The organism is Sphingomonas sp. MMS24-J13, assembly GCF_044905095.1.
Taxonomy (GTDB): Bacteria; Pseudomonadota; Alphaproteobacteria; order Sphingomonadales; family Sphingomonadaceae; genus Sphingomonas_I.
Window position 1 is genome coordinate 738624 of sequence record NZ_CP173258.1, and the last position, 57671, is coordinate 796294.

Annotated in this window: 51 protein-coding genes, 1 tRNA gene and 2 pseudogenes (1 of these 54 only partly in view); 26 read left to right on the forward strand and 28 right to left on the reverse strand. The window is 64.1% G+C overall.

Translation table 11 applies throughout. The features are described 5' to 3' along the window. The first annotated feature begins 64 nt into the window (after positions 1-64). Both aspS and AB4Z44_RS03505 read left to right on the forward strand, forming a co-directional pair. Entirely contained in the window at positions 65-1888 is a 1824-nt protein-coding gene (aspS, locus tag AB4Z44_RS03500) for an aspartate--tRNA ligase (RefSeq protein WP_404712694.1), read from the forward strand. A gap of 80 nt (positions 1889-1968) precedes the next feature. Beyond that, positions 1969-2748, forward strand: coding sequence for a polyphosphate kinase 2 family protein (locus AB4Z44_RS03505; RefSeq protein ID WP_404714339.1), 780 nt, complete (start codon positions 1969-1971; stop codon positions 2746-2748). 110 nt (positions 2749-2858) lie between these two features. On the opposite strand, the gene AB4Z44_RS03510 is transcribed toward AB4Z44_RS03505, so the two are convergent. Continuing rightward, positions 2859-3338 carry a GreA/GreB family elongation factor gene (locus AB4Z44_RS03510; protein WP_404712695.1) on the reverse strand — a complete coding sequence of 160 codons (480 nt, stop codon included), beginning with the start codon at positions 3336-3338 and terminating at the stop codon, positions 2859-2861. Positions 3339-3380: 42 nt separating this feature from the next. Continuing rightward, positions 3381-5351: a lytic transglycosylase domain-containing protein gene (locus AB4Z44_RS03515; RefSeq protein ID WP_404712696.1), complete on the reverse strand. Its 1971-nt coding sequence runs from the start codon at positions 5349-5351 to the stop codon at positions 3381-3383. 154 nt (positions 5352-5505) lie between these two features. Between AB4Z44_RS03515 and dapA the strand changes: the two genes are divergently transcribed. Beyond that, positions 5506-6381 (forward strand): 4-hydroxy-tetrahydrodipicolinate synthase, encoded by an 876-nt coding sequence (gene dapA, locus AB4Z44_RS03520; protein ID WP_404714340.1) that lies wholly within the window; start codon positions 5506-5508, stop codon positions 6379-6381. Here dapA and AB4Z44_RS03525 read toward each other — a convergent pair. The 3 genes from AB4Z44_RS03525 to AB4Z44_RS03535 form a co-directional block, all read right to left on the reverse strand. After that, a complete protein-coding gene (locus AB4Z44_RS03525) occupies positions 6378-7739 on the reverse strand; it encodes a PepSY-associated TM helix domain-containing protein (protein WP_404712697.1) in 1362 nt (453 codons plus the stop codon). The genes dapA and AB4Z44_RS03525 overlap by 4 nt on opposite strands. Next, positions 7727-10006: a TonB-dependent receptor gene (locus AB4Z44_RS03530; RefSeq protein ID WP_404712698.1), complete on the reverse strand. Its 2280-nt coding sequence runs from the start codon at positions 10004-10006 to the stop codon at positions 7727-7729. Before AB4Z44_RS03530 ends, AB4Z44_RS03525 begins: the two co-directional genes overlap by 13 nt. Positions 10007-10127: 121 nt before the next feature. Beyond that, entirely contained in the window at positions 10128-10532 is a 405-nt protein-coding gene (locus AB4Z44_RS03535; protein WP_404712699.1) for a hypothetical protein, read from the reverse strand. 111 nt (positions 10533-10643) lie between these two features. Here AB4Z44_RS03535 and AB4Z44_RS03540 point away from each other — a divergent pair, with 111 nt between their 5' ends. The 7 genes from AB4Z44_RS03540 to AB4Z44_RS03570 all read left to right on the forward strand — a co-directional run bounded on the left by AB4Z44_RS03540 (position 10644) and on the right by AB4Z44_RS03570 (position 17038). Next, positions 10644-11318, forward strand: a complete 675-nt coding sequence (locus tag AB4Z44_RS03540; RefSeq protein ID WP_404712700.1) for a glutathione S-transferase family protein — start codon at positions 10644-10646, stop codon at positions 11316-11318. 101 nt (positions 11319-11419) lie between these two features. Further along, the gene (locus tag AB4Z44_RS03545; protein ID WP_404714341.1) at positions 11420-12121 is read left to right on the forward strand and encodes a phasin family protein; all 702 of its coding nucleotides are present in this window, start codon (positions 11420-11422) and stop codon (positions 12119-12121) included. 151 nt (positions 12122-12272) lie between these two features. Next, on the forward strand, positions 12273-12629 hold the full coding sequence (gene clpS / locus AB4Z44_RS03550; RefSeq protein WP_404712701.1) for an ATP-dependent Clp protease adapter ClpS: 357 nt from the start codon (positions 12273-12275) through the stop codon (positions 12627-12629). A gap of 190 nt (positions 12630-12819) precedes the next feature. Continuing rightward, entirely contained in the window at positions 12820-14244 is a 1425-nt protein-coding gene (tldD, locus tag AB4Z44_RS03555; protein WP_404712702.1) for a metalloprotease TldD, read from the forward strand. A 1-nt stretch (position 14245) separates the two neighbouring features. After that, positions 14246-15076, forward strand: coding sequence for a patatin-like phospholipase family protein (locus tag AB4Z44_RS03560; RefSeq protein WP_404712703.1), 831 nt, complete (start codon positions 14246-14248; stop codon positions 15074-15076). A 126-nt stretch (positions 15077-15202) separates the two neighbouring features. Next, positions 15203-15541, forward strand: a complete 339-nt coding sequence (locus tag AB4Z44_RS03565) for a P-II family nitrogen regulator (RefSeq protein ID WP_404712704.1) — start codon at positions 15203-15205, stop codon at positions 15539-15541. A gap of 15 nt (positions 15542-15556) precedes the next feature. Next, positions 15557-17038, forward strand: a complete 1482-nt coding sequence (locus AB4Z44_RS03570) for an ammonium transporter (protein WP_404712705.1) — start codon at positions 15557-15559, stop codon at positions 17036-17038. 150 nt (positions 17039-17188) lie between these two features. Here the strand turns inward: AB4Z44_RS03570 and AB4Z44_RS03575 are convergent, their stop codons facing one another. The 5 genes from AB4Z44_RS03575 to AB4Z44_RS03595 all read right to left on the reverse strand — a co-directional run bounded on the left by AB4Z44_RS03575 (position 17189) and on the right by AB4Z44_RS03595 (position 22906). Continuing rightward, positions 17189-17599, reverse strand: a complete 411-nt coding sequence (locus AB4Z44_RS03575) for a TIGR01244 family sulfur transferase (protein ID WP_404712706.1) — start codon at positions 17597-17599, stop codon at positions 17189-17191. 114 nt (positions 17600-17713) lie between these two features. Further along, positions 17714-19882 carry a TonB-dependent receptor gene (locus AB4Z44_RS03580; RefSeq protein WP_404712707.1) on the reverse strand — a complete coding sequence of 723 codons (2169 nt, stop codon included), beginning with the start codon at positions 19880-19882 and terminating at the stop codon, positions 17714-17716. A gap of 196 nt (positions 19883-20078) precedes the next feature. Beyond that, a complete protein-coding gene (locus AB4Z44_RS03585; RefSeq protein ID WP_404712708.1) occupies positions 20079-21044 on the reverse strand; it encodes a FecR family protein in 966 nt (321 codons plus the stop codon). A 33-nt stretch (positions 21045-21077) separates the two neighbouring features. Next, complete coding sequence (locus tag AB4Z44_RS03590; protein ID WP_404712709.1) at positions 21078-21581, reverse strand: RNA polymerase sigma factor; 504 nt, start codon at positions 21579-21581, stop codon at positions 21078-21080. 8 nt (positions 21582-21589) lie between these two features. Next, positions 21590-22906, reverse strand: a complete 1317-nt coding sequence (locus tag AB4Z44_RS03595; RefSeq protein ID WP_404712710.1) for a lipopolysaccharide biosynthesis protein — start codon at positions 22904-22906, stop codon at positions 21590-21592. Positions 22907-23016: 110 nt separating this feature from the next. Between AB4Z44_RS03595 and AB4Z44_RS03600 the strand changes: the two are divergent. After that, positions 23017-24252: pseudogene (locus tag AB4Z44_RS03600) on the forward strand (hypothetical protein). 41 nt (positions 24253-24293) lie between these two features. Continuing rightward, entirely contained in the window at positions 24294-25211 is a 918-nt protein-coding gene (locus AB4Z44_RS03605; RefSeq protein ID WP_404712711.1) for a formyl transferase, read from the forward strand. A 23-nt stretch (positions 25212-25234) separates the two neighbouring features. On the opposite strand, the gene AB4Z44_RS03610 is transcribed toward AB4Z44_RS03605, so the two are convergent. From AB4Z44_RS03610 to AB4Z44_RS03625, 4 genes are all read right to left on the reverse strand, one after another. Continuing rightward, on the reverse strand, positions 25235-25639 hold the full coding sequence (locus AB4Z44_RS03610) for a hypothetical protein (RefSeq protein WP_404712712.1): 405 nt from the start codon (positions 25637-25639) through the stop codon (positions 25235-25237). Positions 25640-25667: 28 nt separating this feature from the next. Further along, the gene (locus AB4Z44_RS03615) at positions 25668-27041 is read right to left on the reverse strand and encodes a class II 3-deoxy-7-phosphoheptulonate synthase (RefSeq protein ID WP_404712713.1); all 1374 of its coding nucleotides are present in this window, start codon (positions 27039-27041) and stop codon (positions 25668-25670) included. A 172-nt stretch (positions 27042-27213) separates the two neighbouring features. Then, on the reverse strand, positions 27214-28659 hold the full coding sequence (gene cysS, locus AB4Z44_RS03620) for a cysteine--tRNA ligase (protein WP_404712714.1): 1446 nt from the start codon (positions 28657-28659) through the stop codon (positions 27214-27216). Between the two features lie 133 nt (positions 28660-28792). Then, positions 28793-28981, reverse strand: a complete 189-nt coding sequence (locus tag AB4Z44_RS03625; protein ID WP_404712715.1) for a hypothetical protein — start codon at positions 28979-28981, stop codon at positions 28793-28795. A 253-nt stretch (positions 28982-29234) separates the two neighbouring features. Here AB4Z44_RS03625 and AB4Z44_RS03630 point away from each other — a divergent pair, with 253 nt between their 5' ends. Both AB4Z44_RS03630 and AB4Z44_RS03635 read left to right on the forward strand, forming a co-directional pair. Continuing rightward, on the forward strand, positions 29235-31523 hold the full coding sequence (locus AB4Z44_RS03630; RefSeq protein ID WP_404712716.1) for a glycosyltransferase: 2289 nt from the start codon (positions 29235-29237) through the stop codon (positions 31521-31523). Positions 31524-31669: 146 nt separating this feature from the next. Further along, positions 31670-32950: a glycoside hydrolase family 130 protein gene (locus AB4Z44_RS03635; protein WP_404712717.1), complete on the forward strand. Its 1281-nt coding sequence runs from the start codon at positions 31670-31672 to the stop codon at positions 32948-32950. Between the two features lie 36 nt (positions 32951-32986). On the opposite strand, the gene AB4Z44_RS03640 is transcribed toward AB4Z44_RS03635, so the two are convergent. Together AB4Z44_RS03640 and AB4Z44_RS03645 are read right to left on the reverse strand one after the other, a co-directional pair. Next, positions 32987-33220, reverse strand: coding sequence for a PspC domain-containing protein (locus tag AB4Z44_RS03640; protein ID WP_404712718.1), 234 nt, complete (start codon positions 33218-33220; stop codon positions 32987-32989). A gap of 197 nt (positions 33221-33417) precedes the next feature. After that, positions 33418-33858 carry a nuclear transport factor 2 family protein gene (locus AB4Z44_RS03645; RefSeq protein WP_404712719.1) on the reverse strand — a complete coding sequence of 147 codons (441 nt, stop codon included), beginning with the start codon at positions 33856-33858 and terminating at the stop codon, positions 33418-33420. A gap of 160 nt (positions 33859-34018) precedes the next feature. Between AB4Z44_RS03645 and ettA the strand changes: the two genes are divergently transcribed. From ettA to AB4Z44_RS03665, 4 genes are read left to right on the forward strand one after another with little or no spacing between them, the layout of a single operon-like run. Further along, a complete protein-coding gene (gene ettA, locus AB4Z44_RS03650; protein WP_404712720.1) occupies positions 34019-35698 on the forward strand; it encodes an energy-dependent translational throttle protein EttA in 1680 nt (559 codons plus the stop codon). Next, a complete protein-coding gene (locus AB4Z44_RS03655; protein WP_404712721.1) occupies positions 35695-36210 on the forward strand; it encodes a hypothetical protein in 516 nt (171 codons plus the stop codon). Before ettA ends, AB4Z44_RS03655 begins: the two co-directional genes overlap by 4 nt. Positions 36211-36220: 10 nt before the next feature. Continuing rightward, entirely contained in the window at positions 36221-36637 is a 417-nt protein-coding gene (locus tag AB4Z44_RS03660; RefSeq protein WP_404712722.1) for a ribose-phosphate pyrophosphokinase, read from the forward strand. Further along, complete coding sequence (locus AB4Z44_RS03665) at positions 36637-38400, forward strand: hypothetical protein (protein WP_404712723.1); 1764 nt, start codon at positions 36637-36639, stop codon at positions 38398-38400. The genes AB4Z44_RS03660 and AB4Z44_RS03665 overlap by 1 nt, the downstream gene beginning before the upstream one ends. Before the next feature lie 29 nt (positions 38401-38429). Here AB4Z44_RS03665 and AB4Z44_RS03670 read toward each other — a convergent pair. Both AB4Z44_RS03670 and folK read right to left on the reverse strand, forming a co-directional pair. Continuing rightward, positions 38430-38505, reverse strand: a tRNA-Lys gene (locus tag AB4Z44_RS03670). Next, entirely contained in the window at positions 38496-39008 is a 513-nt protein-coding gene (folK, locus tag AB4Z44_RS03675) for a 2-amino-4-hydroxy-6-hydroxymethyldihydropteridine diphosphokinase (RefSeq protein ID WP_404712724.1), read from the reverse strand. The genes AB4Z44_RS03670 and folK overlap by 10 nt, the downstream gene beginning before the upstream one ends. Before the next feature lie 83 nt (positions 39009-39091). Here folK and AB4Z44_RS03680 point away from each other — a divergent pair, with 83 nt between their 5' ends. Then, complete coding sequence (locus tag AB4Z44_RS03680; RefSeq protein ID WP_404712725.1) at positions 39092-39748, forward strand: uracil-DNA glycosylase; 657 nt, start codon at positions 39092-39094, stop codon at positions 39746-39748. Here AB4Z44_RS03680 and AB4Z44_RS03685 read toward each other — a convergent pair. The 5 genes and pseudogenes from AB4Z44_RS03685 to AB4Z44_RS03705 all read right to left on the reverse strand — a co-directional run bounded on the left by AB4Z44_RS03685 (position 39712) and on the right by AB4Z44_RS03705 (position 44287). Then, positions 39712-41112, reverse strand: a complete 1401-nt coding sequence (locus AB4Z44_RS03685; protein ID WP_404712726.1) for an aspartyl protease family protein — start codon at positions 41110-41112, stop codon at positions 39712-39714. The genes AB4Z44_RS03680 and AB4Z44_RS03685 overlap by 37 nt on opposite strands. A gap of 78 nt (positions 41113-41190) precedes the next feature. Continuing rightward, positions 41191-41412 carry a retropepsin-like aspartic protease gene (locus tag AB4Z44_RS03690; RefSeq protein ID WP_404712727.1) on the reverse strand — a complete coding sequence of 74 codons (222 nt, stop codon included), beginning with the start codon at positions 41410-41412 and terminating at the stop codon, positions 41191-41193. 121 nt (positions 41413-41533) lie between these two features. Continuing rightward, entirely contained in the window at positions 41534-42388 is an 855-nt protein-coding gene (locus AB4Z44_RS03695) for a D-amino-acid transaminase (protein ID WP_404712728.1), read from the reverse strand. After that, entirely contained in the window at positions 42388-43248 is an 861-nt protein-coding gene (gene aguB / locus AB4Z44_RS03700) for an N-carbamoylputrescine amidase (protein ID WP_404712729.1), read from the reverse strand. The genes AB4Z44_RS03695 and aguB overlap by 1 nt, the downstream gene beginning before the upstream one ends. A 107-nt stretch (positions 43249-43355) precedes the next feature. Next, positions 43356-44287 (reverse strand): annotated as a pseudogene (locus AB4Z44_RS03705) (agmatine deiminase family protein). Positions 44288-44478: 191 nt separating this feature from the next. On the opposite strand from AB4Z44_RS03705, the gene AB4Z44_RS03710 reads away from it, so the two are divergent. The 4 genes from AB4Z44_RS03710 to AB4Z44_RS03725 all read left to right on the forward strand — a co-directional run bounded on the left by AB4Z44_RS03710 (position 44479) and on the right by AB4Z44_RS03725 (position 52558). Further along, positions 44479-46461, forward strand: coding sequence for an alpha/beta hydrolase family protein (locus AB4Z44_RS03710; RefSeq protein WP_404712730.1), 1983 nt, complete (start codon positions 44479-44481; stop codon positions 46459-46461). Positions 46462-46560: 99 nt separating this feature from the next. Further along, complete coding sequence (locus tag AB4Z44_RS03715) at positions 46561-48546, forward strand: alpha/beta hydrolase family protein (protein WP_404712731.1); 1986 nt, start codon at positions 46561-46563, stop codon at positions 48544-48546. A 32-nt stretch (positions 48547-48578) separates the two neighbouring features. Beyond that, the gene (locus tag AB4Z44_RS03720) at positions 48579-50561 is read left to right on the forward strand and encodes an alpha/beta hydrolase family protein (RefSeq protein ID WP_404712732.1); all 1983 of its coding nucleotides are present in this window, start codon (positions 48579-48581) and stop codon (positions 50559-50561) included. Between the two features lie 131 nt (positions 50562-50692). Beyond that, positions 50693-52558 carry an alpha/beta hydrolase family protein gene (locus AB4Z44_RS03725; protein WP_404712733.1) on the forward strand — a complete coding sequence of 622 codons (1866 nt, stop codon included), beginning with the start codon at positions 50693-50695 and terminating at the stop codon, positions 52556-52558. Between the two features lie 54 nt (positions 52559-52612). Here AB4Z44_RS03725 and rpsD read toward each other — a convergent pair whose 3' ends face one another. From rpsD to rpiB, 5 genes are all read right to left on the reverse strand, one after another. Further along, the gene (rpsD, locus tag AB4Z44_RS03730) at positions 52613-53227 is read right to left on the reverse strand and encodes a 30S ribosomal protein S4 (protein ID WP_404712734.1); all 615 of its coding nucleotides are present in this window, start codon (positions 53225-53227) and stop codon (positions 52613-52615) included. A 155-nt stretch (positions 53228-53382) separates the two neighbouring features. Next, complete coding sequence (locus AB4Z44_RS03735) at positions 53383-54141, reverse strand: RNA methyltransferase (RefSeq protein ID WP_404712735.1); 759 nt, start codon at positions 54139-54141, stop codon at positions 53383-53385. Beyond that, positions 54138-54599, reverse strand: coding sequence for a transcriptional regulator NrdR (nrdR, locus tag AB4Z44_RS03740; protein ID WP_404712736.1), 462 nt, complete (start codon positions 54597-54599; stop codon positions 54138-54140). The genes AB4Z44_RS03735 and nrdR overlap by 4 nt, the downstream gene beginning before the upstream one ends. A 9-nt stretch (positions 54600-54608) precedes the next feature. Then, positions 54609-55919, reverse strand: a complete 1311-nt coding sequence (gene glyA, locus AB4Z44_RS03745) for a serine hydroxymethyltransferase (protein WP_404712737.1) — start codon at positions 55917-55919, stop codon at positions 54609-54611. After that, positions 55916-56371, reverse strand: a complete 456-nt coding sequence (gene rpiB, locus AB4Z44_RS03750; RefSeq protein WP_404712738.1) for a ribose 5-phosphate isomerase B — start codon at positions 56369-56371, stop codon at positions 55916-55918. Before rpiB ends, glyA begins: the two co-directional genes overlap by 4 nt. Positions 56372-56636: 265 nt before the next feature. On the opposite strand from rpiB, the gene AB4Z44_RS03755 reads away from it, so the two are divergent. The 3 genes in view from AB4Z44_RS03755 to AB4Z44_RS03765 are tightly spaced (at most 10 nt apart) and all read left to right on the forward strand, a layout consistent with a single transcriptional unit that may run on beyond the window. After that, positions 56637-56852, forward strand: coding sequence for a hypothetical protein (locus tag AB4Z44_RS03755; protein ID WP_404712739.1), 216 nt, complete (start codon positions 56637-56639; stop codon positions 56850-56852). A gap of 10 nt (positions 56853-56862) precedes the next feature. After that, positions 56863-57336 carry a hypothetical protein gene (locus AB4Z44_RS03760; RefSeq protein WP_404712740.1) on the forward strand — a complete coding sequence of 158 codons (474 nt, stop codon included), beginning with the start codon at positions 56863-56865 and terminating at the stop codon, positions 57334-57336. Beyond that, positions 57333-57671, forward strand: the 5' portion of a protein-coding gene (locus AB4Z44_RS03765) for a hypothetical protein (protein WP_404712741.1). It continues 12 nt past the right edge of the window; the window shows 339 of its 351 coding nt (coding positions 1-339); it begins with the start codon at positions 57333-57335; its stop codon lies beyond the right edge, outside the window. Before AB4Z44_RS03760 ends, AB4Z44_RS03765 begins: the two co-directional genes overlap by 4 nt.

Below are 57671 nucleotides of genomic sequence, written 5' to 3' on the forward strand. Positions count from 1 at the left end.
CCCTACGATTGAGGTCGCACGCCCTGCCAAGCGCGGGATCGGCGGATTTTACAGAGAGAATATCATGCACGCCTATCGTACCCACAATTGCGCCGGCCTGTCGGCCGCCCAGGTCGGCCAGGAGGTTCGCCTCTCGGGCTGGGTGCATCGCAAGCGCGATCATGGCGGCATCCTGTTCGTCGATCTGCGCGACCATTATGGCATCACCCAGATCGTGGCCGACAGCGACAGCGCGGCTCTGCCAGTGTTGGAGAGCCTGCGCGTGGAATTGGTCGTGACGATCGATGGCGTGGTGAAAGCGCGTGCGGAGGGCACGACCAACCCCAACCTCGCCACCGGCGAGATCGAGGTGTTCGCGCGCAGCATTACCGTCCAGTCGGCGGCGCAGGAATTGCCGCTGCCGGTGGCGAGCGAGGCCGATTATCCCGAGGATATCCGGCTGCGCTATCGCTTCCTCGATCTGCGGCGCGAGCGTATCCACAAGAACATCGTGCTGCGCTCGAACGTGATCGCCTCCATCCGGCGCCGCATGATCGGGCAGGGCTTCACCGAGTTTCAGACCCCGATCCTGACCGCGTCGAGTCCCGAGGGTGCGCGCGACTTTCTGGTGCCGAGCCGGATCCATCCCGGCAAATTCTATGCGCTCCCGCAGGCGCCGCAGATGTTCAAGCAGCTGCTGATGGTCGCGGGCTTCGATCGCTATTTCCAGATTGCGCCCTGCTTCCGCGACGAGGATGCGCGCGCCGATCGCTCGCCGGGCGAATTCTACCAGCTCGATTTCGAGATGAGCTTCGTCACGCAGGACGATGTGTTCGCTGCGATCGAGCCAGTGCTGCACGGCGTGTTCGAGGAGTTCGCCAACGGGCGCGTCGTGAGCCCGGCGCCCTTTCCGCGCATCGCCTATCGCGACGCGATGCTGCGCTACGGATCGGACAAGCCCGATCTGCGCAACCCGATCGAGATCGTCGACGTCACCGATCAGTTCAAGGGATCGGGCTTCGGCATCTTCGCGCGGCTGGTCGAGAGCGGCAATGTCGTCCGCGCGATCCCGGCGCCGGGTGCTGGCACCAAGAGCCGCAAGTTCTTCGACGACATGAACGATTGGGCGCGCCAGCAGGGCTATACCGGCTTGGGCTACATCAACATCAAGGATGGCGAGCCCGGCGGCCCGATCGCCAAGAATCATGGCGAGGAAGCCACTGCCAAGCTGGTCCAGATGCTCGGCCTCGGGCCGAACGACGGTGTCTTCTTCGCGGCAGGCAAGGAAGGGCAGGCGGCCAAGCTTGCCGGCCTGGCGCGCACCCGCGTCGGCGAGGAGCTCGGCCTGATCGAGCAAGGCGTGTTCCAGTTCTGCTGGATCGTCGACTTCCCGATGTTCGAATATGACGAGGACGCGAAGAAGGTTGATTTCAGCCACAACCCCTTCTCGATGCCGCAGGGCGAGCTGGAGGCGCTGGAGACGAAGGATCCGCTCGACATCCTCGCTTACCAGTATGACATCGTCTGCAACGGCATCGAATTGTCGTCGGGCGCGATCCGGAACCACCGGCCGGACATCATGTACAAGGCGTTCGAGATCGCCGGCTACAGCCAGGCCGAGGTCGACACCAACTTCCCCGGCATGATCAACGCCTTCAAGTATGGCGCACCGCCGCACGGCGGCTCGGCGCCGGGCATCGATCGGATCGTCATGCTGCTGGCGGACGAGCCGAACATCCGCGAGGTCGTGCTCTTCCCGATGAACCAGAAGGCCGAAGACCTGATGATGAACGCGCCTTCGGCGGTGACGCTGAAGCAACTGCGCGAACTGCACATCCGCGTGGTCGATCAGCCGGGCGCAAAGCCCATGACGCCGGTTGCACAGGCGGTTGCGCCCGACGCGGGCTGATTAGTTCGTCATGCCGGCCTGCACCGGCATGACGATATCGCGGCATGGTACCGCTCGCTGAAATCGGGCGTTACGGTGCGATCATGATCGATCTCGGCACCTACGAACAGGACCATCGCCGCCACCGCCATCATTCCCGCAAGCTGAAGCGTCTGCAGCGGAAGCTGGAGCATATCCTCGCTGCGTACATCGCCCATAAGCAGCGCGCGGTAATCATGTTCGAGGGGTGGGATACGGCGGGGAAGGGCGGGATCATCCAGCGGCTCACCGCCAGATGGGATCAGCGCCATTATGAGGCATGGCCGATCGGCGCGCCGACGCCACAGGAAAAGAAGCACGATTTCCTGTGGCGCTTCCGCAAGCGTCTGCCTGGGCCGGGCGAGATTTCGGTGTTCGATCGAAGCTGGTATGGACGCGTGTTGGTCGAACGGGTCGAAAATTACGCGACCGCGACCGAATGGTGCGCGGGCTATGACGAGATCAATGCCTTTGAGGACGGCCTCGCCGAAGACGGGATAACCCTCGTCAAATTGTTCGTTCACATCACGCAGGCGGAACAGGACAAGCGTCTTGCGGCGCGGCTCGATGATCCGTGGAAGCGCTGGAAGAGCGATGCCGACGATTATCGCAACCGCGCCAAGCGGCCCGCCTATCTCGCCGCCATGAGCGAGATGTTCGCGCGCACCGATCGGCCGGAAAGCCCGTGGATCGCGATCGACGGCAACGACAAGAGAGCCGCGCGGATCGATGCGCTGACCGCCATTGCCGAACGGCTGGAGCAATCGGTCCCGATGGCCCCGCCGCCGATCGATCCCGAGGTTCTAGCGCTTGCGGAACAAGCGATCGGGTATCGCCCCTGATCTGCTCCCCGGGTCCGCGGATGGCTCTGAGCATATGCGGATCGCGCAGCCTATAGCCTGTCTTGTTCGGTGCATGGTGCATGGCATGCGTCCCCAGGCAGGTGCGTGCGTCACGTCCTATAAGCGATCGCAATCACTTCATATTCCTTGGTGCCGGCCGGCAGATCGACCCGGCGTAGATCGCCCACGGCAGCGCCGCGCAGCGCCCGCGCAAACGGAGATCGCCAACTGATGCGACCAGCGGAGGCATCGGCCTCATCCTCGCCCACCAGGGTGAGGATGCGTTCATTGTCGTCCTCGTCGGCGACGGTGACGGTGGCGCCGAACCAGGCGCGGGCGAGATCTTCCTGCTGGGAGGGATCGACGATCCGCACCGCCTTCATTCGCCGCGACAGATGCGACAATTCGCGATCGATCTCGCGCAGGCGGCGGCGGCCATAAATATAATCGCCATTCTCGGATCGATCGCCGTTGCCGGCCGCCCAGGAGACGGTTTCGACCATCTTCGGGCGTTCGACCATGAAGAGCTGCTCATAGCGCAGGCGCATCGCGGCATAGCCCGCGGGAGTGATTGGCGAACCGTCAGCCATGAGAAAGTCCTCCCCCCGAACGGGGAGGGCTTGGAAACCCCATCATCCCGCGCTTTTCTTGCCCAGATAAAAGCTCAACCGATCCTTCTCGGGCGTCCTGGCGCGCTCGGGATTGAACAGATCGTAGACGACCGCATTTTCCAGCACCTTCTGCACGTAGGACCGGGTTTCGCTGATCGGAATCGCCTCGATCCAGTCGACCATGTCGACTCCGGGCAGGCGCGGATCGCCGTTGGCACGGATCATCTTGTTCACATTGCCCTGGCCAGCATTGTAGGCGGCGACCGACAGCACGTAATTGCCGCCATAATAGCTCATCAGTCGATCGAAGAAGCCCGATCCGAGCATGACATTATAGCTGGTATCCTCGGTCAGCCGCGCCGGCTGCCAGGGTAGCCCGAGCTTGCCGGCCTGTTCCTTCGCGGTCGGGTTCATCAATTGCATCAGCCCGCGCGCGCCGGCCGGGCTCACGATCTCGCGGTCGAACTGGCTTTCCTGGCGTGAGATGGCGTGGATCATGGTCCAGTGCGTTTCCATCGCCGGCGGCACGCTAACCTGTGGGAAGCCCACCCGAATCGGATCGCGCATGCCCGAGGTGCGGGCGTTGCGCGAAACCATCACGCCCAGATCGGGCCGCTTGATCGCGATGCCGAACGTGGCCGCCAGCGCATGATCGACGTCGCTCTTCGCGTCGTTCGCGATCTGGCGAACGAACAGGCTCTGGTCCTGCCATTGGTGCTGCTCGCCGAGCAGGCGCGCGGCGCGGACAACTTCCCGTGACTGGAAAGTGGCGCGGGCATCGTCGGAAATGGCGAGCGGTGGCGGATCGGGCGGGATGCTGATCGCGCGGCCCAGCCGTTCGGTCGCGAGTTGGCCGTAGAATTGATCGGCATTGGCCGCCGCCCGCGTAAAATATCGGTTGGCGCCCGCTGCGTCACCCGAAGCCTGCGCTGCGCGACCGGCCCAATATGCGCCCTTGGCCTGGCTGCCAGGAGTCTGCGCGCCGTTGGCATAAAGATCGAACAGGGCCACGGCGTCGCGCGGGCGGTTTAGCTTCTTGAGCGCGGTCATCCCGCCGAGCCAGACGAGGCTGGTGTAGGCGTCACGCTCGTTCAGCGGACGCTGGCTGATATCGGTGCCGGATGCGAAAGCACCGGCGGCGTTGGCCGCGATGCCGTAAACATTGTCGTTCTGATTGTCGCTCGCGGCGGCGCGCGCGAACGCCAGCAAGGTCTCCAGATAGGCGCGCGCATCATAAGGTGGTGCGTCGTAACTGTGTGGCTGGGCCAGCCATGTCCGGGCCGCGACCCACTGGTTCGAGTCGCGCAACCATGCCGCGCGATCGATCACGTAGCCGGCGTCGCGATCCGCGCCGGGAGCGAGGGCGACCTGCGCCTCTGCATCGCTCGCTTTGGTCTGGAGCGCGAGGCGCGCGGCGTAGAGCGGCTTGCGGGCCGGGGTGACGAAGGCAAGCTGCCGCGTGGCCGAGGCGATCGCATGATCCCACAGCAACCGTTCCATCCGCTGATCCTGCTCGGTCTGCGTGAACTGGCCGGCGAAACGGCTGAGCAGGCGATTCTCGTCGTCCGGCGAGAGCGCGCCGCCCGTCCAGGCCGCAGCGGCAGCATCGCGCGCCTTGGCAGTTTGCCCGATCGCGGCGAGCGCCTCGGCATAGCGCACGCGTCCGGACGCACTCAACGGTGGCAACAGCTCGAAAAATGCCGCGATCCGGGTCGGGTCGCTCTGGTCGGGCACGATCTGGCGTTCGGCGATGCGGCGCAGGCCCATCTCCCCTGGCCAGCCGCGATGCGCCATAAGGAAGCGCGCATAATCGTCGAACGGCAGCCGGTCGCTTTGCCGCAGCCGTTTCCATTGGTCGATCACCGGCCAAAGAGCGTCGCTGCGCGCCGGCAGCCCCGGCGAGGTCGCTTCGACACTCGCGGCAGGCGAATCGCCGGGCGTCTGGGGCTTAAGCGTCGTCAGAGTCGCCGCCGCGGTGGCAACCGACAGCAATCCGATTCCCGCCGGCCAAAAGCGTCGGGCGATGCTGGACAGGATGGGCACAGCTTCCCTATCTGGCGGCGACTTGCGGCGGCGCGGCTGTTTGCGGGGTGGGGCCATGGCCGTACATATGGTGGCGGCAGCGGCAAAGGTGAAGGGAAAGAACATGTTCAGCGGGTCGATCCCTGCGCTGGTTACGCCGATCCGTGATGGGGCGATCGACGAAGCCGCGTTTCGCGTGCTCGTCGACTGGCAGATCGAGAATGGTTCGTCCGCGCTCGTTCCGTGCGGGACGACCGGCGAGAGTGCGACGATGACGATCGCAGAGCATGATCGCGTCGTGGGCCTGTGCGTCGAGGCAGCGGCCGGCCGGGTGCCGGTGATCGCCGGCTGCGGATCGAACGACACGCTGGTGGCGCTGTCGCACATGCAAGCGGCTGAGAAAGCGGGTGCGACAGCGGCTCTCGTGGTGTTGCCTTATTATAATCGCCCCAATCAGGACGGACTGATCGCACATTTCACGTTTCTGGCCGAGCGTTCGCCGCTGCCGATCATCATCTATAACGTGCCGGCGCGCACGGTGACCGACATCACCGTCGAGACGATGGCGACGTTGGCAAAGCTGCCGACGGTCGTCGGCGTCAAGGATGCGAGCGGCAAGGTCGAGCGCGTTTCGGCGCAGCGCCTCGCTTGCGGCACCGATTTCTGCCAGCTTTCGGGCAACGATGATATGGCGCTGGGCTTCATGGCGATGGGCGGGGTCGGCTGCATCTCGGTCACTGCCAATGTCGCCCCGCGTCTGTGCGCCGATTTCCAGGCGGCTTGCGCGGAAGGGCGCTGGACGGACGCGCTGGCACTGCAGGATCGGCTGTTCCCCCTCCACGCCGCCTTGTTCTCGGATGCGTCGCCGGGCCCGGTCAAATATGCACTCAACCGGATCAATCCCGACTTCCCGACCGAGATCCGCCTGCCGATGACGCCGGCCTCGGCCACAAGCCGCGCGGCGGTGGACGCCGCGCTGGCCCATGCGGGGCTGATCTAACGCATCGCGCGCGATGCTTCGAGCCCGAGCCACCGGCGGGTGGCGGGCATGAAACGGAACAGCAGCCGTTCGAGCAGCAGGACCCCGATCAGGCTCGCTCCGAAGAGAGGAAGATAGAGGCCGAGAGCGCCGATCGCGCCCAACAGGCCGATGCCGAAGCGCGGTCGTGCCGATGGAACTGGCGCCCCCAGCAATCCGCTGGGGCGTCTACGCCACCACATGATCGCCCCAGATCCGGCGAGGACGACGAGCAGCAACGCGGTTGCGGTGCCGATGATCTGATTGGCGATCCCGAACAATGCGCCTTCGTGGCCGGCTACCCCATAACCGATCGCGCGATCGATCCAGTGGCGCTGGGCGAATGCGACACGGCTGACGATCCTGCCCGAAGCGCCATCGACCTTGAGATCGCTGCGTAGCGGCCGATCGGCGGCGTCCGAGCTGATCGCCCAGGGCGCGCCAGGCCGGGTCGGCGGTGAGATCAGCACCGGCGGCGCGACCTCGAACATGCGCGCCGCGGCGACAACCCGTGCAAGCTCGCCGGGGCGGATAGCCGGCGCGGCCATCACCATCGAGCCATGGCCGGCATGATCGCCCGACATCGTATCCTGCTTGGGCGGCTTGCCGCCGATCGTCCAATCGACCGGACCGCGTGCAGTCCCGGTGACCTGGCGTATCTCGGTAAGATAGCTGCCCCAGCCCTTCGCCCAGGGCAGGCCGGTCAGGATCAATGCGAGCGCGAAAACCGACACCCATATGCCCGCGGTCGCGTGGATGTCGCGCCAGAACAGGCGCCGCCCGCTTCTCAGCCGCGGGTAGAGCACGCCCGCCAATCCCCGCCGTCCGCGCGGCCACCAAAGGTAGAGCCCGGTCAGGAGCATCACGACGGTCCAACAGGTAGCCGTCTCGACCAGATAGCTCCCGACCGCGCCGGCGAGCAGTTCGCCGTGCAGGTGAAAGATCATTCGAAAGGGCCGTTTCTCCTCCACCGCGACCTTCAGGATGGCGAGGGTGCGTGGGTGGACATAGACCCGCATATCCTCGCCATGGCGGGTGACGAGTATCCGCACCGCCTGATCGGGCGCATCCGGCAGCACATATTTGTGCAGCGTCGATCCGGGCACCACCGCGAGCGCCGCCGCCACCTGCGCGTCGGGCGAGGCCGCCGGGCCGCTGGGCGCGAGGTGGTCATAGGGTCGATCGAGCCAGGCCTCCAGCTGCGGGCGCCACAGATAGATTGCGCCGGTGCAGGCGAGCCAGATCACGAACGGAATGCAGAGCATTCCGGCGTAGAAATGCCAGCGCCACACCGCATTATACCAGCGCCCGGCCTTCGGCAGCGCCGTCACAGCTTCCATGTCAGATCCACCTGGTAGCTGCGCTGCGTGAAGGGGTGGAACAGGAAGTAACGGTCGTTGTTGAGATTATCGACGCCGATGGCGAGCGACCAATGTTCGGTCACCTTGAGCGCCGCGCGCAGATCGACCACCAGATATTTGTAGAAGCCCTGGTACGTGTTGCCGACGAAGTCGCTATTGTCGACCGACCCGTAGCTTCGGCTCGCATAGCGCATCGCCGCCGACAGCGAGAGCTGGTCGATCGGCCGCCAGGTGCCGACCATCGTCGCCCGCCAACGCGGGACAGAGGGCAAAGATTTGCCCACCGCAGCCGGAAAGGCCGTGTCCTTGCGCGTCGTCGCGTTCGCATAAGTGACGCTGCCGAGCAGATCGAAGCGCGGGAGGATGTCGGCACGTTGCACCGCGAACTCGGCCCCGCGCGCGCGGGTGCGATCGACATTCTGGACGAACGTGCCCACCTGCATCGGCACGACCGGCAGCGGGCCGGTCTGCGAGATCAGCGCGTCCCTTATCGCCTCGTTGAAAAGGGATAGTCGGATCGTGCCGTGATTGTCATGCTGTTCGATCGCCAATTCTTCGGACAGCGCCCGTTCGGGACGCAAATTGGGGTTGGGCAGCGCCGGTACGGGTGTGGTCACCACCTGATAAAGTTCGGCCACCGTCGGAAAGCGATAGGCTTGGCCGAACGAGGCCCGCACCGTCCAATGCGGCGTCGCGGTCCAAGCGAGCGAGGCCTTGGGCGAAAACTTGCTGGCTGAGATCGTCGGCTGATCGAACGCCAGCGGGGAGGCGGGAACGGGAAAATTGAGCCCGCCATAGGCTTTCCACCATTCGTAGCGTCCGCCCAGCGTCAGGGTGAGGGCGGGGACGATCTTCCATGCATCCTGCGCCCAGAGGGCGGCGGTGCGAGTCTTCCCCTTCGACTGGAGGTTGAGCGTGCCCTCGCCGCCGTGGATCCAATCGGCGGTCGTGTACCGCCTGCTATCGAGTTCGAACCAGTCGGCATGCGCGCCGAAGCTGATCGTCATGGCGTCCGATCGCCATGCCGCCTTGGCGTCGATCGTCTTCCAGCCGGTCCCGTCTAGCCGCGTGATCGTGCCGGCTCCACCGGAGCGCGCGTCTGGTAAGGCGGTGGTGGGAATGCGCTGCACGTCATGCGCGAAGTCGTAGAGCGTGCCGATCAACTGCCAATCGAAGCGGCCGCCGGTTCCGGTCGCCGAAAGAGCGTGTGACCAGTGGCGCTCCTGATAGTCATAGACGCCGCCAGAAAAGGCGCTTGCCGCGATCGTGTAGGCGCGGCCGTCGATGTTCAGCGATCCGGCATAAGTGGGTACTCCGGTCGCCTGATTGGTCAGCCAGGTCTCGGCATGCGCGCTGGTGTCGTTGAGGAACAGGCCACCGACATAGGTCACCCGGATATCGGGCATGATGTCCAGTGCGGCCTTTATCTTGAGATGGTCCTGCGCCTGATGCTCGAAACCGCTCGCGCCGACCACCTTGATCGGCTGGCCGGTGCGGTTGAGATCGGAAAAAGCGCCGATCGTGTTCTGCCCTACCGGGCTGCCGGCCGATGGTTGGAGTGCGGTCACGTAGAGCAAGGGCTGGCTGTTGCTGGTGACATGATCGACACTCGCAAACACGGCCAGTGGTCCGAAACGATCGCCGATGGTTCCGCCGATCTGATAGGCAGGCAGCACCTTGTCGGTGCCATATTGGCGGAAGGTCTGGACATTGGTGCCGGCATTGACCGTCGCCTCCAGCCGATCGGGCAGGCGCGTGGTGATGTTGACGACCGCGCCGATCGAGTTGCCCGGATAAGCCGCCGAGAAGGGGCCGTAGAGGACGTCGATCCGGGCGATCTCCTGCGGGCTGACGAGGCTCCAGCGCGGCGAGGCGGAGGTATTGTTGTTGCCGATCAGTGCCGAGAGCAGCGCCCCGTCGGCATAGATCAGGCTTCGCGCCGACGATCCCAGTCCCGAGGTACGGGTCGCGAGTGGCGCCTGCGTGTCGCCGATGTGGCGTTTGCGGACCACCAGGCTCGGCAGATATTTGACCGCATCCTCGACATTCACCGCATTGGTGGTCGCGGCGATCGTGTCGGCGCTGATCGTAGCGCGGCTCGACGGCGCATTCTCGATCGTCTGTTGGGTTTTCTGGGCGACGACCAGAATGTCTTCGACCCTGGCGCCATCGTCAGCGGCGTGAGCGGGCGTGGCGATGACGGCTGCACACAATAACGGCCATAACGGCCGGCAAAAATCGGGCACGGAAATTCCCCTTGTCTGTCCGGCGAAAGTCCAGAGGCTTTCGCGAGCGCACGGCGTGGGGAGCATTCGAAGCTCGATGGCCCAGCCGTGAACGTGACCGCGCCCAAGCGCGGCGTTCGGGTCAGAAGCCAGGCGGTCCGGTGGCGGGGGGAGGAGGGGCGGCCAGCCCGCGCCCGATTGCGATCGATCGGGCCGTGGTTATCAGCCAGCCCGAGATGGGGACGGGCGGCAGCGCCAGCATCGGCGGCATTGCCCGATCGATCGCCAGCGCGAAGCCGGCGAAGGTGCAGGGATGGTCGCCCGGCGCATGATCCTGCCCGCCCGGCAGATGGCGCTGTCCGGGCAAGGCCGGCATCGTCATCTGCATTGGGCCGGTGCCGGTGCAGATCGTGATCTGCCAGCCGTTGTCGGTCTGGACCGGCATCCATCCTTGCGGGATCAGGACGCGCAGTAGCAGGACCGCGGCGAGGATCGCCATCGTCAGCGCCTTGGGCATCGCCCGCGCGGTTCGGAGCCCCTGCAGCATCGATCCGCGCGATGGCGCAGGATCACACGTGCGGCAAGCCATTCCTTTTCTGTGGATTATCGTATGGTTGGAGACTGACAGCGGGCACATCCCCCGCTAATCAGGTCTGTCATGGCCTGGCAGCTCTATCAATTTCCGCTCTGCCCCTTCTCGCGCAAGGTGCGCTTGCTCCTCGGCGAAAAAGGGGAGGGGGCGGAGCTTGTCCGCGAGAGCCCGTGGGAGCAGCGTGACGAGTTCATCGACATGAACCCGACCGGGCAGACCCCGGTGCTGGTCGATCGCGCCGCCGGGCTGGTGCTGATCGATTCCGCGGCCATCTGCGAATATCTGGAAGAGACGATCCAGCGCGCCACCATGCTGCCCGGCACGGCGGCCAATCGGGCCGAGGTGCGGCGGCTAACATCGTGGTTCGATCTCAAATTCCACGACGAGGTCACGCGCCCGCTGATGTACGAGCGGATGGAGAAGCGCCTCGTCCATCGGCTGTCGCCCGACGGCGGCGCTTTGCGGGAGGCGATGCGCCGTGCCAACAGCCACCTCGATTATATCGACTGGCTGCTCGATCACCGCCGCTGGATCGGCGGGCCGCTCTTCAGTCTCGCCGACCTTGCCGCAGCCGCACACCTGTCGGTCGCAGACTATCTTGGCGGGATCGACTGGCGGGGGCATGAACGCACCCGGCACTGGTATTCGGGCATGAAGAGCCGGCCCAGTTTCCGCCCCCTGCTGGGCGAGCGGATGGAGGTAATCGGTCCGCCCGATCACTATGACAAGGTTGATTTTTGACCTTCTTGTTGCACTGCACAAAAAGCGCTTGAAATTTTCGCAACGATCCCATATTGTGCAGTGCAACAAAGGTTGACTGCGGGGACGGGCCGGTGGCCGAGATGAGCGAGACGACCAAGACCAAGGCACCCAGAGTGCGCAAGCCCAGAGCCAAGACGGGGGTTAAGGCTGTGGCTGCCGCGCCGGCGTCCGAGGTGTTTGAGACGCCTGCTCCCTCGGTCACCGAAACGCTGCCTGATTTGTCACCTGCCCAGTTTGCAGAGATGATTGAGGCCGTCACGTCGCCGGCCATTGAAAGCGACATCATTCCCGGCCCGGCTATCGCCGCGCCGACCAGTGAAGGATTAGTGGATATGGCTACCATTGCGTCTCCGGCCGAGGCTACCGAAAAGGCTCAGGCGATGTTCGGAGAGATTTCGGGTCGTGTTAAGACCGCGTTCGAAAAGTCGACCAAGCTTGGCGAAGACATGGTCGATTTCAGCAAGGGCAATGTCGAGGCGGTAATCGCTTCGGCCAAGGTGGCCGCCAAGGCTGCCGAGTTGATGGGTCAGGAAGCTGCCGATTACGGCAAAAAGAATTTCGAGACCGCGACCGCCGCGTTCAAGAGCTTCGCCGCCGTCAAGTCGCCGGCCGAACTGTTCCAGCTGCAGAGCGAATATGCGAAGGCCTCGTTCGACAGCGCGGTTGCCGAAGCTTCGAAGTTCAGCGAGTCGATGATGAAGCTGGCGGGGGATATCGCCCAGCCGCTCTCGAACCGCTACGCGCTCGCTGCCGAAAAGATCAAGGCGGCCACCACTCTCTAATCCGGCCTCGGGGGGCTGCGTACCCCAGTGTTGCGTAAAGTAGGAGCGGCCGCTTTCCGGGGGAAGCGGCCGCTTTTTCGTGTCTTGTCGTCATTCCGGCGTTGTCGGCTCTTGCCGCTGGCCCGATCAATGCCATATCCTCGCCATACCGATGATCGAGCGCAGCACCCTTCCCATCACCATGGCCGCCCGCAAGGACGGCGACGAAAACGGCACCGGGCTCGGCGTCGCGACCCGCACGCGCACGCGCACCAAGCAGCCGTCGCTCTACAAGGTGCTGATGCTCAACGACGATTATACTCCCATGGAGTTCGTCGTCCTCTGCCTGCAGCGTTTCTTCCGTATGAGCCTTGAAGATGCGACTCGAGTGATGCTCCATGTCCACCAGAAGGGCGTGGGGGTGTGCGGCATCTTCACCTACGAAGTGGCCGAGACCAAGGTGTCGCAGGTGACCGACTTCGCCCGGGAGAACCAGCACCCGCTTCAGTGCACGATGGAGAAGGCCTGAGGGCCTCTTCATGCTGACGAAAGTCGGCATCTAATCCTGACGTGGCCCCTGCGCAGGCAGGGGCCCATCTCTATACCAACAAGCGGTGTCTCGTGTTTTGAGAGACATGGGCCCCTGCCTGCGCAGGGGCGACGTCGGTTGATGACGGTGGAGGCGTGACAATCCCGCCGGCCCGCCCCATATCGCGGCCATGACCCTCATCGCCGATCCCCGCCGCTTCCTCTATCGCGATCTCGATCCGGAGGGCGCACTCCGCCTGACCCACGATGCCCTTCGTGCTTGCGACGACGGCGAGTTGTACCTGCAATATATTGCCAGCGAGAGCTTCGGCTTCGACGATGGCCGGCTGAAGACCGCCGATTTCAACACCCAGACCGGCTTTGGTCTGCGCGGCCTGTCGGGTGAGACCACCGCCTTCGCCCACGCCAACGAGATCAGCGAGGCGGCGATCCGTCGTGCCGCCGAGACCATGACTTTACTCGATCCGGCCAAGGGCAGCCTTGCTGCCGCCCCGCGCCGCACCAACGCCGCGCTCTACACCGGCGAGGATCCGCTCTCGGCGATCCCGTTCGCGCGTAAGGTCGCGCTCTGCCAGCAGATCGATGCCGCTGCCCGTGCGCGCGATCCGCGCATTTCGCAGGTCACGGTCGGTCTGTCGGGATCGTGGAGCGTGGTCGAGATCGTCCGCCCCGACGGCTTCGTCGCGACCGATATCCGCCCGCTCGTGCGGCTTAACGTCAGCCTCGTGGTCGAGCAGAATGGCCGGCGCGAAACCGGCTTCTTCGGCATGGGCGGGCGCTATCTCTATGATGATCTGTTCCTCGACCATGCCTGGAATCGCGCGATCGATCAGGCGCTGGCGCAGGCCTTGGTCAATCTCAATTCGGTTCCGGCGCCGGCCGGCGAGATGACGGTCGTGTGCGGCCCCGGCTGGCCCGGCGTGCTGCTCCACGAAGCGGTCGGCCATGGGCTTGAAGGCGATTTCAACCGCAAAGGCACGTCGGCCTTCGCCGGAAGGATCGGGGAGCGGGTCGCGGCGCCGGGCGTTACCGTCGTCGACGACGGATCGATCGCGTCGCGTCGCGGCAGCCTGACGATCGACGACGAGGGTACTCCCACCCAGACCAACGTCCTGATCGAGGATGGCATCCTCAAGGGTTATATACAGGATCGCCTCAATGCCCGGCTGATGGGCGTGGCCCCGACTGGCAATGGCCGCCGCGAGAGCTTCGCGCATGCGCCGATGCCGCGCATGACCAACACCTTCATGCACGGCGGGCAGGACGATCCGGCTGAGATCCTCTCGCGCGTCAAGAACGGCATCTACGCCAAGTCCTTCGGCGGCGGGCAGGTCGATATCACGAGCGGTAAGTTCGTCTTCTCCTGTACCGAAGCTTACATGATCGAGAATGGCAAGCTCGGCGCGCCGATCAAGGGCGCGACCCTGATCGGCGACGGGCCGACAGTGCTCACCAAGGTTGCGGCGATCGGCAACGACATGGCGCTCGACGAAGGTGTCGGCATCTGCGGCAAAGGGGGCCAGTCAGTGCCTGCCGGCGTCGGCCAGCCGACCCTGCTGATCGACGGCCTTACGGTCGGTGGTACCGCAGCCTGAATTGACGACCGTCCCGCCGGGCGGCGTGGCACTCGCCTTGGGCGGGGGTGCCGCGCGCGGCTGGGCGCATATCGGCGTGCTGCGTGTGCTGGAGGAGGAGGGGATCCACGTCGGCGCAATCGCCGGCACCTCGATCGGCGCGATGGCCGCGCTCTGCTTTGCCGGCGGCCGGCTCGATGTACTCGAAGCAATCGCGCGTGGCGCGACGCACGGCCGCGTGCTCGCCTATCTCGATCCGCACCTCGGCCGGGGTGGCTGGCTGGGCGGGCGGCGTATCGCGCGCGAACTCAACCTGTATTTCGCGGGGCTGCGGCTGGAGGATCTGCCGATTCCGACGGCCCTGATCGCCGCCGATCTCGACACGGCCGAGGAAGTGCGGCTGATCACCGGGCCTGCGATCAGCGCGGTCCAGGCCTCGATCGGGCTGCCCGGGGTCTTCTATCCGACCATGCGTGACGGGCGGGCGCTGATCGATGGCGGGATGGTCGCCAACCTTCCGATCGCCGCGGCCCGCTCGCTTGCGCCCGGCCTTCCTGTGATCGCGGTCGATCTGATGGGCGATTATGAAGGCTATGCCCGCGCCAGCAGCACGAAAGGCCAGCGATCGGCGTTGAGTACGGTCCGTGCGGCATTCTTGATGATGATCACCCAGCAGACCAAATTGGTGACGTCGATCGATCCGCCTGACGTGTTGATCACCGTTCCCGCCGGGCATATCGGCACCGGCGCATTCACGCGGGCCGACGAACTGATAGCGCTCGGCCGCGATGCAACAAAGACGAAACTCCCCGCGATACGCGCTGCCATGGCTGCTCAAAAAATAGGCAAGTGACAGCATCTGCCTAAGCCGCGGGCGAAGCAGAGCAGCTCAAACGGCCTTTCATTCTCTTGGTTCCATGATTTTCGTACTGGCACGCTTTTTGCGTTGCAGCACGGAGGCAAAAATCAGGGAGGCGGAATGAAACTCGTCATCGCCATTATCAAACCGTTCAAGCTCGACGACGTGCGCGAGGCTCTGTCCGCGCTCGGCGTGCAGGGAATGACGGTCACCGAGGTCAAGGGCTTCGGCCGGCAGAAGGGCCAGACCGAGATCTACCGTGGTGCCGAATACAGCACCAACATGGTTCCGAAGATCAAGGTCGAGGTCGCGTGCAGCGCGGATCTCGCGCCGCGCGTCGTCGAGGCCGTGCAGCAGTCCGCCAACACCGGTGCCATCGGTGACGGCAAGATCTTCGTCGTCGATCTTGGCCAGGTGGTGCGCATCCGCACCGGCGAGACCGACGAGACGGCTCTCTAAGAAAAAGGGGGATACATGAAGCTATCGACCAAAATTCTGGCCGGGCTGGGGGCGGTGGGCGTCGCGGCCCTCATGTCCCATCCCGTGCTCGCGCAGGCTGCGGCCGCGCCCGCTGCCGCGCCCACGATCGCCACCCCGTCGCTCGCCAACATGAACAAGGGCGACAACACGTGGATGCTCGTCTCCACCCTGCTGGTGCTGATGATGTCGATCCCGGGTCTGGCGCTGTTCTACGGCGGCCTCGTCCGCACTAAGAACATGCTGTCGGTTCTCACCCAGGTGCTGATGATCGTCTGCATGGTTGGCGTGATCTGGGTCTGCTGGGGCTATTCCGAGACCTTCACCACCGGCAGCGGGGCGCTTGCACCGTTCGTCGGCAATCCGATGACCAAGCTCTTCCTCAAGGGTGTCGATGCCAATGCGGCGGCGGCGACCTTCTCGAACGGCGTGTACATTCCGGAACTCACCTACGTCCTCTTCCAGATGACGTTCGCGATGATCACCCCGGCCCTGTTCATCGGTTCGGTGGCGGAACGCATCAAGTTCTCGCCGCTCATGCTGTTCGTCGCTCTGTGGGTGACCCTGGTCTACTTCCCGATCGCGCACATGGTGTGGTGCTGGGATGGGCCTGACGCCTTCGCGGCGGCCGCGCTCAAGGGTAAGGCGGCGCTCGACGCCGTAGCGGCCGACTCGGGCTACCTCTTCAACAAGGGTGCGCTCGACTTCGCCGGCGGTACGGTCGTCCACATCAACGCCGGTATCACCGGCCTCGTGATGTGCATCATGCTCGGCAAGCGGATCGGCTATCCCAAGGAGCCCATGCCCCCGCACTCGCTGACCATGACCATGATCGGCGCCTCGCTGCTGTGGGTGGGCTGGTTCGGCTTCAACGCGGGGTCGAACCTCGAAGCCAGCTCGATCGCTTCGGTCGCTTTCATGAACACGATGGTCGCTACTGCGGCCGCCGGCCTCTCCTGGCTGCTCGTCGAGCAGGTCGTGAAGGGCAAGCCGTCGCTGCTCGGTGCAGCCTCGGGCGTGGTCGCCGGCCTCGTCGCCGTCACCCCCGCTTCGGGTTATGCCGGCACGATGGGCTCGGTTATCCTCGGCCTGATGGTCTCGCCGATCTGCTTCTTCTTCGTCTCGGTGGTGAAGACCAAGCTCGGCTATGACGACAGCCTCGATGTGTTCGGCGTCCACTGCATCGGCGGGATCACCGGCGCTCTGATGACCGGCATCCTCGACAACCCGAACTTCGGTGGCCAGGGCATTGCCGACTACACCACCAAGCCGGGCTCGATGGTTGCGGGCACCTACGACATGGTTGGCCAGCTGATCATCCAGGCCGAGGGCGTGCTCCTCACCCTGGTCTGGTCGGGCGTCGGTGCGGCGGTCCTGTTCTTCGTCATCGACAAGGTGTGGGGCATGCGTGTCTCGCCCGAGGTCGAGCATGAAGGCCTCGACATCGCCGAGCATGGCGAGCGCGCCTACCATTATTGAGCCGATGGGGGCGGAGCCTCACGGCTCCGCCCCGAAGCTCCACAAGTTTGGGACGGCAATAGCCGCTCCCTCCAGGGGTTCCTCCTGCGAACGACTGGCCGGCGAGGCAACTCGCCGGCCTCTTTTTTAAGGCGGGAGAGGCGAAGGGCTTTAGGTCAGCGCGTGGCGGATCGGGCTCAGATCATACCCCGCATTTGCTGCCTTCGCGATCAGTTCATCTCCATCCTTGCCCATCGATGCGCTCGCCAGTGCCCACAGGAAGGTTGAGCGCGTGCCCGAGCGGCAGAAAGCCAGTACCGGTCCGTCGGCGGACTCCAGCGCAGCCGCCATTGCCACGACTTGCGCTTCCGAAAAGCCCGAATGATCAACCGGGATCGCCTCGTACGTCAGCCCTGCGGCCTTCGCCGCCGCCTCGATCGCCGCCCCCTTGGGCTGGCCGTCCTGCTCGCCGTCAGGGCGGTTGTTGATGATGGTGGTGAAGCCTTGCGCCTTGGCCTCGGCGACGTCCTCGGGCGTAATCTGGCCGAAGACCGAGATCGTATCGTCGAGCGTGCGGAACATCAGTCTCTCCTCAATAAGCGAGCGCACAACCGTCGGCACGGCGCGCATTCACGCTGCAACACCATTCTCACGATACGGCAAGGGATGGGCGCGCGGAGGATATCTTTCTGATCGCTAGAAGCTCCGCTTGATTCCCAGCCGGAAGGTGCGGGGGCGCAGCGGCGTGATTTCGTCGCGGAAGGCGACGCCGAAAGGATTGCCGATCGCGAAGCGGTTGCCTCGCGTATTGAGGATATTGTCCACGGTCAGCGAAAGTGTGAAGGGTTTCAGGCCGAGCTTCGCTGCCGCACCCGTTTGCCAATATCTGCCGTAAGGCAAATCCAGCACCGGCCCCACGCCGAGGCGCGAGGCGCCGACATAGCGGGCATTGGCTTCGAGCCCGAGGTCGCCCCAATGAAGCTTATGGCTCCAGACGGCGGCCATCGTGGCCGAGGCGCCCGGCGTGTCGGGCAAGGGGCGGCTACCCGACGCGACGAAACCGGGAAGCGGATCGACCAGCCGGCTGCGATTGACGAACACCGCGCCGGTCAGCTTGAGCCCGACGATCGGTATCCAATCGAACGAGCCTTCGAACGAGAGGATGCGCCCGTTGCCGACATTCGCGGTGTAGGGAAAGCCGCCGAGCGACACGAGATCGGCCTGGATGTCGTTCCAGCGCGCGTAAGAAACCGATCCCACCGCGGCGAGCCCGGTCGCGCCGCGCCGGACCAGACGCAGGCCGATTTCGCCGACCTTGATCTTGTCGTCCTCATAAGTCGCGACGCGCCCGGCGCCCGGGGCCACCGCCAGGCCGCCGGTGCGGAAGCCCTGCTGATATTGGCTGAACAAAGTCAGGTTGCGGGCGAGCCTCAGCGACAGCGCCACTTCGGGATCAACGCGGGAAGACGATCGGCCGCGGATGAAGGGACTGCGCGTTACGGTCGAGGGATCGCCGTCCATCCGTGCATGGGTGTAACGTACGCCCCCGGTAATCGACAACGCCGGTCCCAGCCGCTGCGTGGACGATGCGAATACCGATTGCTCTTCGGTCCGGTTGGTCACGCCGATCAGGTCGCGCGGGGTGGCCAGAAAGCCATATTGCCGGTCCTTGCCGGTCACATCGTGCACGTAGGATGCACCGATCAGCCAACTGCGGCCGTTCGAAAGCTCACGCGAGAGCCGCACTTCCTGCGTCGTCAGCTTGATGGTGTTATGCTCGTCATAAGCAACCGGCATGGGAAAGCCGGGGCGCGTTGCATCGTAGCGCTGATCGGTCTGATGGATGACGCGCCCGGTGGCCGAGACCAAACTCAAGCCACTATCCCACGTCTTGGTGATCACCAGCCGGCCGAGCTTGTAATTGTCCTTGAACGGCTGCGGGATCGCCGAACGGCGGGTGAGTGGCGGGTCTTCGATCAACGCATATTGCAGATCGGATTGCCGGTCCTTCTGGATGATACCGCTGGCGTCGATCGTGAGGCTGTAAATGGGGCGTAGGCGGATGCTGACGCGGCCGCCGACTTCGCTCGAGCCGTTGATGTTGCTCAGGCCCCGGCCGGGATCGTCGATATAGCCGCCCTGGACGTTGCGATATCCGACGAGGCGAATGGCGCCATGATCCTCCCATGGGGCGAGGTTGAGCATCGCCGCGAGATCGTAGCCGATCGCGCCATGCGATGTGGCGGTGGTGCCCATGTCGATCGATCCGGTGGCCCCGTCGAGCGAGGGCGGTCGCGGCGACAAGCGGATGATTCCGCCGATCGATCCGGCGCCGTAGAGCGCGCCCTGCGGGCCTTCGAGGATCTCGACGCGATCCAGATCATATAGGTTCAGGTTGGGATCGGGCCCGTTATAGCCGGTACGGACATCGCCGAAATAGGTGCCGGCAGTCGCCTGCGTCGGCCCGGTGAAGCTTGAATCGGCGACCCCGCGGATGAAGAGCTTGTTGCGGCCCGATCCCAGCTCGGTCGATTGCAGCATCGGCGTCTGACGCAGCAGGAAGGATTGGCCGTCACCTCCGTCGGCCCCCCAGGCATCGTCGCCCATCGGGATGACTGTCACGCTGCCCGGGTAAAGTGCGAGCGAGATTTCGCGTTTGGCGCCGCGCACGACGATATCGCCCGATCCGATGTCGATCGGTGTCGGCGTAAGGCGCGACGGAAGCGGCTCGCGTTCGACGGATCTGGAGCGTGGGGGCGGGGCCGGAGGAGGGCGCCGGACCAATCGATACGTAGCCGGCGCCACCATCCTGGCCGTGAAGGGGGTACTGGCGAGCAGGCGAGCGAGCGCGGCATCCACGCTCATCTTGCCGTTCAACCCTGGGGAAGCGATGTGCGACAGTCCGGTGTCGATGCCGCCAATGTCGATCTGTGCTTGCTGTGCGAGTGCCGACAATGTTGCGCTGAGCGAACCCGACGGAACGACAAATCTCTGCCGCCCCGCAGCGGCCCCGGCCGGGGCCGCATTCAGCGTGGCGGCAATGACGATTCCGAGAAGGGTCCTAGTGGGCACCGCCCGATTTAGGCCGGATCACCCAGTTTGGTCCATCCCGGTACAATTCCGCATTTGCAAGCGCCGCAAGACTACGAACCACCTCATCCGAGGGCCGATCGAGCCGCAAGGTGCCGGTAAACAGCCGTGCGCCCATTTCGGGAGCAACCGAGACATGCGCACCGGTAGACCGGCTGACGTCGTCGACCACCGTCGTCAGTGCGGCGTCGCGGAAATCGAGATGGCCATCGGCCCAGCCGCCGACGCTTTGTTCGTCGACATGACTCAAGGTCACGCGGTCCTCGCCATCGCGCATCGCCAGCGCCATGCCCTTGGTCAACGAGACTGCCTCATGATCGGGCTGGTAGAGCACCGAGCCTTCGGAAACCGCGACCCGCAGCGCCGAGCCAGAGCGGGCAACATTGAACACCGTGCCGACGTCGCGCAGGGTAACGCCGCCCGAGCGCACCTCGAACGGATTGCTCGCATGATGGACAACGTGGAAGATCGCTTCGCCGCGCTCCAGCATGGCGGTGCGCGGCTGATTGCGATCGAGGACCAGGCGCGTGCCACCGTTCATGTCGACCCGTGTGCCATCCGCCAGCGTCACCGAATGACGCATGCCAGGCTGGGTTTCGACCGTATAGGAATCGGGAGTTATCGCCGCCGGCATGAAGGCGAGCCACGCCGCCGCCGCAGCTGCCACCAGGCCGCCGCCCGCCCCGCCCCAGCGCAGCCAATTTCGTGGGCGCCGGAAGGGCATCACTACCGGATCTTCATGTTCGATTTCGATGAGCTCGATCCGCGCGGGGCTGAGCGCAGCGCTTTCCAATGTGATCTGGTCATAGGCTTCGGCATGCGCCGGATCGGCCTCCAGCCAGCGGACAAAGCGGTGCCATTCCTCGGCACCGGCCTGTTCAAGGCCGATGTGCCAGGCAATCGCCTCGTCCATCGCGGTTTCGACCGAGCTACTCACAACAAACCCCTGTACCCTTACATGATGGAGACGTCACAATCTGGCAATGTCCACACCATTTTCTTGCGCTGCGGAATGAATCGCCCGGTAGGCCCGGTGAAGATGCTTCTCGACCGCGCTGATGCTGATACCTTCGTCGGCGGCGATATCCTTGCGTGAGCGTTCGTCGAACCGATAGGCGCGGAAGATCGCCGCAGTGCGGTGGGGTAATCGCGCCACCGCATTTTCGAGCGCGATAAGCCGTTCGCGCGAGATCAGGAGGTCCTCGGCGGTCGGAAAATCGGAAGCCTCGGATTGCGTATCGAGCCAGGCTCCGTCGCGCGCATTGCGACGCGCTTCCGACCGGCGCCGATCAAATGCAAGATTGTTGGCCATACGGAAGAGGTAGGCGGCGGGGTCTGCCACCGGGCCCGATGCGGCGCCTTCCAACCGCAGCCAGAGATCCTGCATCACGTCTTCGGCCGCTTCGGGGTCACGCAGTCGCGAGGTGAGCAGGCGCAGCAGCATGGGCCGTTCGGACAGGAAAACCGCCTTCAAGCCTGCACTCATGCCCGACGATCCCGAACGCGTGCGAAGAAAAAGGTCAGCATGATTGCCGCCGCCATATTTTGGGCGATTGCATGCCAGCCCGCCCCGTTCACGTCCAGCCAAAGCAGCAAGACGGGTAGCAGAGGGTAAAGCACGATGTTGGAGACGAGCGCCGCCGCCACCGATTTGCCCGGCTGCCCCATCGCCGTCAGGCCGGCGCCGAGCGGTGTCGTCGTCAGCACCAGCGCGCGGCCGACCGCGATGAGCAGCATGAGTCCCGTGCCGCCGGTAAACGTGCTGCCGCCGATCCAGACGAGAAGCTTGCCCCCTACCACCGTCAGGGCTGCCAGCACGATCAACGATCCCAGCCCGGAAAGGCCGACGCTGCGCCACACGGCCAGCCTGAGCGGCCTGCCGCCACCGCGCGCAGCGAGATCGGCCAGCACCGAATAGGACCCGCTCGCCAACAGGACGGCGGGTTGTTGCAGGACGTTGGTGGCGCGTTGCGCCAATGCGAACAGGCCGGCCGCGGCGGGCCCCATCATCCAGCCGACGGTCAGCGGAACGAGCTGGGGCGCCAACTCGCGCAGCGTGATGTCGAAATTGGTGGTGAGGATGAAGCGCGCCAGTCCTGCATTCTCGCGCGTGGCGCCGCGCCAGCTACCGAACACCCGTTCGCCCTCGACCAGCCGGGTCCATGACTGCCACGACAGCAGCCACATGGCGAGACCTTCAGCCAGTGCCGAGAACAGCCACACGCCGAGATAGGCGATCAGCCCGCCACTCATCGCCCAGGCGATCGCGACGCCCACCATCCGCGCGATCGGCGAGACAGTCTGGTGGACGGCGATCAGATCGAACCGGCCGGCGAGCTGGAGGATGCCTTGCGGGGTCGCGCGCACGGTCGCAAGCACGGCGAGGCTGTAGGGCAAGGCGAAGCGGATCGTCTGCTCGGACCAGCCGAGTCGTGGGCCCACGATTGGCGCCATGATCGCCGCGACCGCCACTGCGAACGCGCCGCAACCAAGCTCGACCACGGCCATGAAGCGAATGATCCTGGCGAGGCTGGCTTTGTCGCCGCGCTCGATCGCGATCGCGCCGTAGCGGACCACTCCGTGAAACCCGGAGAAAGCGAGAGTGCTGCCGAGCAGCAGCGCGTAGGCGTTGACCAGCACGAGCACGCCATAGCCTTGGGCGCCCAGCACGCGGGTGACGATGACCAGATAGACCAGGCTGAGCAACCCGGCAGCTGCCTTGCCGGTGACGAGCTGGCCGACGTTCAAGAAAATGCGCGCAACGGGTGATCGCACGGCGGCCTGACTCGTGATGGGCAATTCGCTTTCCGGGAGAAGGGTTTACTTGGCGATTTACGCACGGATGCTCGGGATCGACACTCTTTCGTCGAAAAAAAGTTCCGCCGTTCCGAATTTTTTTAGCTTTTTTGATGTGGGCCGCCCATGAGCGCAACGTCATGCGCTATGTGAGGATCGGCTTCTTTTTCAACCACGACCAGGTTCACCAGGTCGCACACTCGCTGCCGATAGCGTTGGCCCTGATGCGCACGCCCGGAACGAGCGTGGTGGTTGCCACTACCAACGATCGCCTGAGTGCCGAGGTTCGCCGCCTGGCGCGCAAGGCCGGTGTGATCGTTCCGCTGATTTAGCTAGGGCTGCGCCGTGTATCGAGCCGGTTCGCTGCGCGCCGGCTCGAGGGCCTCGTGCCCGCCGCGAAGCTTTGCATCTATCGCGACAATCTCGATTTCTTCCGGACGCTCGATGCGCTGGTCGTTGCCGAGAAGACATCGCTGATGCTCAGGACCCGGTACGGGCTCGAACATCTCAAGATCATCCATACCCGCCATGGCGCTGGGGATCGCGCGATCGGCTTCAACAAGATCAGCCAGCAGTTCGATCACACGCTCGTGTCGGGCCCAAAGATCCGCGAGCGGCTGATCCGCGATGCTGGTGTCTCGCCCGACCGTTTGAGCATGGTCGGCTACCCGAAGTTCGATCTGATCGATCAGGCTGGACAGGCGCCTCTGTTCGACGATCCCCGCAAGCCGACGGTGCTGTACAATCCGCATCCATCGCCGCATCTGTCGTCCTGGTACAAGCATGGTTTGGAAGTGCTCGAGCATTTTCTGGCCGACGACCGCTTCAATCTGATCTTCGCGCCGCACGTGATGCTGTTTCACCGCAAGATGGTCGTGACGATCGACAAATTCCGCATCGATCGCCCCGGTCGCATTCCGGCGCGCTTCCATGATGCACCCAACATCCACATCGACACGGCCAGCGCCGCGCTCACCGATATGAGCTATACGAATGCGGCGGACATCTATCTCGGCGACGTGTCGAGCCAGGTGTATGAATTCCTCCACCAGCCGCGCCCGTGCATCTTCCTGAACAGCCATCGCGTGGACTGGCGGGGCGATCCCAACTATTTGCATTGGCAGTCGGGTGAGGTGATCGATGGCCCCGATGCCCTCGGATCTGCGCTGGCACGTGCGGAAGCCAGCCATCACCGATATCGTCCGGCGCAGCGTGACCTGTTCGTGCGCAGCTTCGATCTGACCGCCGAGCCTTCGGCCGACCGCGCGGCGCGTGCGATTTTGAGCGTGCTGTCGCCAGCCCCTGCGATCCCGCTCGCGGCTCCGGGCCGGCTCATCGAGGCAGCTTAGGCCGCTTGCCGCTGCGCGCGGTGGATGCGACAGGCTGATCCATGGGTTTACGCAAGGATATTTGGCGTCCCGCGATCATCCGCGCGAGCTTCGAACAGATTGCAGCCGCCGGGTCGATCCAAGGGTTCGATCTGCAGTGGCTGCCGCCGATGGGTTCGTTCCAGTTCCTCGCGGATCCGTTCGGCTGGTGGCGTGACGGCAAGCTCCATGTCTTCGTCGAAACCTATGATTATCGCATCCGCATCGGCGCGATCGAGGTTTTGACCTACGACGCCGATCTGAAGCTCATCGACCGCGCGCCGGTGCTCAACGAGTCGTGGCACCTGTCCTACCCGCTCATATTCGAGGGCGAGGGCGAGACCTGGATGCTGCCCGAGGCGCATCGCTCGAACGGGCTGACGCTGTATCGCGCGGTCGATTTCCCGACGCGGTGGGAACCGGCACACCGGATCGCGCTCGATCATGTGCCGGTGGATGCGACGCCCCTCTTCCATGACGGCCGCTGGTGGCTCTTCTACACCTCCGCCAGCCGCGAGCCCGACAAGATGAGCGCGCTTCACATCGCATATGCCGATCGGCTGGCGGGGCCGTGGACGCCGCATTCGATGAACCCGGTGCGGGTGGACTCGTCCTCGTCGCGTCCGGGCGGAACGGCGCGGGTGGTCGACGATGTGGTGACGCTACCGGTGCAGGATTGTTCGGCCACCTATGGCGGAGCGATCCGGCTGCTACGCTTTCCAGTGCTGACGGTCGACCGGGTGGAGATGAGGGCGGGAGAGCGAATCGAGGCGCCAGTCGGGTTCGCGCCTTATGTCGAGGGGCTGCACACCTTGGCGGCGGCGGGGGATATGACGTTGATCGACGTGAAGCGGACCGAGCTTTCGCTGCAGGGCCTGTCTATCGAGGCGATGCGTGAAGCGAGGAAATTGGTGCGCCGTTGCGTAAGCGGTTTCCGTTAGTCCCGGCGCGATGCGCCGGGAGGCTAGCGATAACGGTAGCGGCCGCCATTGCTGGTGAGGAAAGAAAAGGTCGCGCTCGACGAATTGCCCAGGGGCACAGTCGCCGTACCGTAGAGCGCGTGGCCGCCATTGGAGCTTACCTCCATCCCGATCTCGCCATGGACCTTGTGGTCGAGCCCATTGATCGGCGGTTCGCGCAACGCGCGAGCGGCGCCATATTCCAACGCGGCTTCGCGCTGTTCGGGCGACAGGCGAATCGAGTCCGACGAAAGCTGCGAGACGGGCGCATCGTCAGCCGCGAGGCCAGGCGCCGCGGCCGCGATCAGGATCGCTACGCCGATTGCCGTCATGGGGGAAATGCGCACCGAAAACTCCTTGTAGCGGAGGGTGATGCGCGTCGCTGCATTGCCCGGCGGTGAATGAACCATGCCCCTCCCCGGAAGGAGGGGCATCATACTATGCCGCGCGCTTTTCGCGGTCGCGCATTTCCTGATTGAGCATTTCGGCCAACAGGAATGCCAGTTCGATCGACTGGCTGGCATTCAGGCGCGGATCGCAATGCGTGTGATAGCGATCGGCCAGGCCCTGTTCGGTGACCGCGATTGCGCCGCCGGTACATTCGGTGACGTTCTGGCCGGTCATCTCGGCATGGATGCCGCCGCCATGCGTGCCCTCGGCGCGGTGGACCGCGAAGAAGCCGCGCACTTCGGTCAGGATTCGCTCGAACGGGCGCGTCTTGTAGCCGTTGGCGGCCTTGACGACGTTGCCGTGCATTGGATCGCAGCTCCACACGACCGGACGCCCCTCGCGCTTCACCGCACGGACGAGCGAGGGCAGATGCTTCTCGATCTTGTCATGTCCGTAACGCGTGATGAGCGTGATACGGCCGGGCTCGCGCGCCGGATCGAGCGTGTCGAGCAGACGCAGCAGTTCGTCAGGATCTAGGCTCGGGCCGCACTTGAGCCCGATTGGATTGCCGACGCCGCGCAGATATTCGACGTGTGCCGAGCCTTCGAAGCGGGTGCGATCGCCGATCCACAGCATGTGTGCCGACGTATCATACCATTGGCCTGTCAGGCTGTCCTGACGGGTCAGCGCCTGTTCGTACTGGAGCAGCAAGGCCTCATGGCTGGTGTAGAAATTGGTGCCGTTGAGCTGGGGCACCGTCTCCGGGCTGATCCCGCAGGCGGCCATGAAGCCGAGCGCATCGCCGATCCGGTCGGCAAGCTGCTGATATTGCGCCGCCCAGGCCGAGCGACCCATGAAATCGAGCGTCCAGGCGTGCACCTGCGCGAGATTGGCATAGCCGCCCTGCGCGAAGGCGCGCAGCAGGTTGAGCGTCGCGGCCGATTGCGAATAGGCCTTCACCATCCGCTGTGGATCGGGATTGCGCGATTCCGGCGTGAAGGCGATGTCGTTGACGTTGTCGCCGCGATAGGAGGGCAGTTCGACGCCGTCGATCGTCTCGGTCGGGGCCGAGCGCGGCTTGGCGAACTGGCCCGCCATGCGGCCGACCTTCACCACCGGCAGCTTCGACGCATAGGTGAGGACGACCGCCATCTGCAGCAGCACGCGGAACGTGTCGCGGATGTTGTTGGGATGGAATTCGGCAAAGGATTCGGCGCAGTCGCCGCCCTGGAGCAGAAAAGCCTGACCGTTCGACACGCGTGCCAGATCGGCCTTGAGCGCGCGCGCCTCGCCGGCAAAGACCAGCGGCGGATAGCGGCGCAATTCGGCTTCGGCAGCCGCCAGGGCTCCCTGATCGGGATAATCGGGCAATTGCCTTGCCTCGTGCGTGCGCCAGCTTTCGGGCGTCCAGTTCGTCGCCATTATAAGTCCTTTCGTGGGCGCAGCCTTTGATGGAAGGCGGCGCCGAACGCAAGGATAAGGGTGCTTGGGCAGGGCGAGGCGGAGCTATTAGCCCCAGATGCGATCGGGTTGCCGCGCGAGAATATATTGCGGTTCGACGCGGTATGATTCCTGAGCGCGCCGTGAGGAGCTTTTAGTCCAGCTTAACCTTCCATTCCCAACGGAGCGGATCGCCGTCCATCACCTCAACGCCGTCGGCGATCAGGCCGTCGCGGATCGCATCGGAACGGGCGAAATCCCTGGCCGCGCGGGCCTGCTGGCGTTCGTCGAGGCGGGCTTCGATTGCTCTGGGTGTCAGCGCCGCGTCAGCAGGGGGCTGGCGCAGCGCCTCGCGCGTGAGCGTCAGCAGGTTAAGGCCGAGCGTCGCGTCGAACGCATCGAGCGTTGCCAGCCGATCGATGGCCGAAAGGCGCTTGTCGGCCAGCATCTCGTCGAGCGCGACCAAGGCCTGGGGGGTGTTGAGATCATCAGACAGTGCCGCATCCAGACGGTTGAGATAGGCCTGTGCCGGTATTCCGGGTTCATCCGCGAGCGGCAATTTCCGCACCGTCAGCACCAGCCGCTTGAGCCGCGTCAGCGCTGCCACCACCGCTTCGGGGCTGAACTCCAATTCGCTGCGATAATGGCCCGACAGGCAAAGCAAACGGTAGGCGAGGGGCGGCACCCCGCGCTGGATCAACGATTGCAAAGTCGTGAAACCGCCTGCCGATTTCGACATCTTTCCAGCGCGGTCGACCAGAAAGTTGTTGTGCATCCAGAAGTTCGCGCCGGTAAAACCGGGTTGCGCATCGTTGCAGCCACAATAGGCCTGATTCTGCGCGATCTCGTTGGGATGGTGGATTTCGCGATGATCGATGCCGCCCGTGTGGATGTCGAACGGCTCGGGCCCGAGATATTTGAGGCTCATCACCGAGCATTCGAGATGCCAGCCGGGAGCGCCTTTCCCCCATGGCGAATCCCATTCCATCTGACGCTTTTCGCCCGGCGGCGATTTGCGCCAGATCGCGAAATCGGCCGGGTTGCGCTTGCCCGTGACCGGGTCGATCCGGCTCTCGCCCTCGTCCGAAACGGTTCGCGCGAGGCTGCCATAATTGGGCACCGTCGTGACGTCGAAATAAAGCCCGCTTTCGATCTCGTAGCAATGATCGGGTGCGATTCGCTCGGCGAACGCGATCATGTCGGCGATATGATCGGTCGCGACCGACCATAAGGACGGATCCAGGATGTTCAGGTCCCTAAGGTTCTGCTTGAAGGCTGCCGTGTAGAAGGCCGCAACCTCCCAGATATCCTTGCCGAGACCCGCGGCCGCCAGCTCCATCTTATCCTCGCCGGCGTCTGCATCCGACGTGAGATGGCCGACGTCGGTGATGTTGATCACGTGGCGGACTTGGTAGCCTTTCCACGTCAGTGCCCGGCGCAGCGTGTCGGTGAAGACATAGGCGCGCAGATTGCCGAGGTGGGCGAAGTTATAGACGGTCGGCCCGCAGCTATAGACCCGCACCAGATCGGGATCGGCCGGGCTAAAAGGCTCGAGTGCGCGGGTCAGGCTGTTGAAGAATGTGAGCTGGGCTTGCGACATGGCGGCCCGTTAGCGGGTTCCGGCGTTCGGGGGTAGTTGTCGTATCGATCTGCCCGGTGCCAAAGCAAAACGGGCGCCCGTTGCCGGGCGCCCGTTCCGAAACTCGTGATCCGCCCTTAGGCGAAACGCGGATTTACGACTTGTTCGCTTCGACCGCGTCGGCGGCGTCGTGCGCGTTGGTCGCGGCGTCCTCGAGATTCTCACCAGCGTTATCAAGCGCATTGGCGGTCGCGTCGGTCGCGTTTTCCGCCGGCGTCTGCTTGCTGCACGCACCCAAGGTCATCAGGCCGGCAGCGGCGAGAACAAAGACTACCTTCTTCATCCAACCACTCCATGGAAATATTACGGGCCCGGCCCGAATGCCGTCCGTAACGCTCCATTAGCGCGGTAAAGAGCTCCGTCAACGCGAAATTTGGCAGCGAGTCCGCACGGTTGGGCGCAATATGTTGCGACGCACAACCATTCGTGCAACCTTTCGCCGTTATCGGCATTGTTATGAAATCACAGTTAATTCGGGCATTTCCCGACACTTTCGGGGACGGTTCGAACCCCAACGCGGAGCAGGCAGCAGGCATATGGATCAATCGATCGGTCGCACCGGCATTCGGCGTATAGCACTCGTCGGCAACAGCCCGCCGCGTTTGTGCGGGTTGGCGACCTTCACCCGCGACGTGCGTGACGCGATCAGTACGGTTTATCCCGAAATTGCGGTCGATCATTATGCGATGAACGATCCGAATGGTTCCTACGATTACGGGCCTGAGGTGACCTGCCAGATCGCGCAGGAGGAAATCGCCGACTATCGCATGGCCGCCCAGCGTATCAACGAGAGCAATGCCGATCTCGTTCTGGTTCAGCACGAATACGGTATTTTTGGCGGTCCGGCGGGCGCGCATCTGCTGAAATTGCTCGATCGTGTGCAGGCGCCCGTCGTTGTGACGCTCCACACCGTGCTCGAGCATCCCAACGCCGACCAGCGCGCGGTGATCGAGGGGCTGGCACGCCGCGCCGCTACCCTGATCGTGATGGCTGAAAAGGGCCGCGAGATCCTGATGCGGGTGCATGGCATCGCGCATGCCCGTATTGCAGTCGTGCCGCATGGCGTGCCCGATCGCCCTCTGGTCGAAGCAGATCGCATGAAGCCGAAATTCGGCTTTGGCGGTCACCGCGTCTTGCTGACCTTCGGCCTGCTTTCGCCCAATAAGGGGATCGAGACCCTGATCCGCGCGCTGCCGGCCATCGTCGCAGCCCATCCGGACACGCTTTATGTCGTGCTCGGCGCGACCCACCCGCATCTCGTGGCGCGCGAGGGCGAAGCCTATCGCGATAGCCTCAAGAATCTTGCAGTCGAATTGGGCGTCGAGAATGCGGTGCGCTTCATCGACGGCTTCCTCGATCAGGAAAAATTGCTAGACTACCTGCAGGCAGCGGACATCTACGTCACGCCGTATCTGACCGAGACGCAGATCACGAGCGGCACCCTGTCCTATGCGGTTGCGCTGGGGCGCCCCGTTGTATCCACGCCTTATTGGCATGCGGCCGAATTGCTCGGCGACGGGCTGGGCGTGCTGGTGCCGTTTGGGGACAGCCGTCGCTTTGCCGAGGAGATCATCACCCTGCTCGATGATCCGCAAGGCCTGACCGACATGGGGCGTCGTGCCTACGAGGTCGGTCGCGAGATGATCTGGGCGCGTTTGGCGGAAGCCTATCTGGCGATCGGTGCCGAAGCCGTGCGCAAACGCCCGGTGCGTCTGCCAGCCGGCCGGTCGAGCGAGCGAGTCGCGGTGGTCCCCAAACTCGACGCGGTCGAGCGTATGACCGACAGAACCGGAATGATCCAGCATTCGATCTACGCCATTCCCGATCGGAATCACGGCTATTGCGTCGATGACAATTGCCGCGCGTTGATGCTGATGCACCGCATCGACGGTGAATTGACGGCGCGTGCGGACCAGTTGGCGACGGTGTATGCCTCGTTCGTCCAGCATGCCTGGAATGGCGAACTCGGACGGTTCCGCAATTTCATGGGCTTCGATCGCGGCTGGTTGGAGGATGAAGGATCGGAAGATAGTTTCGGCCGGTCACTATGGTCGGTCGGCGTTACCGCCGCCGAGGCGCGTCACCAGCCGATGCGGCAATGGGCGCTCCATCTTTTCGATCAGGTCGCACCGCATTCGCTGGCGCTGATTTCGCCCCGCACCTGGGCGTTCGCGCTGCTTGGTGCCGATGCGGTTATGCGGGTACACAAGGATCACCCGATCGCCCGCCAGCTGGTCACGACGTTCGGCGATCGGCTGCTGGCTCAGCTTCGGCGCGAACGTCGCGAAGGCTGGATCTGGTTCGAATCGGTGCTGGCATATGATAACGCCCGCCTGCCCGAAGCGCTGATCCGCGCCGGCGAACTGACCGGCAACGATGATATGGTCACCGAGGGCCTGGATGCGCTCGCCTGGCTCGAAAAGCAGCAGAGCAACGAGGAAGGGCGTTTTCGCGCGGTCGGAACGGATAGCTTCAGTCGTCCTTATGCCACGCCCTTGCCGTTCGATCAGCAGCCACTGGAAGCATGGGCCACCATCGATGCGGCGCTCACGGCGCACCGCGTGACGGGCGATCAAAAGTGGCTGGACGCGGCATGGCGGGCGCATGGCTGGTATCTCGGCGAGAACGACCTCGATCTGCCGATCGCGACCACCGTCGATGGCGGATGCTATGACGGATTGATGAGCGACCGGGTCAATCAGAACCAAGGCGCGGAATCGATCCTCGCCTATCAGTTCGCCTGCGCCGCCATGGCACGCGCGGGCGCTGCCGTCGCGGCAAAGCCGCCAGCACGGCTGGCAGGCAGCCGACCCGCGTCCCGTTAACGCCAAGGCAAGGCAGCCGGTGCCAGAAGCACGGGCACCGGCTGGATATGTGCGATTAGGGCTTTATTACCGCGACGAATCCCTCAAGAAGGGAGGAGCCGGGGCCCGGCATTCTGGCCCGACCGAAGAAAAGCCGGGGAGTAAGCTTGCTCGACGTCATCCACAGCGCGTTGCGCCTGCAGGCAGATCCCGCGCGGGTCGTGGTTCGACCCTTTCACATCCCGATCGATGCCGGAGTCACGCCCGGCCGGCCCGGTCGTGTGCGTCGCATCGTCGACAGCGTGCTCGCGCTCGACGAGGAGATGGCCGAGGTCGAACTCGAACTGGTTTTGCGCGATTTCGAGGCGCGCCACTGGCAGACCCGCTCGGTCTTCATGACACGCTATGCGCAGATCGAGACCGCGCTCAGCCTCGACAGCGACGTCATTTCCGAGATCAAGAAGCAGCTGATCGGCGCCTATTTCTGCCACGAATATAGCTATGCCGCTGCGGCGCTGATGAACCCGAGCGTGATTCCGCATCCCGATCAATCGGGGATGTCGGAAGGCGCGATCCGGATCGCGATGTCGCTGCGATCGGTTGGGGAGGGGCATATCTCCTCGGTCGCATTTCGCGAGGGCATTCTCGGGCCCGGCCCGTTGATCGAACTGATGCCTGAGCCCCCCTTCGCGACCGCGGCCGATAGCGCGATCGAGCTCGGCAATGGCGCGATCGAGGTGCATCGCCATCGCGACTCTTCGCTCTCGGGTACCGTGCTTTTCCCGATGACCGCCGCGCAATCGAACGGGTTGGAGGATATGCGCCTCGTCCAGTTCACGCATGACGACGGCGCAGTCGAGTGGATCGGCACGTATACCGCTTATAACGGCGCGGCGATCCGGTCCGAGCTTCTACGAACCAGCGATTTCCGTACGTTTACGCTCGCGCCGATGAGCGGGCCGGCGGCGCGGAACAAGGGCATGGCCCTTTTCCCGCGCAGGATAGGCGGCGAATATATGATGATCGGGCGGCAGGATGGCGAGAATATTTTCCTGCTCAAGTCGGACCGGATGGATACCTGGGGCGAGGGCGAGCTGCTGATCGTTCCGAAATATCCCTGGGAGATGGTCCAGATGGGTAATTGCGGATCGCCGATCGAGCTTGACGAGGGTTGGCTGCTGCTGACCCATGGCGTCGGCGCGATGCGCAAATATTCGATCGGCGCGGTCTTGCTCGACAAGGACGATCCTAGCAAAATCATCGGTCGCACCGCGCAGCCTTTGCTCTCACCGGCGGATCAGGATCGTGAGGGTTACGTGCCCAATGTCGTCTATTCGTGCGGCGGCATGCTGATGGGGGACATGCTTTTCCTGCCCTACGGCGTGGCTGACAGCTCGGTCGCCTTTGCGTTCGTGCCCGTGGCCAGCCTGCTCGAATCGATGCGTTGATCGTCATTCCCGCGGAGGCGGGAACGACGATTAATCTTACGCCTCTCGCCGCGCGTCGCGACGTGCGGTGACCTTTGAGAGCAGGTGAGCGCTCAGCACGGCGACGCCCGCAGCGGCATAAAGGATCGCAGTCACCTCGAAGTTGATCAAGATGCCAAAGACGATCGCGATCCGCAGATAGAGCGGATTGAAACCGAATGCCCCGCCGAGCGCGTGGCAAACGCCGAAAAGGTTGTCGAGCTTCTGCGGGGCGGGAGCGTTGGTCTGCATCGTTCGTGTCCGTAATCGGGAGCCCGGGACCATCCCGGGCGGGGGTTGCAACAAACGATGCAGGGACCGTGCCAAATGCATTTTACGAGCATGCGGCATAGGAATGCGCTCAAGAGGCGCGGTCAGAATTCCCAACATATGGCGAATTGCGCCTCAGATAGGCGTCGAAACCGCGATGTCCAGCCGAATGACGAAGATTATTTTGCCGGCAATCCAGTGACCTGCGTGTAGACCACGACCCAGCGGCCGCCGCGTTTCGCGAACGTGTCGGCATAGCGGAAATGATCGGTGAAGCGTTTGCTGCCGTCGCTGCCCTTCACCCATGCCTCACCGCCGACGATAGCGACATCGGCCGATACGCGCAGGAACAGACGGTCGCTGATCTCGAACGGATCGAGCTTCGATTTGGGATCGGTGAAGCCGGTGATGAATTCGCGCCGGTCGCCGACCCGGCCCGAGCCGCGCACGAACAGGAAGTCGTCCGCCAGCAGCGCCTCCAGCGCCGCGCGATCGCCATGGACCTGCGCATCGTCGAACGCCTTGGCGGCCGCGAGGATATCGGCATTGCCCTCGGCGGATTGGGCGGGGACGGGCGCGGCGACGAGCGCCGCGACGAGGAGCGGAAGGGCGCGTATCATCTTCACCCGATACCGGAAGCCGGCACCAGTGCCAAATCCGGCGCGCTTCGGCGCGATTGCGTGCGGCGACCCGCATCCCCATGTTGGCAAGAACGGGTCGCCGGGCTATCGGCGTGCGACCAGTTTCCAACAGCATCGTATCCCGCGGAGAAGCCACCCCATGGCCGTGCAGTATAGCTTCGTCATGAAGGGCCTGACGAAGACCTTTCCGGGCGCCAACAAGCCCGTGCTCAACAACATCCACCTGCAGTTCCTGCCAGGCACCAAGATCGCGATCATCGGCGTAAACGGCGCCGGCAAATCGACCCTCATGAAGATCATGGCGGGTTACGATAAGGAATATTCAGGAGAGGCGTGGGCGGCCGAGGGTGTCCGGGTCGGCTATCTGCCGCAGGAGCCGCACCTCGACGAGACCAAGACCGTACTGGAGAACGTCAAAGACGGTGCGCGCGCGACCGCCGACATGCTCGATCGCTTCAACGCCATCTCGGCCGAGATGGGCGACCCACAGGACGATACTGATTTCGATGCGCTCATGACCGAGATGGGTGAGTTGCAGGAAAAGATCGATGCGGTCGACGGCTGGAGCCTCGACAACCAGTTGATGATCGCGATGGAAGCGCTGCGCTGTCCGCCAGCGGACAGTTCGGTCGTGAAACTGTCCGGTGGCGAACGCCGCCGCGTCGCGCTGACCAAACTGCTGCTGCAAAAGCCCGAAATCCTGCTGCTCGACGAGCCGACCAACCACCTCGACGCCGAGAGCGTCGCTTGGCTCGAGAATCATCTCAAGGAATATGCCGGCAACGTCATTCTGGTGACCCACGATCGCTACTTCCTCGACAATGTCGTGGGTTGGGTGCTTGAGCTCGATCGCGGGCGCGGCCTGCCGTTCGAGGGCAATTATTCGGCATGGCTCGAAGCCAAGGCGAAGCGCCTCCAGCAGGAGGAGCGCGAGGAGAAGGGCCGCCAGAGCGCGATCACGCAGGAGCTCCAATGGATCCGGCAGAGCCCCAAGGCCCGCCAGACCAAGAGCAAGGCGCGTATCAAGGCGTTCGACGAACTGGTCGAGAAGCAGAATGATCGCCGCCCCGACAGTGCGCAGATCCTGATCCAGATTCCGGAGCGGCTTGGCAACAAGGTCATCGAGGCGCGCGGCCTGACCAAATCCTATGGCGATAAATTGCTATTCGAGGATCTGAGCTTCACGCTTCCGCCCGGCGGCATCGTCGGCGTGATCGGTCCTAACGGCGCCGGCAAGACCACCTTGTTCCGGATGATCACCGGGCAGGAACAGCCCGACGAGGGCGAGATCGAGATCGGCTCGACCGTGAAGCTTGGCTATGTCGACCAGAGCCGCGACCATCTCGATGCGAACAAGAACGTCTGGGAGGAAATCTCCGATGGGCTCGATCGCTTCACCTTCGGCAAGCATGACGTCGCGACGCGCGCTTATGTCGGTGCGTTCAACTTCAAGGGGCCGGACCAGCAGAAGCGCGTCGGCCAGCTTTCGGGCGGTGAACGCAATCGCGTGCACATGGCGAAGATGCTGAAGGAGGGCGGCAACGTCCTGCTGCTCGACGAGCCGACCAACGATCTTGACGTCGAGACGCTGCGCGCGCTGGAAGAAGCACTGGAGAGTTTCGCGGGTTGCGCCGTGGTTATCAGCCACGATCGCTTCTTCCTCGATCGTCTTGCTACTCACATCCTCGCATTCGAGGGTGACAGCCATGTCGAATGGTTCGAGGGCAATTTCGAGAGCTACGAGGAAGACAAGCGCCGTCGCCTCGGCGATGCAGCCGATCGTCCGACGCGGCTGGCCTACAAGAAACTGACGCGGTGATCCGCGGGCTCGACGAGGAACTGCGCACGCTCAAATATTCGCATGTCGAGCGTGAGCGGCGGTTCCTCGTCGATCCGGCCCGACGGCCCGATCTGGCCGGCCTGCCACATATCCTGATCGAGGACCGCTATATCGACGGCAGCCGGATGCGGCTGCGGCGCATGATCGCGTCCGACACCAGCCGGGTCGTGCTCAAGCTCACCAAAAAATATGAGACGGCCGATCCCGCCGCACGGCCGATGGTGACGACCTACCTGACCGACGTGGAATATGCGCTGCTCGCGGCGTTGCCGGCACATTCGCTGGTGAAGCGGCGTTACCCACTCGGTGCTTTCTCGATCGATCTCTTCGAGGGCGCCCTTGCCGGCCTGGAACTCGCGGAGAGCGAGCAACCGAACGAGACTGCGCTCGTCGGGCTCGTACCGCCCGACTGGGCGATACGTGAAGTCAGCAACGATCCGCGCTACGACGGTGGCAATCTCGCCTTGCTGGACGCTTTGCCCGCGCGCTAGGCAAGGGGGCATGGCGATCGAAACTTTGTCCGAATGGCTTGAGCAGGAGGGTATCGTGCCGTCCGAAGGGCCGGGCTCGATCGCCGACGTCCAGCATGTGCGCGCCTTGCTGATCGCGGCGGCTCGCGCGGGCCACTCGGTGAGCTATTCGGAGATACTAGCGCAACTCGGGCACCGTTTCACGCGGCCGAAGATGCGCGCCTTTTGCAAGACGCTCGACGCGATCGATCGCCTGGGCGCGGAGGCCGGTGAGCCTGCGCTTGCCGTGTTGGTCGTGCGTGAAAGCGATCGGCTACCGGGACAGGGCTGGTGGGTCGGATCGCCGGCCCGCGGCTACGAAGGGCCATGGACCGGCTGCGAGGCCGAAGCCCATGTGCGGGAATTGCAGCAACGCACCTTCGATCATTGGCGCGGGGCGAGGGGTTGATGCCAGGAACGGACGCCGCTCCCGAGCCGGTCAAGCTGGTCGTCTGGAATCCGGACGAGACGCTGTGGCAGGGCATGCTCGCCGACGGTGCGGTGAAGGCGAACCAGCCCAACCAGGATATCGTGATCGAGCTTTGTCGGCGCGGCATCCTGAGTTCGCTCTGTGCGACCAGCGATTTCAATTCGATGCGACGTCTGCTGCGCACATTCGGGCTGTGGGATTTCTTCCTCTTCCCGAGCATCTCCTGGTCTTCCGTCGCGGCGCGGATCGAACGGATCATCGAAGCGATGAATATATCGCCGGCAGCCGTGCTGTTCATCGACGATAACGGCTCCAATCGCGCCACCGCGCAGGCGCGCATTCCCGATGTGCAGGTGGCGGGCCCGGAGTTGCTCGCGTCGATTCTGACCGATCCGCGGTTCGCGGGCACGGATGATCCGGGGTTGATTCGGTTCAGCCGGTACAAGCTGCTGGAGCTCCAAGCGGGCGACGCACCGATCGCCGCCGAAAGCGGCAATGACGATTTCCTGCGACTTTCGGGGATCATCGCCACGATCGAGAGCGATGTCGCGGGGAATATCGACCGCGCCATCGATCTGATCAACCATACGAACTGGCTCAACTTCACGAAGAAGCGCCTGCCTTCCGATCGGACGGCCGCAAGGCAGGCCTTGGGCGATGCGATGAAGAACGCCCGCGCGGGTCTGGTCCGTTTGTCAGACGATCATGACGATCATGGCCTGTGCGGTTTCTTCCTCATGCGCGGCGAGCCGCCCCACGCGACACTCGATCATCTCTGTTTTTCATCGCGGATCGCGGGCATGGGCATCGAACACTGGCTGTATGAGAAGATCGGTCGGCCCGGGCTTGTCGTCGCCGGCAAGGTGGCGGCGGATCTCTCCACGCATGGTCGGACCGGCTGGGTCAACGCCGGCGCGGGTTCACTTGCACAGAGCGTGCCGGATATTTCCGGGATCGTCATCCGGGGCGGCGCCGAGATCGACACCATCGCGCGCTATTGCCATCTCAATTCCAGCAATGTCCGGGTCGAGACCGACCGTCGCGAATGGCATGTGGTGCTGCCCCGCAACAGTTCGACGAATCTGATGCTGAGCCTGCACCAGTCGACGCCCGAAACACTGCGTGAACTGCACGTGATCGGCTTTCGCGAGCCCGATCTGTCGAGCCCATTCTGGGCGGTCCCGCCGGGCGGTATCGGCATCCTGAGCTTATGGGGCGATCTCAATTCGCCGCGCTACCGCCATCGCGGTTCAGGGTTGGAGGTCGCTTTTCGCTTCGACCTCCTGCCGGACGATTTCGGCCAGGTCACCAAACAGCATCTTGCCGAATTTGCGCGGGCGAAGGGGCTGACGGAGGAGACGGCCGGGCATGTCCGGCAATTCGTCGATTATTTTGCACGCCATTATGAATTCCTGCCACCGCCGCTCGCACTGGCCCAGCTTCGCACCAACCTGCACGCCATCTTCGCGGCCTTTCCCTGGTCGGCGCGGCTGTTCGTGTTGCTGCCGCCTTCGCAGCGGTCCGCAGGAGAATCTGTGCAGATGCACGATTTGCCCGAGGTGCCCGCCTATAACGATCTCGTTCGAGCGATCGCGGCAGCCTACAGCCATGTCGAAGTGATCGATCCGGCTGAATTCGCCGGCAAGCCCGGCCGCCCCACGGATATGATCAGTCGCGCGACCGGCTTGCGGATCTATCGGGCCGTCATCGAACGCAATGCCGCCGCGCAGGTAGCGCTTTAGCCGCCACGGCGTCGAATTTGGTGAGAAGGTGGTGGGTCCGCCGGGATTCGAACCCGGGACCTCTCGATTAAAAGTCGCTTGCTCTACCGACTGAGCTACGGACCCGACCCGGGGCCGCTCCTATGGATAGCGAGGCGCCGGGTCAACCGCGCACGCGCCTGCGCAACCGTACCGATACGCGGAACGGGCCACTCCGGCGCGATCTTGACCAGCGGATCGAGCACGAAACGGCGCTTGGCCAACCCGATGTGGGGGATCAGGAGCACGGGGCGGCGGCTCGACCAGCGACCCTTTTGCCAGAGCAGGATATCAAGATCCAGAACACGTGCACCCCAGCGTTGGCCGCGTCGTCGCCCGAAAGCACGCTCGATGCGCTTGAGGGCTGCAAGCAGGGCAGGTGGATCGAGCGGCGTTTCGACCAGCGCGGCGGCGTTAGCGAATGCGCGGATCGAAGGACCGATCGGGGCGGTGACGAATGTGGGCGACACCGTCAGCGGTATCACGCCCTCGCGCGGTAACGCTGCGATCGCCGCGGCCAATACGCGTGCTGGTGCGCCATGCCGGCCATGCCGACGGTTGGAACCGAGCGCGATCGCATAGAGAGCCATTTTACGTTTCGTAGCCTTCGCGGCGTCCGGGTCCAGTCGAGATATGATTGGAGCACTGCGTCGCAGCCCGGTATCGCGCAGCGATGACAGCCGAACCCCCGTCCGATTGCCCGCTCTGCCCGCGCCTCGTCGCATTTCGCGACGAACAGCGTGTTACGCATCCCGACTGGTTCAACGCGCCGGTGCCATTGTTCGGCGACCCCGATGCGTGGCTAGCGATCGTGGGATTGGCGCCGGGCCTGAAAGGTGCGAACCGGACGGGGCGACCCTTCACCGGTGACGGCGCTAGCGCGATATTGTTCGAAGCCTTGCTGCGGCTCGGTCTGGCCGAAGGCGTCTATGGCGGCGATGCCGATGACGGGTTGCGGCTAAACGGTGTCGCGATCGTCAACGCGGTACGCTGCGTGCCGCCGGGCAACAAGCCGACGCCGGAGGAGATGCGGACCTGCCGGCCATTTCTGGAGAACGCCTTGGCAGGATTGCCGAGGCTCCGGGTTGTCCTCGCGCTCGGCCAGATCGCGCATCAATCGGCGATCAAGGCGCTCGGTGGAAAACTGCCCAAGGCGCGCTTTGCCCATGGTGCGGAACACCGGCTGCCATCAGGAATGATCGTGATCAATTCCTACCATTGCTCGCGCCTCAATCAGAATGTCGGCTTGCTCGACGCCGCGATGCTGGAGGCGGTGCTGGCGCGATCGATCGCTTATTTGGGTGTCGGGGCCAACAGCGTGACGCCATAGCGTTGCGCCTGGGCCGGTATCGAAGGATCGATCGCCAGCGCTGCGGCGATATCGGCATCGCCCTGGGCTTGCAGATGCTTGCGATGCCTGGCGATACCGCGCCCGTAAAGCGACCAGGCGATATTAGGCTGCATCGCCAGGGCGGCATCATAATCCGCGATGGCCCGGTCGAGATCGCCCATGCGCAAGCGTAGCAGACCGCGCGTGTCGCGATAGCCCGCCGCGTCGGGCGCGGCGCGGACGGCTGTGTTGCAATCGATCAGCGCCTGATCGAGTTCGCGCCCCAGCATCGCGCGCGCCCAGCAGCGGCCGTTCAAGGCCTGCGAATAGCGGCTGTCTTGCGGGCCATGCTTCACCAGCCACTGGCCATACTGGCTGATCGCCTGCTCATAGGCGTCGGCGCGGACGTAGAGTTCGGCCAGCGCCATGTGGACGTTGCCGCCATCGGGGGCGGCCCGGGCGGCTGCGCGGAGATCGGCCATCCCGGTCGTGCGATCGCTGCTGGTGAGATAGATCACCGCGCGATCGATCAGCGCCTCGACATAATCAGGCTTGAGTGCGATCGCGGCGTCGAGATCGGCTTTGGCCAGGCTGGTCTGGCGCATGGCGCGATAGGTGGACGCGCGTGCATAGAGATAGGCGGCATTGGTCGGCGCGAGCGCAATCGCGCGGCTGAGATCGGAGAGCGCATTAGTAAAATCGCGACGAGCCGCCGAAGCTGCGCCGCGCCGAGCGAAGCCGTCGGCGTCGGTTGGCATTGCCTCTCCGGCTGCCGGTAGATCGGGGTCGGCCTGTTTGCTGCCCGGGAATCTCACCTTTCCAGCGGGATCGAACACCGCACCGCCATTATATGTGAGAAGGATGCGCTCCGTGCTGTGCGACACGAACAAGCGGTGCGACAGGAAAAAATCGGCGCCGAGCAAGAGATCGAAATTGAAGCCGGGCATTTCCGAGAAACGCAGCCGCGCATTCTGGATCTGCTCGTCGCCGATCGAGAAAGTGTCGAACGGAGCGCTCCAACTGCGGTTGACGGTGGGGCCGAGCCCACGTGAAGTGCCGTCGGATCGTGCCCTGGGATTTTGGGGCGTCATGCCCGCCTTCGCCGCGGCTTGCAGCGTCATCATCGATCGCGGCGCGCCAGTATCGAAGACGGCGCGCATCGGCTGTCCGTTGACGGTTACCATGCCGACGATGTGGGGGCTGCGCCGGTCCGTCGCGGCGAGGGCAATCGAAGAGACATGCCGATCGCGCGCCCAGTAAGCGAGATCGCTGCCCGAGCAACCCGGCGTACGGAACAGCCGGATCGAGCCGCCCGCCAGATCATATTCGGTATCGGCCACGCTCAGGACGTTGAGCCCCAGCAACCCCGCGCAACCATTGTCGCTCCCCCACCAGGAACACGACGTTCGGGATATTGATGCCGGTCATCCCGAAGTTCGCGATCACGGTCTTCGCGCCGGGAGCCGATCCCCAATCCCCTGGAGCAGGAAGCCGATCGGCATGCGCTCGAGCGTGAGGCCCAGCTGGGATGCCGTGGATGGCGATATCAGGCTGAAATACGCGCCACTGTCGGCAATCAGCTGGACATCCGTTCCGTTGAGCGTGGCGGGTACGATCGGCCGAAGACCGTCCATCGTCACCGGCAGGTCGACGATCTTCCGCATCGTGCATTCGGCAGGTGCCCGCGTCGCTATCAGCAGCGCCAATACCAGCCAGACGCATCGCCAATGAATTATCATTCCCCCAAGGTGGATCGACAAGGCACGGCGCGGTCGGGTGGGGGACTCAGTTCGTGCCGCGTGCCATCTCCAGATAAAGCTCGCGGAGCCGCAGAGCAATCGGCCCCGGCCGGCCATCGCCAATCTGCTGATCGTCGATCTGCACGATCGAAATGACGAAGGTCGAGGCGCTGGTCAGCATCGCTTCGCGGGCCGCGAGCGCTTCGTCCACCGTGAAAGCGCGCTCTTCCAGCCTAACGCCATCGCGTTCCGCCAGCGCCAGCACGGCTGCGCGAGTGCAGCCGGGGAGAATGGCATTGCTGTTGGGGCGGGTGACGAGCGTGCCGTCAGCAGTGACGATGAGGGCGGTCGAAGATGCGCCTTCGGTAACGTAACCGTCCTGGACGAGCCACGCCTCCTGCGCACCAGCCTCCTTCGCCGCCCGTTTGGCCAGCACCTGCGCCAACAGCATGACGCTCTTGATGTCGCGCCGACCCCAGCGAATGTCGGGCATCGTGATGACGCGCGCGCCATTTTTCACCGCGGGGCTTGCCAGCATGTCCGCCGCCTGGGTGAACAGGAGCAGGGTGGGTTTGTCGGGCTCGGCGACGAAATCGCGCTCGGCTGCTCCGCGGGTCAGCTGAATATAGACGGTTCCGCGCGTAAGTCCGTTGCGAGCGACAAGCTCGAGTTCGATCTGCTCGATCTCGGCGATCGTCAGTGGCAGCTTGATTTCCAGCGCCGCCGCCGACCGCTCGAGCCGGGCAAGGTGGCTCGCACTGTCGACCAATTTGCCGTCGAGTACCGCGGTCACCTCATAGATGCCGTCGGCGAACAGGAAGCCGCGATCCATCGGCGAAAGGCGGACATCGGCGAGCGGCTGGAAGTTGCCGTCGAACCAAGCGGTGCGGGTGTCGGTCATCAGATATCCTGGCTGAGGCGGCCGTACAGTTCGGGCCGGCGGTCACGGAAGAAGCCGAAGGCGGCGCGGTGGCGCTTAATCGGCTCGAGATCGAGCGTGGCGACGAGCACGCCGGTTTCGTCACGGCCGAATTCCGCGAGGATGTCGCCGCGTTCGTCGCAGATGAAACTGTTGCCGTAGAAGATCTGTCCGTGTTCGTTGCCGATGCGGTTGGCCGCAACGACCGGCACGACGTTGGAAACCGCGTGCCCTATCATCGCGCGGCGCCACAGGCGCGACGTATCGAGCGTCGGATCGTGCGGTTCGGTGCCGATCGCGGTGGGGTAGAACAGGATCTCCGCCCCCATCAGCATCATCGAACGTGCGGTCTCGGGATACCATTGATCCCAGCATACGCCGACGCCGATCGTGAAATCGGGCGCGGACGCCGGGCCCGGCCACACCTTGAAGCCGGTATTGCCCGGGCGGAAATAGAATTTCTCTTCGTAGCCTGGGCCATCGGGGATGTGGCTCTTGCGATAGACGCCCTGCACCTTGCCATCGGGGCCGATCATGGCGAGGCTGTTATAGTGATGCGGGCCATCGGCTTCGAAAAAGCTGGTGGGGATGGTGACGCCCAGTTCGGCGGCGAGTGCCTGCATCGCGAGCACGGCCTTGTGGGTGCCGACGGGCTTGGCGGTCGCGAACAGGCCCTCGTCCTCGACCCGGCAGAAATAGGGCCCCTCGAACAATTCCGGCGGCAGGATCACCTGCGCGCCCTTGCCCGCAGCCTCGCGGACGAGATCGGAGACGGCCGCGATGTTCGCGTCGATATCGTCGCTGAAGCCGAGTTGGAGCGCGGCGACCGTGAGTTGCGTCATTCTGGCCTCGTCATTCTGCCATTCCGTCATTCCGGCGGAGGCGGGAATCCATATTCTCAAGGGCTCGGAGCTTACGGATCCCCGCCTTCGCGGGAATGTCGGCATTGCTAACCCTGTGGTACCTGCTGGCTGATGCAGTGGAAGCTGCCGCCACCGGTCAGGATATGGTCGGCCCGAAGACCGATTGCCACCCTGTCCGGGAAGAGCTCGCTGATCGCCGCCACCGCCGCGCCATCGTTGCGCGCGCCATAGACCGGCACGATGACCGCCGCATTGCCGATATAGAAGTTCATGTAGGAGGCGGGGATCGCCTCGCCGTCAATCTCTACCAGTCCAGGCGAGGGGATCGACACGATCTCCAGCCCGAAGGCGTGCGCGCGTGCGGCCGCGTCGGCATAGACCGCGGCATTGGGATCGTCGGGTCCGGCAGGCTCGGGCAAGGCCAGGCGGCCGGGCGCCACGAAGCGCGCCAGATTGTCGACATGGCCGTCGGTATGGTCGTTGGCGAGGCCGTCGCCGAGCCACAACAGGCGCTCGATGCCGAGGCTGCTCGCCAAGTTCCGCTCGATATCGTCGCGCAGCAGCCCCGGATTGCGATTGGGGTTGAGCAGGCATTGCTCGGTGGTCACAGCGACGCCGGTGCCATCGACATCGACGGCCCCCCCTCCAGCACCCAGTCCTGCGAATCCACGCTGAAGCCCGCGGCCTCGGCAAGTCGGCCGCCAACGCTCTCGTCACCGGGCAGATGATATTTGCCGCCCCACCAGTTGAACCCGAACCGGATCGCGCGCCGCTGGCCGGCGCCTGCAACGATGATCGCGCCGGTATCGCGCAGCCAGATATCGCCGAATGGCTGAACGGTTACCTCGGCATCGGGCGCCAGTCCGCGCGCAACGGATGCGGCGGTGTCGTCATTGGCCACCAGCACGACCTTTTCGCCACGTCCGTCGGCATGGACGGCGCGCGCGAAGGCGGCCACCTCCTCCTGCGCGGCGGCAAGGTCGTCCTCCCACAATTCGGGATGGCTCGGAAAGCCGATCCAGACCGAATCATGGGGCGCCCATTCGGCGGGCTGGCGGAAGGATTTGGGGGATGGGGCATGGCCTCCGCCTTTGCAAAGCCGGCCTGAGGCTGCAAGCGGATCGTAACCGAAATGGTGCGGCCTGCGGCTTCAAACCCATCAAGCAGCCGGCTAGAACCGAATTGGAGAGCATTTCGGGGGATCATTGAATGGGGTGCGGATCGCGCGCGGGCCTGGCTGCGCTGTTGGCTCTTTCGTCTTTGGCCGCGAAAGCGCAAACCCAGCCCGACATCGCCACCGCGTTCGGTGCCCGCGAATCCGTGCTTTCGATCAGCCTCTCGCCCGACGGCACCAAGCTCGCGATGGTCGTGCCGGGGCCGGGCGACATGAGCATTCTCGCTGTGCGCGGCGTGGCGGACGACTCCCCCATGAAGCCGATCATGCGGTCCGACGGCAAGCATGCGCGGCTGGGCGGCTGCCATTGGGCATCGAACGTGCGGATCGTCTGTTCGGCCTACGGCGTCACCGAGGTCGAATTTCGCAAGGTGCCCTATAGCCGCCTGTTCGCTGTCGATGACGACGGCAAGAATGTCGTCCAGCTGAGCACACGAGAGGGGTTTTTCAGCCTTGGCCTCCAGCTCGGTGGCGGATCGGTGATCGATTGGTTGCCCGACGAATCCGGTGCGGTGCTGATGGCGCGCAATTATCTCCCTGATCGGCATACCGGATCGGTGATCGGCACCGAGACGGAGGGGGTCGGGGTCGACCGGGTCGATACCGGCACGCTCGCATCCAAGAACATCGAAGCGCCGAAGAGAGACATCGCCGAATATATCAGCGACGGTCGCGGCACCGTGCGGATCCAGGGGCTGCAGGGCGTCGCTGGCGCGACTTATCAGATGAGCGGCGTGATCCATTATTCCTATCGCCGTCCGGGCACGCGAGCCTGGGAGCCGCTGGGCGACTATAACTGGCAGACGCAGGAGGGGTTCAATCCCGAGGCGATCGATCACGATCTGAACCTCGTCTACGGGTTCAAGAAGAAGGACGGCCGCCAGGCGCTTTACGCGATCGCGCTCGACGGTAGCCGCAGGGAAGCATTGTTGTTCGCGCGTCCCGACGTCGACGTCAGCGGCTTAGTCCGGATCGGACGGCGCAACCGTGCGGTTGGCGTCAGCTACGAGACCGACATGCAGCATGTGGTCTATTTCGATCCCGTACTCAAGCAGTTGGCGGCATCGCTGGCTAAGGCCATCCCAAGCCAGCCTGACATACGCTTCCTCAATTCGAGCGTCGACGAGCATAAATTGCTGATCTTCGCGGGATCCGATACCGATCCAGGGGTCTATTATCTGTTCGATCGCGACAAGCACGATCTTCATATCCTGGCACTTGCGCGGAATCCCTTGGCGGATCGCAAGCTCGCGACGATGGCGCCGATACGCTATAAGGCCGGCGACGGCGCCGATATCCCGGCTTATCTTACTTTGCCTCCCGGCAAGGAGAGCGCGAAGGGTCTGCCCGCGATCGTGATGCCGCATGGCGGCCCCGCCGCACGCGATAGTTGGGGCTTCGACTGGCTGGTCCAATATTATGCGGCCGCCGGCTATGCAGTGCTTCAGCCCGAATTCCGTGGGTCCTATGGCTATGGGGACGGGTGGTATCGCAAGAACGGGTTCCAATCGTGGCGGACGGCGGTGGGCGACGTCGTCGATGCGGGCCGCTGGCTGGTAAGTTCGGGCATCGCCGACCCGCATAAGCTGGCGATCGTCGGCTGGTCCTATGGCGGCTACGCGGCGCTGCAGTCGGCGGTCATCGCACCCGACCTCTTCAAGGCGGTGGTAGCGATCGCGCCGGTGACCGATCTTGCCATGCTGAAGGAAGAGAGCCGCAACTGGAGCGACAACGCGATCACCAGCGATTTCATCGGCAACGGCACCCATATCCGTGAAGGTTCGCCGCTGCAGAACGTCGACAAGATCAAGGCACCGGTCCTGCTCGCTCACGGCACCAAGGACGCCAATGTCGCATATCAGGAATTGGTCTCGATGGAGGCGCGGCTCAAATCGGCGGGCGACAAGGTGCGGTTGATCAGCTTCGACGGCCTCGATCACCAGCTCGACAATTCTGCCGCGCGCGCGCTTCTGCTGCGCGAGAGCGACACGTTCATCCGCGAGGCGACAGGACAATAACGACACCGCGATAGCACGGAAATGGTATTACCTGCCGCTTCTCAATCCGTGCGGGCGACGGATAGAAGAGTATGTTCGATCTCACTGGGGGTATGTTGGATGGGTGATGGATGGCGTGCGCGCCTCATGGTCGCGCTCGCGGCGTTGTTGCCGGGTATTGGGGGCGCGGAAACGCCCGCCGAAACCGCCGCTGTCTTCGGCGCTCGTGAAAGCATCGAACATCTGAGCCTGTCACCCGATGGCACGAAGCTCGCCATGCTGATGCCGGGCAAGGGGCCCGACACGACGTTATACGTCCGGGGCGTGGGGGATAATGACAAGGTCGTTCCGATCTTCGCCTCGTCGGGCAAGCCCGAGCGAGTGGACCGCTGCGACTGGGTCTCCAACCAGCGTCTGGTCTGTCGGGTCTATGGCATTACCACGATCGAGGATCGCAAGCTGCCGTTCGATCGGCTCGTCGCGATCGATGCCGACGGTAAAAATGTGAAGGTGATCAGCACCCGGGAAACCGCATTCAGCCGTGGTGTGCAACTCGGCGGTGGCCATGTGATCGATTGGCTGCCCGATGAGAATGGTTCGGTCCTGATGACCCGGACCTATCTGCCGCAGGATCATACCGGCTCGCTTTCGGCTTCCACCAAAAGCGGCCTCGGCGTGGACAAGATCGATACCGCGACGCTGGCGGTGCATGGCATCGAACCGCCCAGAGATCGGGCGAACTCCTACATCAGCGATGGCCGCGGCAATGTGCGGATCGCGTCCTCCTACGAGGTTAAGGGGGCGACCCTGCAGATCAGCGGCCTGACGAAATATGTCTATCGTCGGCCCGGATCGCGCGTTTGGGAAGATTTGTCGGTCGTCAACGAAACGACCAGCGATGGATTCGAGCCGCATGCGGTCGATCATGATCTGAACGTCGCCTATGGGTTCAAGAAGAAGGACGGGCGGCTCGCGCTCTATTCGGTCGCGCTCGACGGCACGCGCGCCGAGAAACTGCTTCTCGCGCGAGACGACGTCGATGTGGATGGCCTGATGCGGATTGGCCGGCGCAATCGCGTCGTCGGCGCATCCTACGATACCGATAGCCGCCACTTCGTCTATTTCGATCCGGCCATCGGCCAGATCGCCGCGGCGCTGGGGCGTGCTTTGCCCAAGGCGCCGATCGTAGCCGTGGCCAATTCGAGCGTTGACGAGCATAAGCTGTTGATCTTCGCCGGGTCGGACACCGATCCCGGCGTCTATTACCTGTTCGATCGCGACAAACACGATCTCCACATACTCGAACCGGCGCGCGCGCCGATGGTCGGCCGCACGCTGGCGACGATGAAGCCGGTCCAGTACAGGGCAGCGGACGGCACGATGGTGCCCGCGTTCCTCACGCTGCCGCCCGGCAAGGAAAATGCGAAAGGCCTTCCCGCGATCGTCATGCCGCACGGCGGGCCATCGGATCGCGATAGCTGGGGCTTCGACTGGCTGCCGCAATTCTACGCCGCACGAGGCTTTGCCGTGCTTCAGCCGGAATATCGCGGATCGAGTGGCTATGGCGATGCCTGGTACCAGAATAACGGATTCAAGTCCTGGCGGATCGCGATCGGAGACGTCACCGATGCAGGCCGCTGGCTGGTGAACTCGGGCATCGCCGATCCACACAAGCTCGCGATCGTCGGCTGGTCATACGGCGGTTATGCCGCGCTCCAATCGGCGGTGATCGCACCCGATCTGTTCAAGGCGGTGGTGGCGGTCGCGCCGGTCACCGATCTCGCCATGCTCAAGAGCGAGAGCATCAATTGGACCGATAATATGCTGCGCGGCGATTTCATCGGATCGGGCGATCATATTCGCGAAGGCTCGCCCGCGCAAAACGCCCAGAAGATCAAGGCGCCCGTCCTGCTCGTTCACGGTACGCTCGATGCCAACGTCAACTACAACCAGTCGACCACCATGGCCTCGCGCCTCAAATCAGCGGGCGGCAAGGTGCAGTTGATCACTTTCGACGGGCTCGACCATCAATTGGTGGATTTGGCTGCGCGGAGCCGGTTGCTGCGGGAAAGCGACGCCTTCCTGCAATCGGCGTTGGGGCTGTGAGATCGGGCCATAGCGTCTCGGGAGAAGACCTGATGGACAGGTTGCGTGGCGCCATGCTGGCCGTGCTAACGATATGCCCGATGCTCGCGGTGAAAGCCGAAACACCGGCCGAGATCGCGGCCGCGTTCGGTGCGCGGGCTGCGGCGGAGGATGTGAGCCTCTCGCCGGACGGGACGAAGCTCTCCTTCATCGCACCGACCACGGCGCAGGGATCGGTGCTCTTCGTGCGCGACGTGGCGGACGGGGCGCTGCCGCGCGCCATTCTGAATTCCGACGGCAAGCTCGAACGCCTGGGCAGCTGCAATTGGGCGTCCAACAAGCGATTGGTCTGCCGGGTCGTCGGCGTCGCGGATGTTCAGGGGCGCAAGGTGCACTTCAGCCGCATGTTCGCGATCGACTCCGATGGGAAGAATCTGCGCGAACTCAGCACACGCCAAAACGAATATAGCCGCGGCATCCAGCTCGGGGGTGGATCGGTCGTCGATTGGCTGCCCGACGAGGACGGCGTCGTGCTGATGGCCCGCCGCTACATTCCGGACGACCATCTCGGCAGCCGTGCTGGGTCGACCCGCGACGGGCTCGGCGTCGACCGGATCGACACCAGCACATTGTCGCTCAAGGCGATCGAACTGCCGTACGAGCGGGCGGCAGACTATATCAGCGACGGCCGTGGCACCGTCCGCATTCGGGCGACCTACGGGATCACCGGGCCGAACAACGAGCAGAGCGGCCTCTTCACCTATCAATATCGCCGGGTCGGATCGCGTGAATGGGAAAAACTGTCGGACTATAACAGCACGACGGACGAGGGCTTCAATCCGTTCGCCGTCGATCACGATCTCAACCTCGCCTACGGCTTCAAGAAAAAGGATGGCCGGCTGGCGCTCTACACGGTGGCGCTGGATGGCTCGCTGACCGAGAAACTGGTTCTGGCGCGCGACGATGTCGACGTCGATGGGCTGGTCCGGATCGGCCGGCGCAACCGCGTTGTCGGCGCCTCCTACGACACCGATACCCGCCACGTGGTCTATATCGATCCCGACATCGCCAAACTGGCGGCAGCGCTGGGGCGTGCCCTGCCCAAGAATCCAAACGTCTGGATCGCCGATTCCAGTGTCGACGAGCGGAAATTGCTTGTCTTTGCCGGCAGCGACACCGATCCGGGGCTCTATTACCTGTTCGATCGCGACAAACATGATCTGCACATCCTGTCGCCGGCACGCCCCGAGCTCGAAGGACGCACGCTCGCGACGATGAGGCCGATCCGCTACAAAGCCGGCGACGGCACCGATATTCCCGCTTTCCTGACGTTGCCGACCGGCAAGGAGAACGCGAGGGGCCTTCCCGCAATCGTCATGCCGCACGGCGGCCCCTCGGATCGCGACACGTGGGGCTTCGATTGGCTGCCGCAATATTATGCGGCCCAGGGCTTCGCCGTGCTGCAGCCCGAATATCGCGGATCGAGCGGTTATGGCGACGCCTGGTATCAGAATAACGGCTTTCGATCGTGGCGCACCGCGGTCGGCGACGTTGCCGATGCCGGGCGCTGGCTGGTGGCACAGGGCATCGCGGATCCGCATAAACTGGCGATCGTCGGCTGGTCTTATGGCGGCTATGCCGCGCTCCAATCGGCGGTGATCGCGCCCGATCTGTTCAAGGCGGTGGTGGCGGTCGCGCCGGTCACCGATCTCGCCATGCTCAAGAATGAGAGCGCCGATTGGAGCGACAATCTGCTGGCGCGCGATTTCATCGGCAGCGGACCGCATATCCATGACGGATCGCCTGCCCAGAACGCCGACAAGATCAAGGTGCCGGTCCTGCTCGTCCACGGCACGATGGATGCCAATGTGGATTGTGGGCAATCGACCTATATGGCGTCGCGGCTGAAGGCGGCGGGCGGCAAGGTGCAACTGATCACCTTCGACGGGCTCGATCACCAATTGGTCGACACGGCGGCGCGCACCAAGCTGCTGGTGGAAAGCGATGCATTCCTGCGCGCTGCGATCGGACAATGACGATGATCAGGGGAAAGATGAGATCGGGCTGGAATGGGGCCTTCCTGGCCGGTTTTGTCATTATGACAAGCGCGGCGGGGGCCGAACCGGATAAGCCAGCGCCCAAACAGATGCTCGCACAGATATTCGGTATGCGCGAGCAGGTCCGCGGCATCGAACTGTCGCCCGACGGCAAGCATGCGGTCTTCATCTCCCCCGGAACCGGCCACGAAAGCTACGTCATCGTGATTGACGCGCAGACTCAGGCGCTCAAGGTGGTCGGGTGCGGGAATTCGGACAATGCCGATGTCGTCGCATGCGGCTGGTCCTCCGACACGCGGCTGGTTTGCAAATATGCCGGCACCCTGTTCGGGCAGGGCGCGCCGATCCCCTTCACCCGCACGATCGCGATCGATCTCGACGGCAAGAATCACGTCTATCTCGGCCGCCGGCCCGGAAGCGATGCGACGCGTATCTCCCAATTCGACGGCGACATCGTCGATTGGGGGCCGGGTGACGGCAAGGTTTTGATGACCCGCGATTATGTGCCTAACGGTGGCGGCAGCGCCGGCTTCGACGGGATCGGGATCGATCGCGTGGATACTGTCACCGGGCGTGGCACCAATATCGAGCGGCCCAACACCGTTGTTGGCTGGTTCCTGTCGGACGGACAGGGCAACATCCGCATTCGTGCCACGCCCGATCGTGATGGCGGGGGCAATCTGCTCGGCTCGACGACCTACACCTATCGTCAACAGGGTGACACGAGTTGGAAGCCCTTTTCGAAAGTGGGGCGTGACGGCAAGAATTTCCGGCCGCTCGCCGTGGATGGCGCGCGCAACCTCGCTTATGCGGTACGATCGCTCGAAGGACGCGATGCGCTCTACAGCGTCGCACTTGACGGCAGCTTCAAGGCCGATCTGGTGGCCAGCCACAAGGATGTCGATATCGACGATGTCGTCACGATCGGCCGCCATGGCCGCGTCATCGGCGATTATTACGAGACCGATCAGCCGCAGGTGGATTATTTCGATCCGGCCTATAAGGCGCTGGGCGCCGCTCTCAGCCGCGCATTGCCGAAGACTCCACTTATCCGTCTGTTGAGCGCCAGTGCCGACGAGCAGAAGCTGATCGTGTGGGCCGGCAGCGATGTCGATCCTGGCCACTACTTCATTCTTGATCGCACCACGCGTCGGATGGATCCGCTGGTGGATGCCCGGATCGGCATCGACGATCTGACGATGGCGCCGCAGAACAGCATGACGTTCAAGGCGGCGGACGGAACGGTCATCCCCGCTTATCTGACCCTGCCGCCGGGGAAGACGGAGGCGAAAGGCCTGCCCGCGATCGTGATGCCGCATGGCGGACCTTCGTTGCGCGATAGTTGGGGGTTCGACTGGCTCGTCCAGTTCTTCGCGCAGCGCGGTTATGCGGTGATCCAGCCGCAATATCGCGGCTCGGCCGGCTATGGCGATGCCTTCTTCCGTAACAATGCCTTCCACGATTGGGAGGTAGCGATGGGGGACGTGCGCGATGCCGGGCGTTGGCTGGTGAGCGAGGGCAAGGCCGATCCGGCAAAGCTTGCGATCGTTGGCTGGTCTTATGGCGGTTATGCGGCGCTTCAGGTCAGCGCGGTGGAACCCGGTCTGTTCAAGGCGATCGTGGCGGTGGCGCCCGTCACCGATCTCGGCATGCAAAAGGCGGCTGCGCGCGATTACACCGATGCCGATATCGTCGCGCAGCAGATCGGATCGGGCGATATCGTCAGCAAGGGATCGCCCGCGCGCCATGCCGACCGCATCGGGGTGCCCGTGCTGATGTTCCATGGCGATCATGACACCAACGTGCAGGTCGATCAGTCGAAGGCGATGGACAAGGCGCTCAAAAGGGCTGGAAAGGACAGCACGCTCGTGATCTTCCCGGGGCTCGATCATCAACTCGACGACAGCGACGTGCGCGCCAAGATGCTCGATCAGGCAGATCGTTTCCTGCGCACGGCGATGAAGATCGAAGGCTGAAACAAAAAGGGCGGCCCCGCAGGACCGCCCTTTCGTGTTCCAGTGGAAACCGGATCAGCGCGAATAGAATTCGACGACCAGGTTCGGTTCCATCTTCACCGGGTAAGGCACCTCGTCCAGCGTGGGAACGCGGATATAGGTGACCTTGGTGGCGCCGTCGGGGGCGACATAATCGGGGATGTCGCGCTCGGACAGACCCTGCGCTTCCATCACCAGCGCCATTTCCTGCGCCTTGCTACCGAGCGTCAGCTCGTCGCCCGGCTTCACGAGGCGGCTGGCGATGTTGCACTTCACGCCGTTGACGCGGATGTGACCGTGGCTGACCAGCTGGCGCGCGGCGAAGATCGTTGGCGCGAACTTGGCACGGTAGACGACCGCGTCGAGGCGGCGCTCGAGCAGGCCGATCAGGTTCTGCGAGGTATCGCCCTTCATGCGCGACGCCTCGGTATAGGCCTTCTTGAACTGCTTCTCGGTGACGTCGCCGTAATAGCCCTTCAGCTTCTGCTTCGCCTTGAGCTGGGTGCCGTAATCGGAAACCTTGCCCTTGCGGCGCTGGCCGTGCTGACCGGGACCGTATTCGCGCTTGTTGACAGGCGACTTGGGACGGCCCCAGATATTCTCGCCCATGCGGCGATCGAGCTTATGCTTGGCGCTGGTGCGCTTCGACATGTGTCTTCCTTCAATTGCGTCGCGCTTGAACGAAATGCCCAAACGAAATCCCCGGGACCGCGCTGCTTTTCCAAAGAGGAGGGCAGGGCCACCGCTTCACCAGGGGTGCGGGGCCAATTGCGAGGGCGCGCCTATGACCGCGCGGATGACAAAAGTCAACCGCGTGACGGACGCGGCCTATCGAGCGTAGAGAGAATGCCGCGCACGGTGCGCACTTCTTGGCTGCTCCAGCGTGGCTTGGTGAGCAGAGTGCGCAGCATGCGGCGCGTCACGGATGCGCGATCGGGCGGGAAGAAATAGCCGGCCTGATCGAGCATCGCATCGAGCTGGGCGATCATCCCGTCGAGCTCCGCCTGCGGGGCAGGGGGATCGATTTCGGTGACGGGCGGCTGGGCGAGTTTCTCGGCCTTCGACCATTCATAGGCGACGAGGATCACGGCCTGGGCGAGGTTGAGGCTGCCGAATTCTGGGTTGATCGGCACTGTCAGGATCGTGCGTGCGACGGCGACATCGTCGGTGTCGAGGCCTGAGCGCTCCGGGCCGAACAGGATGGCGGAGCGGCCTGGGCCGGCGTGGATCGCGGCGGCGGCTTCGTCGGGGCGGACGACCGGCTTGGTCACGCCACGCTTGCGCACGGTGGTGGCGTAGACATTCTCGCAATCGGCGACGGCCTCGGCGACGCTGTCGAACAGTCTGGCGTTTTCGAGCACGCTATCGGCGCCGGATGCGGCCGGCCCCGCGCCGGGATTGGGCCAGCCGTCGCGCGGGGCGACGAGGCGCAAATCGGTCAGCCCGAAATTGAGCATTGCCCGTGCAGCCTTGCCGATATTCTCGCCGAGTTGCGGGCGGACGAGGACGATGGCGGGTTGGGGCAACACCGCTCCGTCCGTCCCGAGCGCAGTCGAGGTGGTCACTCTTTCCCGATCTCGCTCACGCTGCCGGCAAAATCCTCGAAGTCCTTCGCCTCGCGGAAATCCTTATAGACGCTCGCGAACCGGATATAGGCCACGCTGTCGAGCCGCTGGAGCCCATCCATCACCATCTCGCCAACCCGGTTGGCGTCGATCTCGCTCTCGCCGCTCGTCTCCAACTGGCGCTGGATCGACGAGACGAGGCGATCAATCTGCTCGCTCGTCACGGGGCGTTTGCGTGCGGCGATCGCGATCGAGCGTTCCAGCTTGGTGCGATCGAACGCCTCGCGCGCGCCGTCCTTCTTGACCATCGTCAGCTCGCGCAATTGGACGCGTTCGAACGTCGAAAAACGCGCGCCGCAGCCTTCGCACTGGCGGCGGCGGCGGATCGAGGCGCCGTCCTCGGTCGGGCGGCTGTCCTTAACCTGGCTGTCGGGATGGGCGCAGAAGGGGCAGCGCATGCTTGAGCGTCAAAGCCCCGGATAGATCGGGAAGCGCGCGCACAAAGCCTCGACCCGGCCGCGAACCGATTCCTCGACCTGACCATCGCCGGCCTCGCCATTCTTGCGCAGGCCGTCGACCACTTCCGCGATCATCGCGCCGATCTCACGGAACTCGGCGGTGCCGAAGCCGCGGGTCGTGCCCGCGGGCGTGCCGAGGCGAATGCCCGAGGTGATGAACGGCTTGGCCGGATCGTAGGGGATGGCATTCTTGTTGCAGGTGATCGATGCGCGATCGAGCGCCTTCTCGGCATATTTGCCCTTGGCGTCCTTGGGGCGAAGATCGACCAGCATGAGATGGTTGTCGGTGCCGCCCGAGACAATGTCGAGGCCCTCGGCCTGAAGCGATTCCGCCAGCGCGCGCGCATTGTCGACGATATTCTGCGCGTAGGCCTTGAATTCGGGCTGGAGCGCCTCGTGGAAGGCGACCGCCTTGGCGGCGATGACGTGCATCAGCGGGCCGCCCTGCAGGCCGGGGAACACCGCCATGTTCATCTTCTTCGCCATGTCCTCATCGTTGGTGAGGATCATGCCGCCGCGCGGGCCGCGCAGCGACTTATGCGTGGTGGTGGTGACGACATGCGCGTGCGGCACCGGATTGGGATGAAGGCCGCCCGCGACCAGCCCGGCGAAATGGGCCATATCGACCATCAGGTACGCGCCGATCTCGTCGGCGATCTCGCGGAAGCGCTTGAAATCCCAGATGCGCGAATAGGCCGTGCCGCCGGCGATGATCAGCTTCGGCCGCTCGCGCCGCGCGGTCTCGGCGATCTCGTCCATATCGAGCAGTTGGTCGTCACGCCGCACGCCATAGGGGATCGGCTTAAACCACTTGCCCGACATATTGACGGGCGATCCATGGGTGAGGTGGCCGCCGGCGGCGAGATCGAGCCCCATGAAGCTGTCGCCCGGCTGGAGCAGGGCCAGGAACACCGCCTGGTTCATCTGGCTGCCCGAATTGGGCTGCACATTGGCGAAATTCGCGCCGAACAATTGCTTGGCGCGGTCGATCGCGAGCTGCTCGACGATATCGACATATTCGCAGCCGCCATAATAACGGCGGCCGGGATAGCCCTCGGCATATTTGTTAGTGAGGACCGATCCCTGCGCCTCGAGCACCGCGCGGCTGACGATATTCTCCGAGGCGATCAGCTCGATCTTGTCGCGCTGGCGGCCGAGTTCGAGCCCGATTGCTTCCGCGACCTGCGGATCGATTGCGGCAAGACCTCGCGTGAAGAAACCCTCACGAGCGTCCGCGAAAAAGGCGGGTTTGGTGCTCATACGGACTCCTTGGTGAGGCTTGGGTGGGAAAGCTTGGCGACGCGCTGATCGTGACGGCCGCCTTCATAGTCGGTGGCGAGGAAAGCGGTGATGCACGCCTTGGCCATGTCCTCGCCGATCAGACGTGCGCCGAGTGCCACGACATTGGCATTGTTGTGCTGGCGCGCAAGCGCGGCGCTGACCGGTTCGCTCACGAGCGCGCAGCGGCAGGAAGGCTCGCGATTGACCGCGATCGAGATGCCGATGCCCGAGCCGCAGATCGCGACGCCATAATCGGCATCGCCATCCGCGATCGCCCGCGCCAGACGATAGCCATAATCGGGATAGTCGACCCGCTCGCTGCCATGCGTGCCGAGATCCTGCACGTCATGACTTTGTTTGCGCAGCCAGCCGGCAAGCAGATCCTTGAGGTCGACGGCGGCATGATCGGAGGCGATGGCGATACGGGCCACGCGGTTCTTCCTGACAGGTGATTCGGATGCGGGCCTCTCTAGGGAAGCCTGTTCCGGAGCGCCACCAAGCATCGCTTGGGGCGGATCAAACATTGGCTAATGCTGCAAATCTGCCGCGCTGGCGGGCCAAACCTATGAAAACCTTATGCCGATGCCGGACGGGCCGTATCGATAACCTACGGCGGCAGGGCCTAATTGGGCGTCGATCGCGCAAGGTTGCGCTGATCCGCGCCGGACGTTCCCTTCCGGCTTCGAGCATGTTCAGATGCTGCAATCACTTTCGGACCCTGCCCCCGTCACCTTGCTGGTCGGGCAGGATAGCCATGGCCATTGGCTGGTGCAGGAGCAGGGCGGGGCGCTGGAGGGCTGCTTCGTGTCGCGTGCCGCCGCACTCGACTTCGCGCGGTGGGAACGCCACGCTTATCCTTCGGCGCGCGTGCAGTTGTCGGCGGACCCGCTGACGCCGCGCGTCGTCTGCTGAGGAGGCGGCCATGGCAAGTCTGGCTCCTCTCCCAGGCCTCGTTGCGCCGCGCGTCCTGTCGCCGGACGAGCGGCGGATTGCCCATCTGATCGACGCGGCGCTGCTGGAAATGCAGGCAGCCGGCCGTCACGCCGTGCGAATCGTCGATATCGGCTGCCGATCGGGCGCGACCCTGATCCGCGCGCTCGTGCGGGCGCGTGGGCTGGGGTTCGTCGCGATCGAGGGACGCGGCGTCGATCTGTCGGGGGACGATGTGATGATCGCACGCTGGGCGACGCGCACCTGGCGTGATCCGGCGATCGGCGTAGCATTCGAGGCGGGCGATATTCTCGATGCGCTGGCGCAGGAGGAGGATGCGAGCGTCGATATCCTGCTCTGCGCACGCGACGCGCTCGAACGGCTGCCGATCTTCGCGCGGCGGGCGGCAGCCGGCGAGATTCGCCGGATCGCCGATCGACTGCTGCTCAAGGGAGCGCATCGATGAGCGGCCGCGATCTCATCGCGCGCGCGATCGGCGGCATGTGCGTCGCGGCAAGCTGGGGCGTGTGCCTATGGCTCCGCGCGATCATGCCCGAACCGCCGCAGGGAGCGACACTGCTTCAGGTGGGGTTGGTGCTGGCGAGCTTCGTGCTGTCGCTGATCGGGCTGCTGCTGATCCTCAACGGCGCGAAGCTGTTGCGCTGGCCGGCGCCAAGCCAGCCGGTGCACGGTGCGCGAACGCCAAAGCCCGGCTCACTGTCCGCCTTGTCGCTGGCCGATGACCGCGCGGCGCGGGTGGATGCGTTGACGCGGCGCGCGATCGTGTCGCGGATGGAGCGG

Bases quoted from the DNA above. Each gene is read 5' to 3' on its own strand.
- aspS (WP_404712694.1), top strand. From the start codon at position 65: ATGCACGCCTATCGTACCCACAATTGCGCCGGCCTGTCGGCCGCCCAG.
- AB4Z44_RS03510 (WP_404712695.1), bottom strand. From the start codon at position 3,338: ATGGCTGACGGTTCGCCAATCACTCCCGCGGGCTATGCCGCGATGCGC.
- dapA (WP_404714340.1), top strand. From the start codon at position 5,506: ATGTTCAGCGGGTCGATCCCTGCGCTGGTTACGCCGATCCGTGATGGG.
- AB4Z44_RS03525 (WP_404712697.1), bottom strand. From the start codon at position 7,739: ATGGAAGCTGTGACGGCGCTGCCGAAGGCCGGGCGCTGGTATAATGCG.
- AB4Z44_RS03535 (WP_404712699.1), bottom strand. From the start codon at position 10,532: ATGCTGCAGGGGCTCCGAACCGCGCGGGCGATGCCCAAGGCGCTGACG.
- AB4Z44_RS03540 (WP_404712700.1), top strand. From the start codon at position 10,644: ATGGCCTGGCAGCTCTATCAATTTCCGCTCTGCCCCTTCTCGCGCAAG.
- AB4Z44_RS03545 (WP_404714341.1), top strand. From the start codon at position 11,420: ATGAGCGAGACGACCAAGACCAAGGCACCCAGAGTGCGCAAGCCCAGA.
- clpS (WP_404712701.1), top strand. From the start codon at position 12,273: ATGATCGAGCGCAGCACCCTTCCCATCACCATGGCCGCCCGCAAGGAC.
- tldD (WP_404712702.1), top strand. From the start codon at position 12,820: ATGACCCTCATCGCCGATCCCCGCCGCTTCCTCTATCGCGATCTCGAT.
- AB4Z44_RS03565 (WP_404712704.1), top strand. From the start codon at position 15,203: ATGAAACTCGTCATCGCCATTATCAAACCGTTCAAGCTCGACGACGTG.
- AB4Z44_RS03570 (WP_404712705.1), top strand. From the start codon at position 15,557: ATGAAGCTATCGACCAAAATTCTGGCCGGGCTGGGGGCGGTGGGCGTC.
- AB4Z44_RS03575 (WP_404712706.1), bottom strand. From the start codon at position 17,599: ATGTTCCGCACGCTCGACGATACGATCTCGGTCTTCGGCCAGATTACG.
- AB4Z44_RS03580 (WP_404712707.1), bottom strand. From the start codon at position 19,882: ATGAGCGTGGATGCCGCGCTCGCTCGCCTGCTCGCCAGTACCCCCTTC.
- AB4Z44_RS03605 (WP_404712711.1), top strand. From the start codon at position 24,294: ATGGGTTTACGCAAGGATATTTGGCGTCCCGCGATCATCCGCGCGAGC.
- AB4Z44_RS03610 (WP_404712712.1), bottom strand. From the start codon at position 25,639: ATGGTTCATTCACCGCCGGGCAATGCAGCGACGCGCATCACCCTCCGC.
- AB4Z44_RS03615 (WP_404712713.1), bottom strand. From the start codon at position 27,041: ATGGCGACGAACTGGACGCCCGAAAGCTGGCGCACGCACGAGGCAAGG.
- cysS (WP_404712714.1), bottom strand. From the start codon at position 28,659: ATGTCGCAAGCCCAGCTCACATTCTTCAACAGCCTGACCCGCGCACTC.
- AB4Z44_RS03625 (WP_404712715.1), bottom strand. From the start codon at position 28,981: ATGAAGAAGGTAGTCTTTGTTCTCGCCGCTGCCGGCCTGATGACCTTG.
- AB4Z44_RS03630 (WP_404712716.1), top strand. From the start codon at position 29,235: ATGGATCAATCGATCGGTCGCACCGGCATTCGGCGTATAGCACTCGTC.
- AB4Z44_RS03640 (WP_404712718.1), bottom strand. From the start codon at position 33,220: ATGCAGACCAACGCTCCCGCCCCGCAGAAGCTCGACAACCTTTTCGGC.
- AB4Z44_RS03645 (WP_404712719.1), bottom strand. From the start codon at position 33,858: ATGATACGCGCCCTTCCGCTCCTCGTCGCGGCGCTCGTCGCCGCGCCC.
- ettA (WP_404712720.1), top strand. From the start codon at position 34,019: ATGGCCGTGCAGTATAGCTTCGTCATGAAGGGCCTGACGAAGACCTTT.
- AB4Z44_RS03660 (WP_404712722.1), top strand. From the start codon at position 36,221: ATGGCGATCGAAACTTTGTCCGAATGGCTTGAGCAGGAGGGTATCGTG.
- AB4Z44_RS03665 (WP_404712723.1), top strand. From the start codon at position 36,637: ATGCCAGGAACGGACGCCGCTCCCGAGCCGGTCAAGCTGGTCGTCTGG.
- folK (WP_404712724.1), bottom strand. From the start codon at position 39,008: ATGGCTCTCTATGCGATCGCGCTCGGTTCCAACCGTCGGCATGGCCGG.
- AB4Z44_RS03680 (WP_404712725.1), top strand. From the start codon at position 39,092: ATGACAGCCGAACCCCCGTCCGATTGCCCGCTCTGCCCGCGCCTCGTC.
- AB4Z44_RS03690 (WP_404712727.1), bottom strand. From the start codon at position 41,412: ATGCGGAAGATCGTCGACCTGCCGGTGACGATGGACGGTCTTCGGCCG.
- AB4Z44_RS03695 (WP_404712728.1), bottom strand. From the start codon at position 42,388: ATGACCGACACCCGCACCGCTTGGTTCGACGGCAACTTCCAGCCGCTC.
- aguB (WP_404712729.1), bottom strand. From the start codon at position 43,248: ATGACGCAACTCACGGTCGCCGCGCTCCAACTCGGCTTCAGCGACGAT.
- AB4Z44_RS03710 (WP_404712730.1), top strand. From the start codon at position 44,479: ATGGGGTGCGGATCGCGCGCGGGCCTGGCTGCGCTGTTGGCTCTTTCG.
- AB4Z44_RS03715 (WP_404712731.1), top strand. From the start codon at position 46,561: ATGGGTGATGGATGGCGTGCGCGCCTCATGGTCGCGCTCGCGGCGTTG.
- AB4Z44_RS03720 (WP_404712732.1), top strand. From the start codon at position 48,579: ATGGACAGGTTGCGTGGCGCCATGCTGGCCGTGCTAACGATATGCCCG.
- AB4Z44_RS03725 (WP_404712733.1), top strand. From the start codon at position 50,693: ATGCGCGAGCAGGTCCGCGGCATCGAACTGTCGCCCGACGGCAAGCAT.
- rpsD (WP_404712734.1), bottom strand. From the start codon at position 53,227: ATGTCGAAGCGCACCAGCGCCAAGCATAAGCTCGATCGCCGCATGGGC.
- nrdR (WP_404712736.1), bottom strand. From the start codon at position 54,599: ATGCGCTGCCCCTTCTGCGCCCATCCCGACAGCCAGGTTAAGGACAGC.
- glyA (WP_404712737.1), bottom strand. From the start codon at position 55,919: ATGAGCACCAAACCCGCCTTTTTCGCGGACGCTCGTGAGGGTTTCTTC.
- AB4Z44_RS03755 (WP_404712739.1), top strand. From the start codon at position 56,637: ATGCTGCAATCACTTTCGGACCCTGCCCCCGTCACCTTGCTGGTCGGG.
- AB4Z44_RS03760 (WP_404712740.1), top strand. From the start codon at position 56,863: ATGGCAAGTCTGGCTCCTCTCCCAGGCCTCGTTGCGCCGCGCGTCCTG.